The sequence below is a fragment of the Herbaspirillum sp. SJZ099 genome (assembly GCF_007828355.1).
Lineage (GTDB): Bacteria > Pseudomonadota > Gammaproteobacteria > Burkholderiales > Burkholderiaceae_D > Herbaspirillum.
Genome location: NZ_VIUO01000014.1, coordinates 1 through 55,123, shown reverse-complemented (window position 1 = coordinate 55,123; position 55,123 = coordinate 1). Strand labels below are relative to the sequence as shown.

General features: G+C 60.3%; 57 protein-coding genes, 1 tRNA gene, 1 other RNA gene and 1 riboswitch. Of the genes, 27 read left to right on the top strand and 32 right to left on the bottom strand.

The annotated features are described in order from the left end of the window. The first annotated feature begins 107 nt into the window (after positions 1–107). Together FB597_RS19590 and FB597_RS19585 are read left to right on the top strand one after the other, a co-directional pair. Complete coding sequence (locus tag FB597_RS19590; RefSeq protein WP_141917447.1) at positions 108–737, top strand: response regulator transcription factor; 630 nt, start codon at positions 108–110, stop codon at positions 735–737. Positions 738–819: 82 nt separating this feature from the next. Then, positions 820–1,308 carry a response regulator gene (locus tag FB597_RS19585; RefSeq protein ID WP_144770456.1) on the top strand — a complete coding sequence of 163 codons (489 nt, stop codon included), beginning with the start codon at positions 820–822 and terminating at the stop codon, positions 1,306–1,308. A gap of 22 nt (positions 1,309–1,330) precedes the next feature. Here the strand turns inward: FB597_RS19585 and FB597_RS20355 are convergent, their stop codons facing one another. After that, complete coding sequence (locus tag FB597_RS20355; protein WP_186442825.1) at positions 1,331–1,525, bottom strand: hypothetical protein; 195 nt, start codon at positions 1,523–1,525, stop codon at positions 1,331–1,333. On the opposite strand from FB597_RS20355, the gene FB597_RS19580 reads away from it, so the two are divergent. The 4 genes from FB597_RS19580 (at position 1,478) to FB597_RS19565 (ending at position 4,825) form a co-directional block, all read left to right on the top strand. Then, the gene (locus tag FB597_RS19580; protein ID WP_144770455.1) at positions 1,478–3,511 is read left to right on the top strand and encodes a PAS domain-containing protein; all 2,034 of its coding nucleotides are present in this window, start codon (positions 1,478–1,480) and stop codon (positions 3,509–3,511) included. The two genes, FB597_RS20355 and FB597_RS19580, sit on opposite strands and share 48 nt — an antisense overlap. A gap of 250 nt (positions 3,512–3,761) precedes the next feature. Further along, positions 3,762–3,932, top strand: a complete 171-nt coding sequence (locus FB597_RS19575; RefSeq protein ID WP_141917439.1) for a CsbD family protein — start codon at positions 3,762–3,764, stop codon at positions 3,930–3,932. A 195-nt stretch (positions 3,933–4,127) separates the two neighbouring features. Further along, the gene (locus FB597_RS19570) at positions 4,128–4,487 is read left to right on the top strand and encodes a hypothetical protein (protein WP_141917437.1); all 360 of its coding nucleotides are present in this window, start codon (positions 4,128–4,130) and stop codon (positions 4,485–4,487) included. Between the two features lie 122 nt (positions 4,488–4,609). Continuing rightward, complete coding sequence (locus tag FB597_RS19565; protein ID WP_144770453.1) at positions 4,610–4,825, top strand: glycine zipper 2TM domain-containing protein; 216 nt, start codon at positions 4,610–4,612, stop codon at positions 4,823–4,825. A 306-nt stretch (positions 4,826–5,131) separates the two neighbouring features. On the opposite strand, the gene FB597_RS19560 is transcribed toward FB597_RS19565, so the two are convergent. After that, the gene (locus FB597_RS19560) at positions 5,132–5,452 is read right to left on the bottom strand and encodes a hypothetical protein (protein ID WP_144770452.1); all 321 of its coding nucleotides are present in this window, start codon (positions 5,450–5,452) and stop codon (positions 5,132–5,134) included. A gap of 150 nt (positions 5,453–5,602) precedes the next feature. After that, positions 5,603–5,761, bottom strand: coding sequence for a DUF3309 family protein (locus tag FB597_RS19555; protein ID WP_141917428.1), 159 nt, complete (start codon positions 5,759–5,761; stop codon positions 5,603–5,605). Between the two features lie 373 nt (positions 5,762–6,134). Here FB597_RS19555 and FB597_RS19550 point away from each other — a divergent pair, with 373 nt between their 5' ends. The 5 genes from FB597_RS19550 (at position 6,135) to FB597_RS19530 (ending at position 11,072) form a co-directional block, all read left to right on the top strand. Further along, on the top strand, positions 6,135–6,803 hold the full coding sequence (locus FB597_RS19550; RefSeq protein WP_144770451.1) for an ANTAR domain-containing response regulator: 669 nt from the start codon (positions 6,135–6,137) through the stop codon (positions 6,801–6,803). 359 nt (positions 6,804–7,162) lie between these two features. Further along, the gene (locus FB597_RS19545; protein ID WP_370454735.1) at positions 7,163–8,452 is read left to right on the top strand and encodes a CmpA/NrtA family ABC transporter substrate-binding protein; all 1,290 of its coding nucleotides are present in this window, start codon (positions 7,163–7,165) and stop codon (positions 8,450–8,452) included. Between the two features lie 82 nt (positions 8,453–8,534). After that, positions 8,535–9,467, top strand: a complete 933-nt coding sequence (gene ntrB / locus FB597_RS19540; protein WP_141917423.1) for a nitrate ABC transporter permease — start codon at positions 8,535–8,537, stop codon at positions 9,465–9,467. A 20-nt stretch (positions 9,468–9,487) separates the two neighbouring features. Next, complete coding sequence (locus FB597_RS19535) at positions 9,488–10,300, top strand: ABC transporter ATP-binding protein (protein ID WP_144770450.1); 813 nt, start codon at positions 9,488–9,490, stop codon at positions 10,298–10,300. Positions 10,301–10,316: 16 nt separating this feature from the next. Then, entirely contained in the window at positions 10,317–11,072 is a 756-nt protein-coding gene (locus FB597_RS19530) for a methyl-accepting chemotaxis protein (protein WP_255517221.1), read from the top strand. Positions 11,073–11,156: 84 nt separating this feature from the next. Here FB597_RS19530 and FB597_RS19525 read toward each other — a convergent pair whose 3' ends face one another. The 6 genes from FB597_RS19525 to FB597_RS19500 form a co-directional block, all read right to left on the bottom strand. Continuing rightward, the gene (locus FB597_RS19525; RefSeq protein WP_141917409.1) at positions 11,157–11,534 is read right to left on the bottom strand and encodes a DUF423 domain-containing protein; all 378 of its coding nucleotides are present in this window, start codon (positions 11,532–11,534) and stop codon (positions 11,157–11,159) included. A 40-nt stretch (positions 11,535–11,574) separates the two neighbouring features. Then, a complete protein-coding gene (locus FB597_RS19520; protein WP_144770449.1) occupies positions 11,575–12,036 on the bottom strand; it encodes a hypothetical protein in 462 nt (153 codons plus the stop codon). 798 nt (positions 12,037–12,834) lie between these two features. Next, positions 12,835–13,776 carry a dihydrodipicolinate synthase family protein gene (locus tag FB597_RS19515; RefSeq protein WP_144770448.1) on the bottom strand — a complete coding sequence of 314 codons (942 nt, stop codon included), beginning with the start codon at positions 13,774–13,776 and terminating at the stop codon, positions 12,835–12,837. A gap of 167 nt (positions 13,777–13,943) precedes the next feature. Continuing rightward, entirely contained in the window at positions 13,944–15,215 is a 1,272-nt protein-coding gene (locus FB597_RS19510) for an FAD-binding oxidoreductase (protein WP_222428660.1), read from the bottom strand. Between the two features lie 143 nt (positions 15,216–15,358). After that, positions 15,359–16,285: a 4-hydroxyproline epimerase gene (locus FB597_RS19505; protein WP_144770447.1), complete on the bottom strand. Its 927-nt coding sequence runs from the start codon at positions 16,283–16,285 to the stop codon at positions 15,359–15,361. 47 nt (positions 16,286–16,332) lie between these two features. Further along, positions 16,333–17,949, bottom strand: coding sequence for an APC family permease (locus tag FB597_RS19500; RefSeq protein ID WP_144770461.1), 1,617 nt, complete (start codon positions 17,947–17,949; stop codon positions 16,333–16,335). A gap of 415 nt (positions 17,950–18,364) precedes the next feature. On the opposite strand from FB597_RS19500, the gene FB597_RS19495 reads away from it, so the two are divergent. Next, positions 18,365–19,075, top strand: a complete 711-nt coding sequence (locus FB597_RS19495; RefSeq protein ID WP_370454736.1) for a helix-turn-helix domain-containing protein — start codon at positions 18,365–18,367, stop codon at positions 19,073–19,075. A gap of 449 nt (positions 19,076–19,524) precedes the next feature. Beyond that, a complete protein-coding gene (locus FB597_RS19490) occupies positions 19,525–20,289 on the top strand; it encodes a tyrosine-type recombinase/integrase (RefSeq protein ID WP_255517222.1) in 765 nt (254 codons plus the stop codon). A gap of 197 nt (positions 20,290–20,486) precedes the next feature. On the opposite strand, the gene FB597_RS19485 is transcribed toward FB597_RS19490, so the two are convergent. From FB597_RS19485 to FB597_RS19445, 9 genes are all read right to left on the bottom strand, one after another. Further along, positions 20,487–20,562 (bottom strand) — tRNA-Lys (locus FB597_RS19485). Positions 20,563–20,650: 88 nt separating this feature from the next. Further along, positions 20,651–21,406 (bottom strand): tol-pal system protein YbgF, encoded by a 756-nt coding sequence (gene ybgF, locus FB597_RS19480; RefSeq protein ID WP_144770445.1) that lies wholly within the window; start codon positions 21,404–21,406, stop codon positions 20,651–20,653. Between the two features lie 5 nt (positions 21,407–21,411). Further along, on the bottom strand, positions 21,412–21,933 hold the full coding sequence (gene pal, locus FB597_RS19475) for a peptidoglycan-associated lipoprotein Pal (RefSeq protein ID WP_141917398.1): 522 nt from the start codon (positions 21,931–21,933) through the stop codon (positions 21,412–21,414). A gap of 49 nt (positions 21,934–21,982) precedes the next feature. Then, the gene (gene tolB, locus FB597_RS19470; RefSeq protein WP_141917395.1) at positions 21,983–23,260 is read right to left on the bottom strand and encodes a Tol-Pal system beta propeller repeat protein TolB; all 1,278 of its coding nucleotides are present in this window, start codon (positions 23,258–23,260) and stop codon (positions 21,983–21,985) included. 3 nt (positions 23,261–23,263) lie between these two features. Beyond that, a complete protein-coding gene (gene tolA / locus FB597_RS19465) occupies positions 23,264–24,190 on the bottom strand; it encodes a cell envelope integrity protein TolA (RefSeq protein ID WP_144770444.1) in 927 nt (308 codons plus the stop codon). Between the two features lie 20 nt (positions 24,191–24,210). Continuing rightward, entirely contained in the window at positions 24,211–24,645 is a 435-nt protein-coding gene (locus FB597_RS19460) for an ExbD/TolR family protein (protein WP_141917389.1), read from the bottom strand. Then, positions 24,645–25,349 (bottom strand): protein TolQ, encoded by a 705-nt coding sequence (gene tolQ / locus FB597_RS19455; RefSeq protein WP_141917386.1) that lies wholly within the window; start codon positions 25,347–25,349, stop codon positions 24,645–24,647. Before tolQ ends, FB597_RS19460 begins: the two co-directional genes overlap by 1 nt. A 132-nt stretch (positions 25,350–25,481) precedes the next feature. After that, entirely contained in the window at positions 25,482–25,958 is a 477-nt protein-coding gene (ybgC, locus tag FB597_RS19450) for a tol-pal system-associated acyl-CoA thioesterase (protein ID WP_144770443.1), read from the bottom strand. Between the two features lie 135 nt (positions 25,959–26,093). After that, positions 26,094–26,846 carry an SDR family oxidoreductase gene (locus tag FB597_RS19445; protein ID WP_144770442.1) on the bottom strand — a complete coding sequence of 251 codons (753 nt, stop codon included), beginning with the start codon at positions 26,844–26,846 and terminating at the stop codon, positions 26,094–26,096. Positions 26,847–27,057: 211 nt separating this feature from the next. Continuing rightward, positions 27,058–27,158, top strand: a riboswitch (ZMP/ZTP riboswitch). 131 nt (positions 27,159–27,289) lie between these two features. On the opposite strand from FB597_RS19445, the gene glyA reads away from it, so the two are divergent. Continuing rightward, complete coding sequence (gene glyA / locus FB597_RS19440; protein WP_144770441.1) at positions 27,290–28,534, top strand: serine hydroxymethyltransferase; 1,245 nt, start codon at positions 27,290–27,292, stop codon at positions 28,532–28,534. Positions 28,535–28,719: 185 nt separating this feature from the next. After that, on the top strand, positions 28,720–29,199 hold the full coding sequence (gene nrdR, locus FB597_RS19435; RefSeq protein WP_141917375.1) for a transcriptional regulator NrdR: 480 nt from the start codon (positions 28,720–28,722) through the stop codon (positions 29,197–29,199). Between the two features lie 116 nt (positions 29,200–29,315). On the opposite strand, the gene ssrS is transcribed toward nrdR, so the two are convergent. From ssrS to FB597_RS19415, 4 genes are all read right to left on the bottom strand, one after another. After that, positions 29,316–29,492: non-coding RNA, 6S RNA (gene ssrS, locus FB597_RS19430), on the bottom strand. A gap of 290 nt (positions 29,493–29,782) precedes the next feature. Next, the gene (locus tag FB597_RS19425; protein ID WP_141917373.1) at positions 29,783–30,100 is read right to left on the bottom strand and encodes a cell division protein ZapA; all 318 of its coding nucleotides are present in this window, start codon (positions 30,098–30,100) and stop codon (positions 29,783–29,785) included. After that, positions 30,097–30,330, bottom strand: coding sequence for a DUF904 domain-containing protein (locus FB597_RS19420; protein ID WP_141917370.1), 234 nt, complete (start codon positions 30,328–30,330; stop codon positions 30,097–30,099). The genes FB597_RS19425 and FB597_RS19420 overlap by 4 nt, the downstream gene beginning before the upstream one ends. A 181-nt stretch (positions 30,331–30,511) precedes the next feature. Next, positions 30,512–31,204: a tRNA-uridine aminocarboxypropyltransferase gene (locus tag FB597_RS19415; protein ID WP_144770440.1), complete on the bottom strand. Its 693-nt coding sequence runs from the start codon at positions 31,202–31,204 to the stop codon at positions 30,512–30,514. A gap of 321 nt (positions 31,205–31,525) precedes the next feature. Between FB597_RS19415 and FB597_RS19410 the strand changes: the two genes are divergently transcribed. Further along, complete coding sequence (locus tag FB597_RS19410) at positions 31,526–31,762, top strand: oxidoreductase-like domain-containing protein (RefSeq protein WP_144770439.1); 237 nt, start codon at positions 31,526–31,528, stop codon at positions 31,760–31,762. Positions 31,763–31,808: 46 nt separating this feature from the next. On the opposite strand, the gene recG is transcribed toward FB597_RS19410, so the two are convergent. After that, entirely contained in the window at positions 31,809–33,932 is a 2,124-nt protein-coding gene (gene recG, locus FB597_RS19405; RefSeq protein WP_144770438.1) for an ATP-dependent DNA helicase RecG, read from the bottom strand. A 220-nt stretch (positions 33,933–34,152) separates the two neighbouring features. Here recG and queA point away from each other — a divergent pair, with 220 nt between their 5' ends. Beyond that, the gene (gene queA / locus FB597_RS19400) at positions 34,153–35,175 is read left to right on the top strand and encodes a tRNA preQ1(34) S-adenosylmethionine ribosyltransferase-isomerase QueA (protein WP_141917361.1); all 1,023 of its coding nucleotides are present in this window, start codon (positions 34,153–34,155) and stop codon (positions 35,173–35,175) included. Between the two features lie 3 nt (positions 35,176–35,178). Beyond that, on the top strand, positions 35,179–36,306 hold the full coding sequence (tgt, locus tag FB597_RS19395) for a tRNA guanosine(34) transglycosylase Tgt (RefSeq protein ID WP_141917359.1): 1,128 nt from the start codon (positions 35,179–35,181) through the stop codon (positions 36,304–36,306). Positions 36,307–36,421: 115 nt separating this feature from the next. On the opposite strand, the gene FB597_RS19390 is transcribed toward tgt, so the two are convergent. Next, positions 36,422–38,059 (bottom strand): acyl-CoA synthetase, encoded by a 1,638-nt coding sequence (locus tag FB597_RS19390; protein ID WP_144770437.1) that lies wholly within the window; start codon positions 38,057–38,059, stop codon positions 36,422–36,424. Positions 38,060–38,343: 284 nt separating this feature from the next. Here FB597_RS19390 and yajC point away from each other — a divergent pair, with 284 nt between their 5' ends. From yajC to tcdA, 4 genes are all read left to right on the top strand, one after another. Next, positions 38,344–38,676 (top strand): preprotein translocase subunit YajC, encoded by a 333-nt coding sequence (gene yajC / locus FB597_RS19385; RefSeq protein ID WP_141917354.1) that lies wholly within the window; start codon positions 38,344–38,346, stop codon positions 38,674–38,676. A 120-nt stretch (positions 38,677–38,796) separates the two neighbouring features. Then, complete coding sequence (gene secD / locus FB597_RS19380; protein ID WP_141917351.1) at positions 38,797–40,701, top strand: protein translocase subunit SecD; 1,905 nt, start codon at positions 38,797–38,799, stop codon at positions 40,699–40,701. A gap of 71 nt (positions 40,702–40,772) precedes the next feature. Next, complete coding sequence (gene secF / locus FB597_RS19375; protein ID WP_141917349.1) at positions 40,773–41,717, top strand: protein translocase subunit SecF; 945 nt, start codon at positions 40,773–40,775, stop codon at positions 41,715–41,717. A gap of 79 nt (positions 41,718–41,796) precedes the next feature. Beyond that, positions 41,797–42,675 (top strand): tRNA cyclic N6-threonylcarbamoyladenosine(37) synthase TcdA, encoded by an 879-nt coding sequence (gene tcdA / locus FB597_RS19370; RefSeq protein ID WP_144770436.1) that lies wholly within the window; start codon positions 41,797–41,799, stop codon positions 42,673–42,675. Positions 42,676–42,748: 73 nt separating this feature from the next. Here the strand turns inward: tcdA and FB597_RS19365 are convergent, their stop codons facing one another. From FB597_RS19365 to FB597_RS19345, 5 genes are all read right to left on the bottom strand, one after another. Then, positions 42,749–43,693: a DMT family transporter gene (locus FB597_RS19365; protein ID WP_141917343.1), complete on the bottom strand. Its 945-nt coding sequence runs from the start codon at positions 43,691–43,693 to the stop codon at positions 42,749–42,751. 72 nt (positions 43,694–43,765) lie between these two features. Continuing rightward, positions 43,766–44,356 (bottom strand): hypothetical protein, encoded by a 591-nt coding sequence (locus FB597_RS19360; RefSeq protein ID WP_144770435.1) that lies wholly within the window; start codon positions 44,354–44,356, stop codon positions 43,766–43,768. A gap of 48 nt (positions 44,357–44,404) precedes the next feature. Continuing rightward, positions 44,405–45,172 (bottom strand): thioredoxin family protein, encoded by a 768-nt coding sequence (locus FB597_RS19355; protein ID WP_141917339.1) that lies wholly within the window; start codon positions 45,170–45,172, stop codon positions 44,405–44,407. A gap of 77 nt (positions 45,173–45,249) precedes the next feature. Then, on the bottom strand, positions 45,250–45,906 hold the full coding sequence (locus tag FB597_RS19350) for a hypothetical protein (protein ID WP_144770434.1): 657 nt from the start codon (positions 45,904–45,906) through the stop codon (positions 45,250–45,252). Positions 45,907–45,990: 84 nt separating this feature from the next. Then, on the bottom strand, positions 45,991–47,211 hold the full coding sequence (locus tag FB597_RS19345; RefSeq protein ID WP_144770433.1) for a helix-turn-helix domain-containing protein: 1,221 nt from the start codon (positions 47,209–47,211) through the stop codon (positions 45,991–45,993). Positions 47,212–47,599: 388 nt separating this feature from the next. Here FB597_RS19345 and katG point away from each other — a divergent pair, with 388 nt between their 5' ends. Together katG and fliQ are read left to right on the top strand one after the other, a co-directional pair. Further along, complete coding sequence (katG, locus tag FB597_RS19340; RefSeq protein WP_144770432.1) at positions 47,600–49,852, top strand: catalase/peroxidase HPI; 2,253 nt, start codon at positions 47,600–47,602, stop codon at positions 49,850–49,852. Positions 49,853–50,326: 474 nt separating this feature from the next. Continuing rightward, positions 50,327–50,593: a flagellar biosynthesis protein FliQ gene (fliQ, locus tag FB597_RS19335; protein ID WP_144770431.1), complete on the top strand. Its 267-nt coding sequence runs from the start codon at positions 50,327–50,329 to the stop codon at positions 50,591–50,593. A 146-nt stretch (positions 50,594–50,739) separates the two neighbouring features. On the opposite strand, the gene FB597_RS19330 is transcribed toward fliQ, so the two are convergent. Together FB597_RS19330 and FB597_RS19325 are read right to left on the bottom strand one after the other, a co-directional pair. Continuing rightward, the gene (locus FB597_RS19330; protein WP_144770430.1) at positions 50,740–51,618 is read right to left on the bottom strand and encodes a hypothetical protein; all 879 of its coding nucleotides are present in this window, start codon (positions 51,616–51,618) and stop codon (positions 50,740–50,742) included. 35 nt (positions 51,619–51,653) lie between these two features. Next, positions 51,654–51,935 carry a hypothetical protein gene (locus FB597_RS19325; RefSeq protein ID WP_144770429.1) on the bottom strand — a complete coding sequence of 94 codons (282 nt, stop codon included), beginning with the start codon at positions 51,933–51,935 and terminating at the stop codon, positions 51,654–51,656. A 438-nt stretch (positions 51,936–52,373) separates the two neighbouring features. Here FB597_RS19325 and FB597_RS19320 point away from each other — a divergent pair, with 438 nt between their 5' ends. Beyond that, entirely contained in the window at positions 52,374–53,288 is a 915-nt protein-coding gene (locus FB597_RS19320) for an IS1595 family transposase (RefSeq protein WP_144770428.1), read from the top strand. 363 nt (positions 53,289–53,651) lie between these two features. Here the strand turns inward: FB597_RS19320 and FB597_RS19315 are convergent, their stop codons facing one another. Then, positions 53,652–54,038 (bottom strand): helix-turn-helix domain-containing protein, encoded by a 387-nt coding sequence (locus tag FB597_RS19315; protein WP_144770427.1) that lies wholly within the window; start codon positions 54,036–54,038, stop codon positions 53,652–53,654. A 145-nt stretch (positions 54,039–54,183) separates the two neighbouring features. On the opposite strand from FB597_RS19315, the gene FB597_RS19310 reads away from it, so the two are divergent. Together FB597_RS19310 and FB597_RS19305 are read left to right on the top strand one after the other, a co-directional pair. Beyond that, positions 54,184–54,570, top strand: coding sequence for a hypothetical protein (locus FB597_RS19310; RefSeq protein WP_144770426.1), 387 nt, complete (start codon positions 54,184–54,186; stop codon positions 54,568–54,570). A gap of 22 nt (positions 54,571–54,592) precedes the next feature. After that, complete coding sequence (locus tag FB597_RS19305) at positions 54,593–54,901, top strand: hypothetical protein (protein ID WP_144770425.1); 309 nt, start codon at positions 54,593–54,595, stop codon at positions 54,899–54,901. Positions 54,902–55,123 lie beyond the last annotated feature (222 nt).

The following is a 55,123-nucleotide window of genomic DNA, read 5'->3' as shown; positions in this document are numbered from 1 at the left end:
CGCCGGCGCCATGGCTGCGATGCGCGGCCTGGCACGGCAGAAGCCGTGCGCAAGCGACGCCACAACGCAAGCAATGCCGCGGCATCATTATCACCGCTCAAATTACCATGACAAAAATACTTGTAGTCGATGACCATGCGGTCGTGCGGGCAGGTGTACAGCACTTCATCTCCGAAATTGCGACCATGGAGGTCGGGGGCGAAGCCAGTACCGCCGAAGAAGCGATCCGCCTGGTGCGTACCCAGGACTGGGATATCGTGCTGCTGGATATCGCCATGCCGGACAAAAGCGGCGTGGAGGTGCTCAAGCAGATCAAGCGTGAAAAGCCTGACTTGCCGGTGCTGATGCTGAGCATGCATCCCGAGAGCCGCTATGCGGTGCAGGTGCTGCGCAGCGGCGCCAGCGGCTATGTGCAGAAGGAGGCGCTGGCCACGGAACTGGTCAGCGCCATCAACACCATCCTGCGCGGCCATAAATACATCAGCTACGGCGTGGCCGAACTCCTGACCAGCGAGCCTGTGGATTCGGAAAAACCGCTGCACGAGACGCTCTCCCAGCGCGAGTACGAGATTTTCTATAAGCTTGGGCAGGGCCAGGGGGTGACCCAGATCGCCGATGAACTATGCCTCTCGGTCAAGACGGTGAGCACTTACCGCTCGCGCGTGCTGCAGAAAATGAGCATGACCAACAATGCGGACATCATTTATTACGCGATCAAGAACAACCTGATCGATTGAGCATGGGGCATCCGGCCGTCGGTCCGGCGGGCCAGGCGACGGTTGCGGCAGACGCAGGCGGCATCGAGAAATAGTGCAGATCATGAACGACATCCTCAATTCCTGGGCGGAGTACGGCGCTGGCGACGCGCCCTTGCGGATCTTCCTGGTGGAGGATTCGGCGGATGTGCGAGAGCTGATCGTGGAAAGCCTGGCCGAAATCGCCGGCATCAGTCTGGCCGGCTACGCCGAGAGCGAGGCCGATGCCCTGCGGCACCTCCAGCACCACAGCTACGACGTATTGATCCTGGACATCCAGTTGAAGCAAGGCAATGGCATGAGCCTGCTGCAATCGCTGGCGCGGTTCGATGCCCGCAGCCAGAACGAGGTCAAGGTGGTGTTCAGCAACCATGTCAGCCCGACTTACCGCCGTGCTGGCCAGCAATGCGGCGTGGGGCACTTCTTCGACAAGTCGTCCGAGTTGCCGCTGTTGCACGATTTGCTGGAGAAGCTCGCGCGTGAAAAGATGGGCGTGGCAAGTTATGCGCCTGCCAATGCGCCGCCCGGCCCGGTGCTGCCCGGCAGCATCTGACCCATTTTCTTTTGCGGCATCATTACATGTCCTGGCCGGGGGGACGTTTCATCAATCGATGATCAATCGATGAAACAGGCCCCGGCAATGCCGCCTTTTCGGGGCTGTTCGGCGCGATCGCCATCGATTCAAAAAAAACAGCTTCAACAGAAGCAGGGGATTCCCGACGATGCAAAAGAAAAACAGCGGCCTTCGCCCGTCCTCGGCGGATATGCAAAAGAACTCCTCGGTCGAGCACTTTGCCGCTTCCCAATCCAGCTACAGCAGCATGGTGACATTGGCCATGGGACTGGCCATGGCGGTGACCCTGTTCGGCATGGTGGTGCTGGCCGCCACCTTCCTGGAGGTCGAATACCGTAAGCTGCTGGCCGACCTGCTGGCGGTGAAGGAGGTCACGGCCGCCGGCTTCATCCTGGGCGGTTGCGCGCTGTACCTGCGTTGCGTGAACGTATCGGCGCATAGCGCGCGATTGGACCTGCTGGTCAATCTCCTGGCGCTGCTGCTGCTCGTGCTGGGCGGGGTTACGCTGGTGCATGGCAGCTTGTACGGGCTGGGCTGGCTGCCGGTGGATGCGGCGCATCCGATTTCCCCGCTGGTGATACCGCCGCTGCTGTCGGTGGGTTTCCTGCTGATGGCGGCGGTCCTGCTGCTGCACGACTGGCGCCTGCTGGGCGGCTATTATCCGTCCGAATACCTTTCCTTCGGCCTGATCGGACTCTCCGCGATCCCGTTGGTGGGCTATATCTACGGCGTGAGCCAGTTCATTTACTTCGATTTCTACCTGCCGGTGCCATTGCTGTCGGCGCTGGTGTTTGCGCTCCTGGGCGCAGCCCTGCTGATGGCCAGTCCCGGCCACCCGGTGATGGCGGTGATCATGCGCATCGCGCCGGGCGGCCAGATGCTGCGCCGGCTCTTGCCGCAGACCTTGTTCCTGCTGCTGGCCTTCAGCCTGTTGCTGAACTGGGGCTTGTCCAATGGCTGGGTCTTGCCGGAACTGCTGCTGCCCACGCTGACGCTGGTCAATGGCGCGATCATCCTGTTCATCTTCTGGAGTTCGGCCAGCAAGCTCGACAGCGAATACGGCGAACGCACGCGCAACGCGCAAAAGCTGGCCGAGACCAGCGCGCTGCTCAACGCGGTCAGCGAAAGCACCAGCGACCCGATCTTCGTCAAGAACCGCCAGGGCCTGATGATTTTCGCCAATCCGGCCACGCTGCAAAAACTCGGCAAGACCTGGGAAGAAACCATGTACCGTTCCAGCCGCGAGCTGTTCATGGTGGAGGAGGAAGCCGATCGCATCGACCGCGACGACCGTCGGGTGATGGCCTCCGGAAAACCGGAGAAGCTGGAGCAGACGCTTCATCTGCCCGAAGGCGTCATTACCTTCCAGACCGCCAAGGTGCCCTGGTTCGGCAAGGACGGCAGCGTGCAAGGGGTGATCGGGATCAGCACCGACATCACCGAGCGCAAACTGGCCGAGGATGTACTGCGCCAGCGCGAGAGCCAGCTGGAAAAGACCGTGGTGCAGCGCACCGCGCTGCTGCGCGAACTGACCAATCACCTGGAGACGGTGCGCGAAGAAGAAAAGCGCGCCATCGCGCGCGAGCTGCACGACAACATGGGCGCGTCGCTCACGGCCTTGTCGATGCATCTGGAAGGGGTCTACCAGGTGCTGCCGGCCGATGAGAAATGGATCGACCGCAAGACCCGCATGCAGGGCCTGCTCAAATCGCTGGTGGCGACCACGCGGCGCATCCAGACCGAGCTGCGCCCCAATACATTGGACCTGTTCGGCTTGAAGGCGGCGATTTCGGAGCAGCTAGACGACCTGCATGAGCGCACCGGCATCGCCTGCCATGCCAGCCTGCCGGACGAAGACGTGGCGGTCGGCCATGAGATGGAGATCGCCATCTACCGCATGCTGCAGGAGGCGCTCAACAACGTCACCAAACACGCCAAGGCCAGCAAGGTCGACGTGATCCTCGACATCGACGAGGACCACGTGGCGCTGACGGTGCGCGACGATGGCGTGGGCATCCCGGAGGAGCGGCGCGACAACCACAAGACCTACGGCCTGCGCGGCCTGCGCGAACGGGCTACCTATTTCGGCGGCAAGGTCGATATCCGCTCCACTCCCGGCAAGGGGGCGCTGATCACCATCAGCCTGCCTATCAGGCCGGAGATGGCGCCGACGGAAAGCTGAACGGCATTGGCCCGTCGGCGGCTTTCTTCATCGCGCGTTATTTCTTGGCCGGTGCCGTATTCCTGCGCCTGTTTCCGTTTTCTCCTACGTTCGAAAGAGCGGCTTTCTTATGCCGCTGGAAGGTGCTCGTCGTTACCATGAACTCATCGTCGCCACATGCCTGAATCGGGAACGGCGATCCCCGGCGGATCGGATATTCCTGTGCCGGGGCCTGTATCAACCATCCGAGTCAATCATCCGAGGAGAGATCATGAACAAGGACCAAGTCAAGGGTAGCCTGAAGCAGGCAGCGGGTAAGGTGCAGCAAAAGGCCGGCGAGGCAGCCGGCAGCCAGACCCAGAAAATCAAGGGTGTTTCCAAGCAAGTGGAAGGCAATGTCCAGAAAGCCTATGGCGATGCCAAGGAATCGATGAAGCGCTGACCGGACCCGCCGGGGAGGACAGGCTCCGGCGGGTAGGAAAAATCCTACAGGATAATCAGAAAGGGCTGATTTTGTGCTGCAGCATTTTCGGCGAACATATGTTCATCGTGCGGCAAAGTGAAAAATGCCCGTGATTTCCTGCCGATTGCATGGCGATTTGCCCACGGCCACAGAGGTGGCCTCCAGGGAGGGACCATGAAAAGAACACTACTTGGATTCTGCCTGCTGGCGGGAATATCTGCAGCAGCCTCGCAGGCCGGCGCCCACCGCCTCGACGCGCCATTGGCGGATGCGGCCTCGCGCTGGTCATCATCGGTGATGGAGCGTCACGCGCCGATGGACTCCACCCAGTTGCAGAAGCTGGGGCAAAAAAAATTCCGTTACATGGACATGGCCCAGGGCAAGCGGTCGAAATCGATTCGCAACGCGGTGATCGTCCGCGACCTGGCAGGCGCCAGGCAAGAGTGTACTGCGCAGCCGCAAACCGGGCAGCATAATTCCCATTTCCCTTCCCATTCCCCGTACCCTGTCGCGAGCATGCGTCCGATGACCTGATACCGCAGAGCTGCGGTAAGCGGATGCAAGCGATGTAATTCTTTCCGGTTTCTGCCAACGGGGAGGAATTCGGGGCGTTTTAGACCGTCAAATCTATTCCCACATTTCAATGAGGTGCAGTCATGAAAACAATTCAAAAAGTTGCGATCACTTCCATCGCTGTATTGGCTTTTTCGGCATTGACCGGTTGCAGCAACATGTCGCAGCGTGACAAGAACACCGCGGTCGGTGCAGGTATCGGCGCAGTTGGTGGGGCAGTGCTGACCGGGGGCAGCGGCATCGGCACCGCCGGCGGCGCTGCCGTGGGCGGCGTGATCGGCAACCAGATCGGCCGCTGACCAAGGGCCATGCACGAACCGCAGGCGGAGAAACGCCTGCCAGAAACAAACAGCCGGCTTAGGCAGGTAATGCCGTTCAGTTAAGCGCTGAACGGCATTTTTGTTTGTGCGGATCTGACTCCGTTCGCCCTGAGTAGCTGCGCAGCAGCGTATCGAAGGGCAGGCAAGAGCGGTAAGGCTGACACGCTGGCTTCGATACGGCCCTGGCGGGACTACTCAGCCCGAACGGGTTCTGTGATGATTAGACTTGACTGAACGGCATGACGGCTTAAGCCGGCTTTTTGTTGAGACCCACGTCTGCCCTGTTCAGGAGGCCGGGGTAGTTTCTTTGTAATCCTTGTAGATGCGCCTGGCGCGTTCCATATCTGCTTTTTTCGCCGCGCCGGCTTCGTCCCGGCAGTTCCTGGCTTGCTTGCCGCGCATGCCCTTGCAGGTTTGCAGGGCCTCGCCATAGGCGGCGTTGGCCTCCTTGGTCAGGTTCCGGTAGCGCTCCTTGGGGGTATCGTCAGCCTTGTACCAGCGGGCCGGATCGGCCTTGCTGACGTCTTCTTCTGCTGCATGGGCAAAAGAGGCCCACAGTGACGCCGCGGCAACCAGGCAAGAGACTGCGAGAATATTTTTCTTCATAGACCCACCTCATGAGGGAAATTGGCATAAGCATGCGCATCGGCGCGGCCGTTGCAAAACAACACGACACGGCCGATGGCAGGGCGCAGGCGGCGCCGGACGCCCATCCGCAGGACGGATGTTATCAGGCTTGGTCTATGGAAACCCGTTCTATATCTTTCCCAGCAACAGCAGGATCAGAAGGATGATGACGATAGTGCCGGCGATGCCGCTGGGGCCATATCCCCAGGTGCGGCTATGGGGCCAGGTCGGCAGGACGCCGAGCAACACCAGGATCAGAATGATGAGCAGTATGGTGCCGAGTGTCATGGTTTTTCTCCTCTTGTTGTCTTATTGAAATTGTCGCCGCCGGTTCGCCGGCCAGCTGGTGCAAGTGAATGCAGCTTAGGCTCAAGGCTCCTGGGGCGCGATCAGCGTGCGCCGCGAATCCCTGTAGGAAAATGCGCCCGGCCTTGTCGTGCAAGCGGAAAGCGTCCAATGGTGCGAAATTTGCTATATCGTTCTGGCATGCCGCACCGGCGCCTGCGCCTGTTTTTATGGCGATGCATGTTTTTTGAGCGGCAATGGGTTACTATTCCGGCCGTCAATCGCATGCTGCTTCGCAGCGCAATCGTTGGAAACGGATCAGCGAGTTTGACTTGTTTGCGTTCTCACCAGAGCCGATAGCCAGTTCGTCCTTTCTATGAAGTCCGGTAGCCCATCGACATCTACCGCCACCGCAGGCGGACGCCCGCTGCGTATCGTCATCGTCAATTCCGTGCCGCACCTGGAAGAAGACCATGACGAAGCCGCGCATGAGCAGGCGCGACAGCGGGCCGAAGCGCTGCGCGCCGGGCTGCTCGATGCCGGCTACAACATCATTGCCGCGCTGCCGGCCGACCTTTCGCTGCCGGACCGCATTGCCAGCCTGCAGCCGGACATGATCATCATCGAAGCCGAGTCCGACGCGCGCGACGTGCTGGAACATATCGTGATCGCCACCCGCGACGAACGCCGCCCCATCGTCATGTTCACCGAAGACGACGACACCTCCAGCATGGAAGCCGCCATGGCCGCCGGGGTGACCGCCTACATCGTGGCGGGCTTGCATTCAGAGCGGGTCAAGCCGGTGCTGGACGTGGCGCTGGCGCGTTTTCGCCAGGAGCAGAAACTGCTGGCCGAGCTGTCCGATACCCGTAACAAGCTGGCCGAACGCAAACTGGTCGAGCGCGCCAAGGGCGTGCTGATGGCGCGCAAGGGCTTGTCCGAAGACCAGGCCTACCAGAAGCTGCGCGGCATGGCGATGAACCGCAACCTCAAACTCTCCGAAGTGGCCCAGCGCCTGCTGGATGCCGAGGACCTGCTGGGCTGAACGCTTCTTTCCCGGTCGCTTTTCCCCTCCTTTTCCTGTTCCGCCAATTTGGTGCAAAGCACAAATGAAGTGCGGTGCGGCGCTCGTTTTGCTGGCGTTGCGCACTTTCGCCGAAACCTGTGCGCAACTGCCTTCGATGCTGCCGCGGATCCCGTTTCCATAGGCGATGGCGGGTATTCGGCTGCGTTTTGCATCCGTCTGGCACGGTCTTTGCTGAACGTACCCCGTAGCGCAACGAGTGCGCATAGGTGCGGCCAACGGAGGTTGCATCGCCCAAGACAAAGGCGTCTTTCGACATGAAGCGATTCATGTCGGGATACGCCTTTTTTCGTTTATCGGCTAGCAAGGGGGAAAATGCGATGGATTTCCAGGAAGAGCAGGCGGGCAAGGCGGTGACCGGGGTAACCAATGGCGCGGAAGTGGATGCGACGCGCCGCAAGATCATTCATACCGCGGGCATCGCGGCGGGAGCGAGCATGATGGGTTTAGCCACCGGCGGCGTTTGGGCGGCCGGTTCCGACAAGCCGGAAAAGGAAGAGGTCAAGATCGGTTTCATTCCCCTGACCGACTGCGCTTCGGTGGTGATGGCTTCGGTGCTGGGCTTCGACAAGAAGTACGGCATCAAGATCGTGCCCAGCAAGGAAGCTTCCTGGGCCGGCGTGCGCGACAAGCTGACCAATGGCGAACTGGACGCCGCCCATGTGCTGTACGGCCTGATCTACGGCGTGCAGCTGGGCATCGGCGGCCAGAAGAAGGACATGGCGGTGCTGATGGGCCTGAACCACAACGGCCAGGCCATCACCCTTTCGAAGAAGCTGGCCGACAAGGGCGCCGTCGATGGCGCTTCGCTGGCCAAGCTGATGCAGGCCGACAAGCGCGAATACACCTTCGCCCAGACCTTCCCTACCGGTACCCACGCGATGTGGCTGTACTACTGGCTGGCGGCCAACGGCATCAATCCGATGAAGGATGCCAAGGTGATCACCGTGCCGCCGCCGCAGATGGTGGCCAACATGCGCGTGGGGAACATGGACGGCTTCTGCGTGGGCGAGCCCTGGGGCCATCGCGCCATCGTCGACGGCGTGGGCATCACCGCCACCACCACCCAGGACATCTGGAAGGACCACCCGGAGAAAGTGCTGGGCACGTCGCTGGAGTTCGTCAAGAAATACCCCAACACCTGCCGCGCGATGATGGCCGCCATCATTGACGCCAGTAAATGGATCGACGCCTCGCTGACCAACAAGAACAAGATGGCCGAGGTCATCGCCGACAAGTCCTATGTCAACACCAGCAAGGACGTGATCGACCAGCGCATCCTGGGGCGCTACCAGAATGGCCTGGGCAAGACCTGGGACGATCCCAACTACATGAAGTTCTACGACGACGGCACGGTCAATTTCCCGTACCTGTCGGACGGCATGTGGTTCATGACCCAGCACCGCCGCTGGGGCCTGTTGAAGAGCGATCCCGACTATCTCGCCGTGGCCAAGGCGGTCAACCAGATCGACCTGTTCAAGGACGCCGCCGCGATGACCAAGACGCCGGTGCCCAAGGATGTCATGCGCACCTCCAAGTTCATGGACGGCACCGTGTGGGACGGCAAGAATCCGGCGGCCTATGCCCAGTCGTTCAAGATCAAGGTCTGATCGCCGGCGCATGCCGGCGATATGCGGCGCGCCGGGGGAGGCGCGCCGATGCGATTGAAGTTCCAACAGGAAGGGAGTCGAAATGAGCGCAGTCATGGAGAACATCATGGGCGATAACGCCAAGCCGGCCGCCGGGGCGCCGGCCGCGGCACGCGGCGCCGATGCCGCCAACGAGGCCAAGGCGCTCACGCCTGCGCCGGCTGCGGCGCAGGTTCGCCCGGCCAGGCGCCGCATCGCCGCCGGCGGCGTTTTCATGCGCATCGTGCCGCCGCTGCTGGGAGTGGCGGTGCTGGTGCTGGTCTGGCAGATCATCGCCTTGAAGAACAGCAGCTTTCCGACGCCGCTGGCGACGCTGCAGGAAGCATTGAACATGTTCTCCGATCCCTTCTACCGCAACAGCCCCAACGACCAGGGTATCGGCTGGAACGTGCTGGCGTCGTTGCAGCGCGTGGGCGTGGGCTTCGGCCTGGCGGCGCTGGTGGGCATACCGCTGGGGTTCGCCATCGGGCGCGTGCAGTTCCTGGCGGCCATGTTCGGGCCCATCATCAGCCTGCTGAAACCGGTCTCGCCGCTGGCCTGGCTGCCGATCGGCCTGCTGGTGTTCAAGTCGGCCAACCCGGCGGCGATCTGGTCGATCTTCATCTGCTCGATCTGGCCGATGATCATCAACACCGCGGTGGGCGTGCAGCGCGTGCCGCAGGACTACATGAACGTGGCGCGCGTGCTGAACCTGCCGGAATGGAAAATCCTGACCAAGATCCTGTTTCCCTCGGTGCTGCCCTACATGCTGACCGGCGTGCGGCTGTCCATCGGCACCGCCTGGCTGGTGATCGTCGCCGCCGAGATGCTGACCGGCGGCGTGGGCATCGGCTTCTGGGTCTGGGATGAATGGAACAACCTGAACGTGCCGCACATCATCATCGCCATCGTCGTCATCGGCGTGGTCGGGCTGATCCTGGAGCAGGCGCTGGTGGCGCTGGCCAAGGCCTTCACCTATGAGCAGGTCAGCAACTGAAACCGAACGCGGGGGACATCATGGAAAACATCAACGGCAAATTCATCGACATCCACGGCGTGGAAATGGTGTTCAACACCAAGAAGGGCAGTTTCCATGCGCTGCGCGACATCAACCTGACGGTTGCCAAGGGCGAGTTCGTTACGCTCATCGGCCATTCCGGCTGCGGCAAGTCGACGCTGCTGAACCTGATCGCCGGCCTGACCCGGCCCAGCGAAGGCGTGCTGCTGTGCGCCAACCGCGAAATCGGCGGCCCGTCGCCGGAGCGCGCGGTGGTGTTCCAGAACCACTCGCTGCTGCCCTGGCTGACCTGCTACGAGAACATCCACCTCGGCGTCGAGCGCGTGTTCGGCGCGCAGGAAAACCGCACCCAACTGCGCGACCGCACGCGCGCCGCGCTGGCGCTGGTGGGCCTGTCGGCGGCCGAGACCAAGCGCCCCAATGAAATCTCCGGCGGCATGAAGCAGCGGGTGGGCATCGCCCGCGCGCTGGCGATGGAACCCAAGGTCTTGCTGATGGATGAGCCGTTCGGGGCGCTCGATGCATTGACGCGCGCCCACCTGCAGGACGAGCTGCTCAAGATCGTGGCCAAGACCGAGTCGACAGTGGTCATGGTGACCCACGACGTCGACGAGGCCGTGCTGCTGTCGGACCGCATCGTGATGATGACCAACGGCCCGGCCGCCACCATCGGTGAAGTCCTGGAGGTGAAGCTGGCACGTCCGCGCGAACGCGTGGCGCTGGCGCAGGATGCGCAATACTCCGCGTACCGCACCGCGGTGCTGGAATTCCTGTACCGCAAGCAGGCGCATCCGGCGCGCGAAGCGGCTTGATCCGGTGAGGTGAGCCATGTCCAGCCAGGCCGCCGTGCAGGAAATGCATGGCACCGTTCCCATCCCGTTTGTGGCCGTCAATGATGCGCGCGCGATACCGCAGGAGCATAGCGGGCAGTCCTGCACGGATGATTCCGGCGTGGTGCCGTTGTCGGGCGAAGTATTCGGCGCGCTGATCAACCTTTCGGGCCGTCGCCGTTTCACTTCGCAGCGGCTGGTGCTGTATGCGGTGCTGGGCGCGCAGGGGCATGAGGGCGCCGTGGCGACCGCGCGCGAAGCGCTGGCCCTGTTCCGTGGGGCGCACCAGGCTTTGCTCAAGCGTTCCGGTGAGCTGCCGGGGGTGTTTTGTCCCGAACTGGAGGAAGCCTATTTCGGCAAGCCGCAAGGCGATGCGCGTATCGTGCATTTCAGCGAGCTGGCAGGGCGTGCGCTCAATGCCATCGAGGACAGGCTCAAGTCAGCCCCGGAGCTGCTGGAAGCGCTGGTGAAGGAGACCACGCCGCTGCTGGCGGTGCTGAACCAGATCACGGCGATCTATGAGGAACAATCCAAAAAGCACTCGCGGCGCATGCGCGACCAGTTGCATGGGATCATGACCGATATCGAGACCATTGCCCGCGAAGCCAAGATGGTGGCGTTCAACGCCCGCATCGTGGCGGCCCGTTCGGGCCAGGCCGGCCGGGAATTTTCGGTCGTGGCCGGGGTGCTGTCCAACATTACCGGAGAGATCGATGCGTTGGTGAAGGCGGCTTTGAACGGCACCGCCGCCTGATACCGTTCAACAGTTGCGGCCGATAAAAAACGCAGTCAGGGAATAAACCGACCGCGTTTTTATTGTTGCCGGGAGCGGCTGACTTCAGCGCATGCCCTTGTAAGCCGACCATGCCACCAGCAGCCACGCCGCCAGGAAGGCGGCGCCGCCGATGGGTGTGATCGCGCCCAGCACGCGGGTGCCGGTCAGCGCCAGCAGGTAGAGGCTGCCGCTGAAGATGACTATGCCGGCCAGCATCAGGTTGCCGGCCCAGCGCATCATCGCGCCGCCGAATCTGGGCAGCAGCAGGGCGACGGCGATCATGCCCAGCGCATGCATGGCCTGGTAGGTGACGGCGGTATGCCAGACTGCCAGCATGTCCTCGGAAAGCATCTTCTTCAGGCCGTGCGCGCCGAAGGCGCCGCAGCCCACGGCAATGAACATGTTGATGGCGCCGGCGACGACCAGGGGGCGTTCATTCATGGATCTATCCTTGTTGGCAATGTTTTCCGTCGGGGGGCGCTCAGAACCGGATACGTTGGCTTTTGCCGATCCGGTATTCATGCCTGAGCACGAACTGCGAAGTCGCAATCATGCCCGACAGGCCGAGGATCAGTTGCGTGAGCGTATCCTGCGGCAGTACCCAGACGGTGCCGGCCGGAGACGCCGCGCCGGTGGCGGCGCTGATCACCGGGTTGACCCATGAGGCTTCTTCGCTCACGTCCAGCAGCACCTGGCCTTCGGCCGTGGTGTGCAGGTAGATTTCGCCGCCCAGTTCGAGCGCGAAGCAGATGCCCTGGCCGGCGTTGGCCGTATTGAGCTTGTTGCGCCAGACGACCGCCTGCAGTTCGCGGTTATAGGTCTCGATCCAGGTCTCGACCTCATGCACGTTCTGCAATACGATCCACGGCCGCGGCGCCGGAACGGTATCGGCGCCGCTGACGGCGTCATTGGGAAACAAGGGCTCGGGCGGCTGGTCGGACATGGTTGGCAATCGGGATATCGAAAACCTGCGGATGAAAAGCGGAAGTATATCGGATCGCGTATCGTCGGGCGCAAGCGCAGGGAGCGTCTTCGGCAATCATCCAGGCGCTGCCCGAGGCTGTCGCCGATGCCGCCGCTAGGGAAGAACGGGCATCTGCCGTGTTCCGGCGTGATGGAGATATGGTCGCCGATAGTGTCGGCGTTCCTGGAAAAACTGAGGGCGGGCAGCCGCCCCAAGCGGCGAAGGAGTGCGCGCCCGACAAATGAAAGCCTTGAGCTTCTTTGCAGCCGATTCTTGCCGCTGCTGATCGTATCAATGAAGAGGGATTGTTGCCGAAAATTGCCGCAACAGAGACGACAATTGTAAAAAAAGAAGGGCTCCAGCGAACTGGAACCCTTCTTTTCTACTGCTGAATTTCTGGTAGGCCGTGCGGGACTCGAACCTGCGACCAACGGATTAAAAGTTTTTCTAACTCATTGATTTTATTGATTATTGGCTCGCCCTCACTTGTCATGCTTCGCTTAATCAAATCTAATTTGTCACGTATATCATGGAGTCAACTAATCCCACGACATTTCTTGAGAACACTTGGCCAAAAACATATTCTTTAGTTAATTTTTTGGCCTTCGGTATGAGCGGGAGACATCCGCCAATGAGACTCCAATTTTTAGATATATGCGTTGCTGTGTTGACGTAATTTCGGTAGCCAAAAGGGAGGGCAACTGATTCACTTCCTCCGGGTACCATGAAAGCATTGAATCGCCCAAACACCACTTTGAGTCAAATGAAACTATAAGATTAGTTAAAGGTCTTGATCCAGTTCGAATACCAGTTGCGGAACAGGTTGTACTGCTTCTCTAGGTAACCGCGTTGGGCATCGCTCAATGCGTCGGTTTTGTTGAAGTGTAGGGAGTATTCCTTTTCGCCGTTCAAAACCAACAGGTACTTGTAGAACAGAACCAGGTCGCAACCTTCGTCAAAGGAGGACAGAACCGCCAGCGCGGATTCCAGTTCCTTGGCGCGCGCACGGGCTACAGCATCACCATTTGCGGCCTTGCTGCACAGGTCGACCAGTTGCAACACTTCACGCGGCAATGCGTTGCCGATGCCAGTAATGGCACCTGCAGCACCGCAATTCACGAAACCATGGAACACTTGAGTATCCACACCGGCCATCAGAGTGACGTTGTCATCTTGCGATGTGATGTTTTCAGCTGCATAGCGCATGTCTTCCGCACCGCCGAATTCCTTGAAACCAATCAGGTTCGGGAACTGAGCACGCAGTTGGAAGAACAGGTCGGCGCGAGTGGCGAAGCCGTAGTACGGGCTGTTGTAAATCACGGCTGGTAGATCCGGAGCAGCAGCCAGGATTGCAGCGAAGTGGTTGTGCTGGGCCGCCACGGATGCACCTCGCGACAGCACGCGCGGGATGACCATCAGCCCATGGGCACCGACCTTGGCAGCATGAGCAGCGTGCGAGACTGCTTCCTTTGAGTTCACGGCACCGGTGCCGACGATGGTTGGCACGCCGGCGGCCACTAGGCGCGCAACACCTTCTTGACGTTGCGCTTCGGTCAGCAGCGGCCAGTCGCCCATCGAACCGCAGTAGACAACTGCGCGCATGCCGAGGGCTACAAGCTCCTTGCCCTTTTTCACCAGTGCGTCGAAGTCGGGCTGGCGGTCGGCCGTGCATGGGGTCATCAGCGCTGGGATAGTGCCGGTAAAGATATTGTCGCTCATTTCGTTTTCTCCTTTAATAGAATTGGTAATTTCCACAGCACCAGCGGGCAGGTCTGCAAGTGCAGTTGAAAGGTTTATTTCAAGCTAGGCTCACCACCTAGCTAGGGTTCATGTGGTCTGGCTTCGCTTGTCACGTGTAAATTTTTTTCCCATGCCCTCCAATCACCTCAGAATCGGGAGAGTGCATATAGGGATATCTCAGGAAGATCATGCGTAGCAGGCAGATGCGAATTCAGACGTGCTACCAATTCAGCGGTCACGGCGGCTTGAGTTAATCCGAGATGGTGATGTCCGAAGGCCATCATCACCTTTCCATCGCAAACTGAATCGATGACAGGTAGCGAGTCCGCTATGGACGGTCGGAACCCCATCCAGTGCGTTGCAGCCTTGGTGCTGAGGGAATCGTGGAACAAGCCTTCACTTAACTTGTGCAACTGCCACGCGCGCTCCATATTTGGCGGCCGCTTCAGGCCTGCGAATTCGACCGTGCCAGCCAGCCTGAGGCCGCCCCGCATTGGCGTCATGATGAATTTTCGCTCGAAGGATGTAACGGCAAACGGGAGGCGCTCCTGCTCTGCCGGCAACATCAGGTGATAACCGCGCTCGGTATCCAGCGGTACGTTCTTCCCAGTCAACGAAGCGGTGAGTTTCGCGGAGTGCGCACCACACGCCACTAAAACCTGGTTAGCCGCCAGCTCACCACTTGGCGTGAATAAGCGCACACCTGTCTCCGTAACTTTTGCATCCAAAACTTCACGCTGTTCGAACTGGACGCCAAATGCCTTGGCTGCTTCGACAAGTCTCGTCACAACAAGATAAGGGTCAATAAAATGGCCTGTTTTAGGGAAGAACAAGCCTCCACGGATGTTCTTGCTCAATTGTGGAACAGCTTTTCGGATCTCGTCTTCCTGCCAGAAGTCGACCTCGACACCTTGCTGTGCCATCCGCGCTTGAAGGGTCTCAAGTGCTTCAAATGACTCACCGCGTTCGTAGACCAGCAACGAGCCATCCTCCTTAAGCAGGTCGGTGGCATCGATATTTCCTAGTAGCCGACGCCAAGCCTTGCAACTGGCTTCATTGAGCGCACGGATTCCTGCAACGGTGCGCAGGTAGCGGGACGGCTGCAAATTTAGAAGTAGCCGCACAAACCATGGCAACGCGCGTGGGAGATATCGCCAATCCAAACGCAGCGGCCCCATGGGATCTCGCAGCATTGCAGGGATTCGCTTCAAAATAGAACTGTCCGCAATGGGAAATACCTGTTCCGTAGCCAAATGCCCTGCGTTCCCATAGGAAGCCCCCAATCCTGGCTGCTGTCGATCCACCACGGTGACAAGAAGCCCTTTGCGCGCAAGTTGAAGTGCGCACGCTACTCCAATGATGCCGGCACCGACGACAACGACGTCTGCGGAATTATTGGAAGCGATTGTTTTTTGCACGTTGTTACTTCCTGTCTGAGTCGGCTAAAACACCGGTATTGGTACTCGAAGCCGTTTCGAGAGACCTGATAGAGAAGGAGCGCCGGACATGAAAGCCTGCGAAAAATCTGGACAAGTGAGTTTAGAGCTCGCTCGACGGACGGTCAGATGCCCCAGCCGAATACATCCCGGTCATCAATCAAGAATGTGCTATCGGCGGTCATGAACGCGCTACCGCTGATGAAGGGCCTGATGAACTCGCCTTCCAGCTCGTAGTGGCAGCTAAACTGGCTGCCTGTGACGCTTGCTTGAACCCAGGTCTTTCCCGGTGCCAGCTTGTTATCGGCGGCCAAACAGGCCATCTTGGCGCTGGTGCCGGTACCGCATGGAGAGCGGTCGTAGGCCTTCCCTGGACACAGGACGAAGTTGCGACTGTCGGCCGCATCATCATCTGCAAACAGCTCAATATGGTCGATAAGCGCACCATCCTCGCCGGAGATGCCCTGAGCCTCCAGAGCGCGAAGCATCTTCCATGTGAAGTCAGTCAGTTCTTCTACATGGCTCATATCAATGGGTTTCCCATGGTCATTCACCAAGAAGAACCAGTTGCCGCCCCAGGCGATATCACCGAGAACGGTTCCATGCCCTGGGATATCCACTTCTACTTGCTTGCGATAGCGATAGGCCGGCACGTTACGAACAGTGACGGAGCCATCCTCATGCAAGACAGAGCTGACCTGGCCAACCGGAGTGTCGATTTTGTGCTCGCCCGGTGCAATGAGTCCCTGATAATGCAGCGACGCGATGAGCCCGATTGTCCCGTGACCGCACATTCCCAGATAGCCAGCGTTGTTGAAGAAGATGACGCCGCATGTTGCATCAGCCGAAACCGGCTCGCAGTAGAGAGCGCCGACAATCACATCGTTGCCACGCGGCTCCAGCAAACATGCCTTTCTCCATTTATCGTGCTTGGCCTTGAGCTCGTCACGCTTTTCATCCATGGTCGTTCCGACGAGCGTCGGAAAACCATTCATAACCAGCCGGGTAGGCTCGCCGCCAGTGTGTGAGTCGATGACGTGCAAATGATTCATGAATCAATTCTCCAAATAATCTGTTAGGGCATTCTGATTAATGGCGCTTAAGACCAAGCGATGGTCGGAATTTCATCCGCAACGGGCCGGTCGACTTCACTTTCGTCACCCTCAAGATCCATCTTGTGAGCCGGTACTCCCGAGCAAGCGCCCCAGTAGTAGACACCCAGAGCGCATACAGCCACGACAATAGTGTCGAACGGATGGGTCAACAGGCCGATACCACCGAAGCTACCCAGCTTCGATAGAACGATAGTGATTGCGTAGAAGCTGATAAACCATGCGGAAGAGCGAACTTGCTCTTTGAGCGAGAAGTGGTTGGTTGGGACAAAGCGACCGCACAGGATGTATGCGACGAACATCACGATTTGCAGGCTCAGCAGCCAGGAGACAGTGCTCCAGCCGGACCAGTAGACGATGAGGGCTGCGATGATGAATGAGACAGGCCCCAACACTGCCATCCATTTGACGCGGAACGGACGCTGCATGTCGGGGGCGTTTCGTCGCAGTGCTGCAACCGAGATAGGCGCCACTGAGTAGCTCAGAACCAACGCAGCAGAAACTACGTTAATCAGTGCTTCCCACGACGGGAACGGGAGCGTCCAGAAGACGGACAGGCCGAAAGTCAACCACAGTGCTGGACGAGGAATGCCGGACTTCTCGTCAATACTGGTGAATACCTTGAAGAAGGTGCCAGTTTTTGCCCAGCCATAGATAATACGCGGCGTCGCATTCATATAGATGTTGCCGCAGCCGCTCGGGGAGATGACTGCGTCTGCAACCACCAGATAGGCCAACCAGCCGACGCCCAGCGCGAGCGCGATGTCGTGATACGGCAGCGACAACTGCTTGGCAACGTCGCTCCAGCCGCCAGCCAGCATGTCAGCAGGAACGCCTCCCAAGAATGCCAGCTGCAGCAGAACGTACAGCATTGTCGATAGCAGCACCGACAAAATCAGCGCTACCGGAATTGTCCGCTGAGGATTTTTTACCTCACTGGCCACTGATATGATGGGAGTCAGCCCCAGGTAGGCGAAGATGACGCCGCCGGCAGAGACTGCCATTTCGACACCGGACATACCAAATGGCGCAAAGCCTTCGGTAGTGAGGTTTTCCGGCTTGAAGTACATGAACAGCACACCGATGACTAGCAGAGGTACGATGAACTTAAAAATGCTGATTAAGTTGTTTGCGACCGCGAACGTCTTAACGCTGCGATAGTTCAGCAAGAAGAAAAGGCAAAGCAGTGCAAATTGCACGCCCCAACCCAACAATGTCGGATCGCTCGAGAGCGTCTTCGTCAGCCCTGGAATCCAAGCAGCAGCGTACTGACGCGATGCCACAACTTCAATCGCGACCAGGCTGGAGAAGGCAATCAGTGTGATGAATCCCATTAGGTAGCCAAACAGCGGGCCGTGCGAATAGGTTGGGTAGCGGATTACGCCGCCGGCTCGAGGCAATGCCGCGCCTAGCTCACAGTAGATGACTCCCAACAAGAGAACTGCGATGCCGCCGAGAATCCAGGACAAGATGCCTGCCGGGCCGGCGATGGAAGATATGTGACTTGCTGCGAAGAGCCATCCAGAGCCGAAAATCGCCCCGAGGCCAATGAAAGTTACATCTAGTAGCGAAAGATGCTGCTTGAACTTGCCTTGATTTGACATAGTGTCTCCATGCTTTTGATGTAACGCTTCGGTAGCGAACTGACTTTTTGTAAAGCCAACACCAACAACCAACACCGCTACGCTCGCTGCTGACGTCGAGCTATAGCAATCTGCGCGTGTGGTTTTATTCCCGATTTCTGCAACATATTGCTGGGGACAGAGAGTGAACCTAATTGCACGAATTCGATTGATGTTTTTCGATGCATAAAATGACGAAATCAGCACAGTTTCTGTTTGTACGCCTACCTCGCCAGTGGCTATCAGATATGGCATCCTGCACATCATTGGCACCAATCTGGCGTCAAAAAATGGCTTGCCTACGGAGGGTATGGTGATTTTGGCTACACGAATATCTTCAATATTGAGTATCGAAAACAGAACTGCGCGACTGGAGACGCTGGAGGAATTGCTGGCGGTGATTGTCATATTGGCCCCCGTACTAGACGTGATACCCAATGCGGCAATCTTCATCAAAGACACGCAGGCACGGTATGTCTTGGCAAACAGCGCGTTGGTCCAACGCTGCGGCGTGAAAGAATTTGCACCATTGTTAGGAAAAACGAGCGCCGACGTATTCCCAGCGCATTTTGGACCTGGCTACACGGCACAAGACCGGAGGGTACTCGAAGAGGGATTTGTGTATGAGGGCCAGCTTGAACTGCATTTATACGGCACGCATGAGCCGGGGTGGTGCCTGACCTACAAGCGTCCTATTTTCAACAAATATGCAGACATCATCGGCCTAGTTGGAATATCGGTGGACATACAATCCACCAACAATGTGCACCCTGCGTATCAGCGCCTGGCAACGGTTGAAGAACATATCCGAACTCATTTTGGCCGTCGGATTTCGATGAGCGAACTTACGCGTATTGCCGGCCTTTCGGTCGCACAGCTTGAGCGGTACTACAAGAGGGTATTCCATCTGACTCCCAGGCAGATGATTCAGAAGGTGCGCTTAGAAAATGCTCACCGCCTCCTCCATACTGATGCTCCAATCACGGAAGTCGCCTTGCAGTGCGGATATACAGACCACAGCGCGTTCACTCGCCAATTTAAGACGTCGACCGGATTTACCCCCCGTCAGTATCGGAGCATGCTTAACACGTTGCCAAACTCCAGTTGAGGAGCGGGTGTTGAGTTGCATCGAAAACTGACCCACTTTCCCCGGAAATTTGCATCCTAAGTTGACCCATGTTTAGACCACAATCCTGCTCATCACAGCGAGCGGGAGAACGGAGTGATAGACGTGGTCCTACTTGGAATTATTCGACGCTGGTACATCCGCGATCGCATCTCGATCAGGGAAATCTCCCGCGGCTGGACATCTCTCGAAACACGGTTCGTCGCTATATCCGATCCGGAGCGATCGAGCCTTCCTACCCCTCAAGGCAATCATCCAGTGCCCTAGATGAATTCGCGCCTCGACTTTCAGCCTGGCTCAGCGCTGAGGCAGTCAAATCGCGCAAGCAAAGACGAACCCTGAAACAGATGTTCCTGGACTTACGAGAGCTGGGATATGAAGGGTCTTATGACCGCGTGGCAGCCTTCGGGAGGCAATGGAAGGTGGGTCAAATGGAGAGGGTCAATTCTGCGAGCAAATCAACAGCCTATCGCGAAGTTCATTTCGGCATCAAGCCCGAGCGCTCTTGGCAAGAAGCCGTTGTGCGGTATCTCGCAATGAAACGCAACCTGCGTAGTTTTTCGGATGTGCAGCGTATATGCCGTCTGCTTGATCCTTATCTTGGCCCACTAACGCTTCGCCAGATTGATGGTGATGTGATCTGGTCAGTGATTCAAGGAGAGGGCAAGAAAGGGAATAAGCCTGCAACGATCAACCGCTATCTTGCTCTGATTCGCAGTTTGTTGCGAATGGCGCGGGATGAGTGGCAGTGGATTGATAGTTTTCCGAAAATTCGTTTGTTGCCGGGTGAAGTGGAGCGAGATCGCTGGCTATCTCATGCAGAGGCGGCGTGTTTGATTGCCGTCTGTCCGCCGCATCTGGCCGCGTTAGTGCGATTCGCGCTGGCTACAGGATGCAGGGCGCGTGAGATTACAGGGTTGGAGTGGAATAGAGTTGATTTAACTCGTTGTACTGCATGGCTCAATCAAACCAAGAATGGCACGCCTCGCGGTGTGCCGTTGAATCAAGATGCAGCGGATGTACTGATTGAGCAGGTAGGAAAGCATCCCCGGTATTGTTTTACGTATCAAGGCCGTCGGATTGCTTGGGAGCTGACCAACTCGGCATGGCATACAGCGCTGGCGAAGGCGGGCATTCAGGACTTCCGCTTTCACGACTTAAGCCTCATGGCATCGTCAGGCGGGAACGTCTTGTGATGAACTGAAGGAGCTAGGTGGCTGGAAGTCGCGCCAGATGGTCGATCGCTACGCAAAATACGCTACAGAGCATTTAACCGTTGCAGCAGCAAGAATCGCTAGTAAGCAGCCCGGCAAGGACGAAAACACCGCTGTCACGTTTTTGTCACGCTAGAAAAACGAAAAGGGCTCCAGCGAACTGGAGCCCTTCGTATTTCTGGTAGGCCGTGCGGGACTCGAACCTGCGACCAACGGATTAAAAGTCCGCTGCTCTACCAACTGAGCTAACGACCCGAAAGACCGCAATTATAGGCAAACTTCATTGGCGGTGTCAAATCCTTGCGTAAAACGCTATACAACAGCCGGTTTGCTGCCAGGGTCCTTATTTCAGCGTGGGCAGGCGTTCCTTGGCGGTCTGCGCTGCCGGGCTGTTCGGGTATTTGGCGATCAGTTGCTCCAGCGTTTTCTTCGCGGCGGCCTTGTCCTTCAGTTCGGCTTGCGAGCTGCCGATGTTGAGCATGGCGTCGGCTACCTTGGGATTGTCGGGGTAGTTCTTCACGACATTCTGCTGGGCCGCGATGGCGCCCTTGTAGTCGCGCTGGGCGTACAGGGAATTGCCTTGCCAGTACTGTGCCGAGGCGGCGTAGCCCGATTGCGGGTAGCGTTTGATGAAGTCGCCGAAGGCATTGGCCGCGCCCTTGTAGTCGCCGCCCTTGAACTGGGACAGAGCGGCATCGTAGGCCTGCTGTTCGGAGACGCCGACGGCAACCGTCTGGCCGTCGACATTGACCTGTTGCGGTTCGAGCTTGCGCAGGCGCGCGTCGAGGTCAACGTAAAAATCTTTTTGCCGCTGCTGGGCGTTGGTGACCTCGTTGGTCAGTACTTCGATCTGGCCGCGCAGCGCCGAGATCTGCGATTGCAGGTTGTCGTTGCGGTCGGAGAGTGTGAGGACGCTGTTCTTGTCGGCCTTGTTGTCAATGTCGTGCTGCAGGGCTTCGATCTTGGCGCGGATCTCCAGGATCGCCTTGCGCGCCTCGTCGTCGCCAAACAGGGCAGCGTGGGCAGTGAGCGGTAAATAAGCCGTGGCAGCCAGTACGGCTGCCACGGTTACCGATTTCAGTTTGAAAGCGGTACGCATGTCGATCACTGATAAGCGATGTCGGCGCGACGGTTTTCAGCGTAGGAGGCTTCGTCCTGGCCCAGGGCCTTCGGCTTTTCCTTGCCGAAGGATACGGCTTCGACTTGCGACTCCGACACGCCCAGCAGCACCAGTGCCTTGCGCACGGCTTCTGCACGCTTCTGGCCCAGGGCCAGGTTGTACTCGGCGCCGCCGCGATCATCGGTGTTGCCCTGGATGATCACCTTGCGGTCCTTGTGGGCCACCAGGTACTTGGCGTGGTTTTCAACCACGGAGCGGTATTCGTCCTTGACGGTGTAGCTGTCGTAGTCGAAGTAGACGCTGCGCTTGGCCAGAACGCCTTGCGGGTCGTTCAGCGGATCGGCGGAGCCGGCGTTGACGGTGCCGACGGCGCGCATATCGGCGCCGCTGCCGGAACCGGCGCGGTTTTCAACAGGGGCGTTCTTGTCGTCCAGTTTGGTGGACGAGCAAGCGGCCAGCAAAACAGCGCTGGAGACGATGAGGGCGAGGGTGCTGATGGTACGCATTTTGGATTTCTCCTTGTCGTGATGAATGTTAATGTTGGATTTCTTTATTTCATTTCATGAACGGACCCCAAGTCGGTTCCCTGATATCTCCGACTTGCGTTGTCAGACGCTGCTTGACACGGCCATCGACAGATACGATGGCAAGGGATCCGCGACGACCAGCTTCCGTCGCGTACATAATGTATTTGCCGTTGGGGGCAAAGCTGGGCGATTGGTCGCGGCTGCCGTCGGACAGGCGCTGTTCCTGGCCGTTGGTCAGGTCCAGCGCGTACAGCTGGAACTGGCCGTCGCGGCGCGAGATGAAGGCCAGCGTCTTGCCGTCGGGCGAGATGCGCGGGCTGATGTTGTAGCTGCCGTTGAAGGTGACGCGCTGGGCGCTGCCGCCGTCCACGCCGACCTTGTAGATCTGCGGGCCGCCGCTGCGGTCGCTGGTGAAGTAGATGCTGCCGCCGTCAGGCGAGAAGCGCGGTTCGGTGTCGATACCGGAGGTGTTGGTCAGGCGGCGCAGGCCGGAGCCGTCGGCATTGATGATGTAGACCTGGGTCAGGCCGTCGCGCGACAGCGCCACCGCCAGGCGCGAGCCGTCGGGCGACCACGACGGGGCCGAGTTGCTGCCCTTGAAATTGGCGACGACGGAGCGTTGGCGGGTCACCAGGTTCTGAATGTAGATGATCGGTTTCTTGGCTTCGAACGAGACGTAGGCGACCTTGGTGCCGTCGGGCGACCAGGCCGGCGAGATGATGGGCTCGTTCGAAATCAGCGCGACCTGCCGGCCTTCGCCGTCGGCGTCGGCCACTTCAAGGCGGTATTCGCTGCCCGATTTGGTCACGTAGGAAATGCGGGTCGAGAAGATGCCGGGGATGCCGGTCAGCTTCTGGTAGATGTCGTCGGCGATCTTGTGCGCGGTCAGGCGGATCAGCTGCGGCTGGCTGCCGAAGGACAGCGCCGAGAGCTGGCTCGACTGCACGGTGTCGAACAGGCGGTAGCGCACGTCGAAGCGGCCGTCGGCCAGGCGCTGCACGCTGCCCACGGCCAGCGCGTTGGCGCCGCGCTTTTGCCAGTCGGCGTAGTTGATGACGGACGAATCGGACAGCGCGTCGCTGTTGTCGATCAGCTTGAAGATGCCGCTGCGGGCCAGGTCGGCCTTGACGATGGAAGTGATCTGCTGCGGTGCGGCTTCTTCGCCGGGAAAGGCGGCCACGGCGACGGGAATCTGGGTCGCGCCCACGCCGGTGATCTCGAAGCGCAACTGCGCCTGCGAAGCCGGCGCAAAGGACAGGCTGGCGGCGGTGACGGCAATGCTGGTCAGGTAACGGACATTTATCATCGTTTACTGATCTTTCGGGTAATGGGTGAAAGTAAAGCTGGACGGCACCTTGCCATCCTTGTCCGCCGGGAACGGCTGCGACTTCATGACGGCCTGGCGCACCGCATCGTCGAAGCCGGGCAGGCCCGACGCCTTGATGGTGCGCACGCTGCGTACCGTTCCGTCCGGGAACAATTCGACAGTGTACTCCCCGGCGGGGTTTCCGCTCAGATTGGCGGGTACATCGAAGATCGTATTGGAACGGATCTTGGCGCGCAGCTTGTTGGCGTAGTCCGGAGTGCCCTTGGGGCCCTGCGACTTCTCGGCCGTGCCGCTGCCGCCGGTGGCGCTGGTCGCCTGGCCCATCATCCGCTTCAGGTCTTCCTGGCGGCGCGCCTCGGCGGCCTTGGCGTCGGCAGCCGCCTTCTTCTTGTCGGCGGCTTGCTTCTCGGCATCGGCCTTCTTCTTGGCCTCTTCCTCTTTCTGCTTGTCTTCCTTCAGTTTCTTCTGCTTCTCGGCTTCGAGCTTTTCCTTCTTCTCGCGTTCGGCCTTTTCCTTCTCAGCCTTCTCTTTTTCCGCCTTCTCCTGCTTTTCCTGCTGTTCCTTCTTCTCCAGCTCCTGCTTGCGTTTCTTTTCCTTTTCCTGGGCGATATCGGGCTTCTCGACCTTGGGCTCGTCGATCACCTTGGGCGGCTGCGGCTTGGGTTCGGGCTGGATTTTCGGTTGCGGCTCGGGTTGCGGTTCCGGCTGGGGCGGCGGCACGGGCAGGGGCGCCGCTTCCTTGTATTGCGGATCCCAGATCTCGGCCTCGACCGTCAGCGGCGTCTCGTTCTGCCAGCGGATGCCGATCCAGAAGAACAGGAACAGCGCGACGTGCATCACCAGCGCCAGCGCGATGGCGCGCCAGCGGCCGGGAGGCCTGGGGATGTTGTACGGAGAGTTGTCGCTCATGGTGACTGCTTGGTAGCTGCTCACTTGGTGGCCAAGCCGACGCGCGCGATCCCCTGTTTCTTCACTTCGGAAATCACCTGCACCACCTCGTCGTACTTGATGTCCTTGTCGGCCGAGATCATCACCGCCAGGTCCGGATTGTCGGCGTGCAAGGCCTGCAGGCGCTCGGACAGGTCGACCTTGCCGGTCACGGTTTCAGCCTTCTTGCCGCCGCTCTTGGGGCCGTTGAGGCGGATCGTGGCCTGGGTGTTGGGCTTCAGGGCGATTTCGATGTAGTCGGCCGGCGGCTGCGTGGACTTGCCGGCGGTCGGCAGGTTGATCACGCTCGGATTGGTAATGGGGGCGGCGACCATGAAGATGATCAGCAGCACCAGCATCACGTCGATGTAAGGCACGACGTTGATTTCCGACTTGAACTTGCGGGTGCGGCCCCCGCGCATCGATGAGCCTGCCATTAGCGTGCCTGACGTTGCAAGATGTTGGAGAATTCTTCGATGAAGCTCTCGAAACGGATCGCCAGGCGGTCGATGTCGTGCGAGTAGCGGTTATAGGCCACCACCGCCGGAATCGCCGCGAACAGGCCGATGGCGGTGGCGATCAGCGCTTCGGCAATGCCGGGGGCAACCGCCGCCAGCGTGGCCTGTTGCACGTTGGCCAGGCCGCGGAAGGCGTTCATGATGCCCCACACGGTGCCGAACAGGCCGACGTAGGGCGAGACCGAGCCGACCGAGGCCAGGAAGGCCAGGTGCGATTCCAGCGCATCCATCTCGCGCTGGTAGGCCGCGCGCATGGCGCGGCGCGCGCCGTCGAGCAGGGCGCCGTTGTCGGCCGCGCCGCCGCGTGCGGCCACCGAGGCCTTGGCCTTGTTGAATTCACCCATGCCGGCCTGGAAGATGCGTTCCAGCGCGCCGCCGCTGCCGCCCGCCTTGCGGCGGTTGGAGAGGGCATCCTGGTACAGCGCGGCGAGGTTGCCGCCGGACCAGAAGACGCGCTCGAATTCTTCGGTCTGTATGCGGGCGCTGCGGATGGCGAACATCTTGCGGAAGATGTAGGTCCAGCTGATGACCGATGCAGACAGCAGCAACAGCATCACCAGTTGCACCAGGACGGACGCGTTGGCGATCAGCGAAATGAAGGACAGGTCTTGTGTGACGTTCATGGGGAAGTGTGGCGGCTAAAAGGGCGGCAATTAAAAGGACTGCAAATTGTAAGAGCAAAGATTTCGGTTCCGATACCGGCGCTTGTTAAGAAAAGCTTGCCGGCAACTGACATGTTCTTGGTAGCCATGTGCTCATGGCGCATCCTGCCGGGGCAGCCCGGGGGCAGTCTTGATGCGCGACAGCAGTTCTGCGGGAATTTGTTGCGGTCGGAAGCTTGCGGCATCGACGCAGACCACGGTGATGCGTCCACGGGCCAGCAATGTTGCTTCCTGGTTATTTCCGGCGGCGCCGTTCCCCGACGGCAGGCGCCAGGCTTCCTGGACAAATTCAATGGAAGCGTTTCGGAGCTTTTCGACCACGACCGTGAGCTTGAGTTCATCGTCCAGCCGGGCCGGGGAGAGATAATCGACGCTGGTGCCCTTGACCACGAAGATGGCGCCGGTGGTTTCGGCCAGCTGTTGTTGCTGGAAACCGAAAGAGCGCAGCCACTCGGTGCGGGCGCGCTCGAAGAATTTCAGGTAATTGGCGTAGAAGACGACACCGCTGGTGTCGGTATCTTCGTAATAGACTCGGATCTTCCAGTCGAACGGACTACTGGCGGCACTCATATGCTTCTTGTTATTCGGCGAATTGTAGTTGCAGCGGCACGGAAAATGTTGCTTGCATGAAACGGCCAGGGCCCGGTGGAATGTGAGAGCTGCGGCGTTGTGGCACCGCAGCAGACTCCCATTCTACCTCATCCATTACTGTTTGCGCTTGACGTTGAAGGGCGAAAAGCCTTGGCAAGTCGGCATCAGTTCCATGTAATTGATGTTCACGTGGGCTGGCATGGTGGCGACCCAGAAGGCCGCTTCGGCGATATCCTCGGCGGTCAGCGGCTGGGTGCCTTCATAGACCTTGGCCGCGGCCGCGTCGTCGCCCTTGAAGCGCACGTTGGAGAACTCGGTGCCGCCGCACAGGCCCGGCGCCAGGTTGGTGGCGCGCACACCGGTGCCGACCAGGTCGGCGCGCAGGTTCAGCGTGAACTGGTCGACGAAGGCCTTGGTGGCGCCATAGACGTTGCCGCCCGGATAAGGATAGGCGCCGGCCACCGAACCCAGGTTGATGATGGTGCCGCTGCCGCGCTTGACCATGGCCGGCAGCAGGGCGTGGGTGATGGTCACCAGGCCCTTGACGTTGGTGTCGATCATGGTTTCCCAGTCCGACAGCGCGACTTCGTGGGCCGGGCCCAGGCCCAGGGCCAGGCCGGCATTGTTGACCAGTACGTCGATGTCCTTCCACTGGCCCTGCAGGCTGGCCAGGCCGGATTCGATCGATTGCTTGCTGGTCACGTCCAGCACCAGCGGCAGCACATTGCCGGCGCCCAGTTCGTTGACCAGTTCATCCAGGCGTTCCTTGCGGCGGCCGGCGGCGATCACCTGATGTTCGTTCTTGACGAATTTGCGCGCCATGGCGGCGCCGAATCCTGCGGTTGCTCCTGTAATCAAAACGACCATCTGCAAATCTCCTGTTGTGGTGCGGGGCCGGCGGCAGCCTTGGCGCGGGCGCTGGGCCCGGCGGGATTGCCGTCCCGGAAAGAAAACGAAATTGTAGCCCAAAGCCGGTTTTTACGAGGGCAGGCTCGCTTTCAGGGCAGGGCGGGCGGTGTTGCGCGATGGCGAACCGTCTTGCTGAAATCGCCCCGTTTCAATACAATGCGCTCACCATTTCGTCTCACGTGACTGGCGAAAAGCCGGAGCATCTCCGGCCAAGATGGGCATCCATCGGGAAGCGTGAGATTTCATCAGCCGTGCGCCTGGGCAGCCGAATGGAAAGTACGACTGAGGCTGCCCGCAATCCTACCTGTTTGGCCCCTCATTCGATTTTGAAGTCGACCCGAATGGCATTGTGCCGCCGTGACGGTTGGTCTTCGGCCGCACCTCATCAATTTGGAGAAACCATGTTTGACAAGAACCAGACTCTCGCAACAGTCGATCCGGACCTGTGGTCTGCCATCCAAAAGGAAAACACCCGCCAGCAAGAGCACATCGAGCTGATCGCTTCGGAAAACTACACCTCGCCGGCGGTGATGGAAGCCCAGGGTTCGCAACTGACCAACAAGTACGCCGAAGGCTATCCGGGCAAGCGCTATTACGGCGGCTGCGAATACGTGGACATCGCCGAGCAACTGGCGATCGATCGCCTGAAGGCCCTGTTCGGCGCCGAAGCCGCCAACGTGCAGCCCAACTCCGGCTCCCAGGCCAACCAGGGCGTGTTCTTCGCCATGTTGAAGCCGGGCGACACCATCATGGGCATGTCGCTGGCCGAAGGCGGCCACCTGACCCACGGCATGGCGCTGAACATGTCCGGCAAGTGGTTCAACGTCGTCTCCTACGGCCTGAACGACAAGGAAGAGATCGACTACGAAGCCATGGAAGCCCTGGCGCGCGAGAAGAAGCCCAAGCTGATCATCGCCGGCGCTTCGGCCTACTCGCTGCGCATCGACTTCGAGCGTTTCGCCAGGATCGCCAAGGAAGTCGGCGCCTACTTCATGGTCGACATGGCCCACTACGCCGGCCTGATCGCCGCCGGCGTCTACCCGAACCCGGTGCCGCACGCCGACTTCGTCACCTCGACCACCCACAAGTCCCTGCGCGGCCCGCGCGGCGGCGTGATCCTGATGAAGGCCGAGCATGAGAAGGCCATCAACTCGGCGATCTTCCCGGGCATCCAGGGCGGTCCGCTGATGCACGTCATCGCCGCCAAGGCGGTGGCCTTCAAGGAAGCCGCCTCGCCGGAATTCAAGGCTTACCAGCAGCAAGTGGTGAAGAACGCCGACGTGCTGGCCAAGACCCTGATCAAGCGCGGCCTGCGCATCGTCTCCGGCGGCACCGAGTCGCACGTGATGCTGGTGGACCTGCGCCCGAAGAAGCTGACCGGCAAGGAAGCCGAGGCGATCCTGGGTTCTGCCCACATCACCTGCAACAAGAACGGCATCCCCAACGATCCGGAAAAGCCATTCGTGACCTCCGGTATCCGCCTGGGCAGCCCGGCCATGACCACCCGCGGCTTCAAGGAAGAGCAAGCGGAAAAGGTCGGCAACCTGATCGCCGACGTGCTGGACAACCCGCATGACGCCGCCACCATCGAGCGCGTGAAGGCCGAAGTCAAGAAGCTGACCGACGCGTTCCCGGTCTACGGCTGATCATGGCCGCATGACCGCATGGGGGCCGCCAGGCCGCCATGGCTTGTTTGCAGTTCGAGCTGAGCGACGGCGCCCGGGACCGGGCGCCGTCGCTTATCCGCAGTACCATGTGGTTTGAGCGTGTTTGCCAACCAGCAGGCCGGCAGATACGGATAACGCAACAGTAACGACCGCCCATTGCCGCCATGAAGTGCCCATTCTGCAATCACGAAGATACACCGGTGCTGGACACGCGCGTTTCCGAAGACGGCAGCTCGATCCGCCGCCGGCGCCGTTGCGACAATTGCGACAAGCGTTTCACCACCTATGAGCGCATCGAGCTGACGATGCCGGTGATCGTCAAGAAGAACGGCAGCCGCACCGAGTTCGACCCGGCCAAGTTGCGCGGCAGCCTGATGTTGGCGTTGCGCAAGCGTCCGGTATCGGCCGAGGCGCTCGATGCCGCCATCCAGAGCATCCAGGAAAAGCTGCTGCAAAGCGGTGCGCGCGAAGTGATGTCGGGCCAGATCGGCGAACTGGTCATGCGCGAACTCAAGCGCCTGGACAAGATTGCCTATATCCGTTTCGCTTCGGTGTATAAGAGTTTCGAGGATGTGACCGAATTCCAGGATGCCATCGCCGAAGTCGGGCATGAGCGCAAGGGCGCCAGGAAACGGGATATCTGAAGAATCAGAGGAAGGCGGGTGCCGTTGCGCAGGCCGATATCCGGGCGCAAGGCAATAAAGATGCAAAGATGCGAGGAAATGAAAAACGGCTGCAGATGCAGCCGTTTTTCATGGAATCAAGTCCCGCCTGTGCCGCTGTGCCGGCATCCTGAACCTGACGGTTCAAGTTGGCTGCAGTAGTTCAATTTCGGGTTCATCGGACTAGCGACGCTCACGCCCATCGAACGATCCTACAGCCTATGCTCGTAAATGGTTCAAGGAATATATGGCAACCGCGAACACGGCAGGAGTACAAAGTCTAACGCAATCGGCCGGCGAGTCCAAGGACTTAGTACAAAAATATAACGCGAATTTGTAACGGAACAGGCTTGTGTGCGGGAGTGTTTCCTGCTCTATCTTTCCGGGGCAGCGGCTTCTTGCATTGCGATAACAATTTCATGCCCGCTTGCCGCAATGCCCGTGCCGATGCGTTGCGCATCTGGCAATGCAAGGGCGCGATGGCAATGGGGCGCATCGCGGAGGGATCGCAATAAAAAACGGCTGTCGCGCAGACAGCCGTTTTTTATTGGCGGCGCGGCCGAAGTCAGAACAGTTTTTCCTGCGGCGCCAATGCCTGGTCCAGCACGTCGTTGATGGCGGCGACCTGCTGTTTCCATTCGGCGATGGTCAGGCCGGCGAACGGGCCTTCGGCTTGCTGGGTGGAGAGCAGTTCGGCGGCGATGCCCAGGGCGGCCATCACGGCGATACGGTCGGTGCCCTTGACCTTGCCGGCGTCGCGGATGGCGCGCATCTTCTGGTCGAGATAGCTGACGGCATGGTGCAAGGCAGCCTGTTCGCCTTCGCGGCAGGCCAGGGTATAGGGCTGGCCCATGATGGTGGCCTGGATCTGGATGACGCTCATGCGGCCTCCTCAGTGGTTTGCGCCGGTTCCTCGGGTTCGGCGGCAGGCAGTTCGGACAGCGCCGCGCTGACGCGCTGGTAGGCTTCATCGATGCGCTGGTTCAATTGCGCATTGTCGTCGGTCAGCGTCTTGACGTGACGGCGCAGCTCGGCATTTTCATCGCGCAGGTTCTGTGCCAGTCGGGCGAGCTGGGCGACTTTGTCGGCCAGTTGTTGGAATTCTGAACTCATCTTGGTGGGTCGCTGGATAGGAATTGAGCGCAATCGCCAATTGTCGAGGATCGCGCAATTATATGCTCATTGGCGGGGTCGGACAGCATATCCAGGGCCTAGTTGCAGCGCGGTTGGATTTTGTTTCAATTCCGTTGCCCGCCGGCGTGCCAGGAAAAGATCAGAGGGCGCCGCCTGCGCTTCAGTCGCCGCACCGGCTGGCCTGGCCGCGGCTGCGCAACTGGGTCTGCTGCAGCACGAAGCCATCGAAGGCGGTCAGCAGCGGGTGGTACTTCTCGCTGTTTTTCTCCAGCTGCATCAGCGCATAACCGGCGGCTTCCAGCGTGGACAACTGCTCCGGCTTATGCGCCTTGCGGATCACGTATTGCGACAGCGGCGTGTCTTGCAGCGCCAGCCGCGGCAACGCATGCAGCAAGGGATTCTCATGCAGCATCTTGCGGCTCTTGCGCCAGGTGCCATCCAGGATCACCAGCCGCAGCCGTTGCTCGGGCGGCTGGCCGTCGATGGACATCGTGCGCGCATCGAAGCGGGAGCTGGCCGGCGTGCCGGCATCTTCGGTATAGAGCAGCACCGGCTGCACCGGCAGCTCGATGCCGGCGCCGGAGGGGAGCATCGAAGGCGCGTGCAGCAAGGCATGCAACTCGGCGGGGTCGAAGATTTCTCCCACCGCCAGCTTGCTGTGCGGCAGGCTCAGGTGCAGCAGGCGCGCACTGTTCTTGGCGCTGCCGGCTTCCTGCGGATGCTGCAGGATCAGCACGTCGAAGAGATGGTCGATCGGCGAAATCCAGTGGCAGATGCATGCCGTCTGGGCACGTTGGCAGCGGGAACAGAGCTGGCGGCGAGGCTGGAACGGATCGTGGGACGACATTAACATAGGGGGTTCCTCAATGATGGATGCGGTCGGATGCGGGCGGGCCGCGTTTGCAGGCGCGGTAACCGATCTGGCGTAAGTTTCTCCAGCGTCCGTCAAATAGTGAAAAAAATCGTTAATCTCACTGAACAAGTAGATTGGCCTTTGAAAATCACCCAGTCAATCGGTGCACATCGAACATTTACTCCCTGTTTTTCTGGGTGGAGTTGAATAATTTCAATGCCGGTTCTTTTTCTTGGCGGCACGGGCAGATGCCGCAGCATGTTGCATCCGGCCCATCCGCTGCATCCGGTGCGTCTTAACCATGTCGATCATCAATGAATAATGCGTCCTAGAAAATCCGCCCAGCAAGATAGCGCCAGCCAGATCGACGATCCGGCGCCGGAGCCGCCCGTCGAGCCGCAACTGGAAGACTGTTGCGGCAGCGGTTGCGTGCCCTGCATTTTCGATATCTATGAACAGGCGCGCGAGCGTTATCTGGCGCAGCTGGAAGCCTGGAAGCAACGCCAGGCCGAGCGCGCCGCCGACGGCAGGAAACCTCGCCCAAAAAGCGCGAAATGATGTCGCGCCGGCGCCAGGCGGGCCATGCCGCCGGCCGCCGCGGCCTTCATACCTTCAGGTAATCCTCGCGCCCGCCCAGCCAGCGCGCCAGATGGCGCTCGACGATGTCCGGCGCATGTTGCAGCAGCGCCTGCGCGGTGTCGCGCGCCTTTTCCACCAGCCATTGGTCGGTCGCCAGGTCGGCGAAGCGCAGCATGGCTTCGCCCGACTGGCGCGCGCCCAGGAATTCGCCGGGGCCGCGGATGTCGAGGTCGCGCCGGGCGATCTCGAAGCCGTCGGTGGTCTCGCGCATGATCGCCAGCCGCTCCTTGGCGGTGCCGCCCAGCGGCCCCTGGTACATCAGCAGGCACACGCTGGCGGCCGAACCGCGGCCCACGCGCCCACGCAGCTGGTGCAACTGCGACAGGCCGAAGCGCTCGGCATGCTCGATCACCATCAGCGAGGCATTGGGCACGTCCACCCCGACTTCGATCACCGTGGTCGCCACCAGCACATGGATTGCGCCGCGGCTGAATCCTTCCATCACGATCTGTTTTTCCACCGGTTTCATGCGTCCGTGCACCAGCCCGATGGTGAGGTCGGGCAGGGCGGCCGACAAGGTGGCGTGGGTGTCGGTGGCGGTCTGCAACTGCAGCGCCTCGGATTCTTCGATCAGCGGGCAGACCCAATAGATCTGCTTGCCTTCCAGCGCCGCCGCATGCACGCGTTCGATCACCTCGTCGCGCCGGTTCTGGTCGATCACGCGGGTCACGATAGGCGAGCGGCCCGGCGGCAGTTCGTCGATCACCGACACTTCCAGGTCGGCGTAATAGGTCATGGCCAGCGTGCGCGGGATCGGCGTGGCCGACATCATCAACTGGTGCGGCACGGTGGCATTGTCGGCCTCGGCCGGGTTGAAGCTCTTGTTGCTCTTGTTACGCAAGGCCAGCCGCTGGCCCACGCCGAAACGGTGCTGCTCGTCCACGATCACCAGCCCCAGGTTGTCGAACTGCACCGTGTCCTGGATCAGCGCATGGGTACCTACCACCAGCCGCGCCGCGCCGGACTCGATGTGGGCCAGCGCCTCGGTCTTTTCCTTCTTCTTCTGGCTGCCCGAAAGCCAGGCCACACCCACGTCCAGCGGCTCCATCCAGGCCGCGATCTTGCGGAAATGCTGCTCGGCCAGGATTTCGGTCGGCGCCATCAGCACCGCCTGGAAACCGCTGTCGATGGCCTGGGCCGCGGCCAGCGCCGCCACCACCGTCTTGCCGCTGCCCACATCCCCCTGCAGCAGGCGCTGCATCGGGAAGGAGTGGCGCAGGTCGGCGCGGATTTCTTCCAGCACGCGCTCTTGCGCCCCGGTCAGCTTGAACGGCAGTTGCTTGATCAGGTCGGCCGTCACCCTCCCGGTCACCGGCAGCGCGCGCGCAGTCTTGGCGCGGCGCGCGGCCTGGGCGCGCTTCAGCGACAACTGCTGCGCCAGCAGTTCGTCGAACTTCATGCGGATCCAGGCCGGGTGCGAGCGCTCGATCAGCGCATGCTCGTCGACATCCGGCGGCGGGTTGTGCAGCAGCCGCACCGACGGTTCGAAGGCGGCCAGCTTGAGCGTGTCCAGCATCGACGGCGGCAGCGTGTCCTGCCAGTCGAGCCGGCTCATGGCATTGGCGATGGACTTGCGCAGGTAGGTCTGCGACAGGCCTTCGCCGGCCGGATATACGGGCGTGAGCACATCGGGCAGCGGCGCGCCCTGGTTGACGACCTTGTATTGCGGATGGACCATCTCGGCGCCGAAGAAGCCGTGGCGCAGTTCGCCGCGCACCCGCACCCGCGTGCCTTCGGCCAGTTGCTTGGTCTGGCTGCCGTAGAAATTGAGGAAGCGCATCACCAGCTGGCCGCTGTCGTCGCCCACCGTCACCACCAACTGGCGGCGCGGCCGGAACTGCACGTCGCAGGCGGTGACCACGCCCTCTACCTGCACCGTCTGCAGGCCGCGCAGGGAGGCCTCGGCGATGCTCATGAGCGTGGTTTCATCCTCGTAGCGCAGCGGCAGGTGCAGCGCCAGGTCCATGTCATTGTGCAGGCCCAGCTTGGCCAGCTTGTTTTCGGGTTTGGCGGCGCCGGCCGCCCCGGCTTTGGCGGCGTCCTTCTTGTCCGAGCTCTTGCTCGTGGTTTTCTTCGCGGTAGCGGGCATGCGTCGTGGCGGCGTTGGTCGTGGCGCGTCGGGTGCGGGCGGGTGATATGGATCGCTGATCAACGCTAGCGGGGCAGGCATATGGGAAAAATGCCCCGACAGCGTAAAATAGCGGGTTGGGCGTTATTTTACTGTGATTATTTACAGTATCAATCCCACCGGCAACACTTCTTTGCTTTGCCGTGCGGGCAGAACGCCCCCGATATTTCATCGTACACGCATGTATTCTCTTTCCGACTTCGATTTCGCGCTCCCGCCCGAGCTGATCGCGCAGACGCCGCTGGCCGAGCGCAGCGCCTCGCGCCTGCTGCAGGTAGACGGCGCCACGCTCACCGACCGCCGTTTCGCCGACATCCTCGCGCTGCTCAACCCCGGCGACCTGCTGGTATTCAACGACACGCGCGTGCTCAAGGCGCGCTTTTTCGGCGTCAAGGAAACCGGCGGCAAGATCGAGGCGCTGGTCGAGCGCGTGCTCGATCCCCGTACCGTGCACGCCCAGCTGCGCGCCTCCAAGTCGCCGCCGCCGGGCACCAAAATCCGCCTGGCGGACGCCTTCGACGTCACCGTGGGCGAGCGCTTCGGCGAGTTCTACACGCTGCATTTCCCGTCCGACGTGTTCGCGTTGCTGGAGCAATACGGCAGCCTGCCGTTGCCGCCGTATATCGAACACGAGGCCGATGCCTTTGATGAGACGCGCTACCAGACCGTCTACGCCAAAGAACCGGGCGCGGTCGCCGCGCCTACCGCCGGCCTGCACTTCGACCAGGCCCTGCTGGATCAACTGGCCGCGCGCGGCGTCAAGCAAGCCTTCGTCACGCTGCACGTGGGCGCCGGCACCTTCCAGCCGGTGCGGGTGGAAGACCTGTCGCAGCACAAGATGCACAGCGAGTGGTACACCATTTCGCCAGCCACGGTGGAGGCGGTGCGCGCCACCAAGGCGGCGGGCGGGCGCGTGGTGGCGGTCGGTACCACCAGCATGCGCGCGCTGGAATCCGGCTCGCAGTCCGGGCAATTGCAAGCCGGCAGCGCCGACACCCAACTCTTCATCACGCCCGGCTACACGTTCAAGACCGTGGATCGCCTGGTGACCAATTTCCACCTGCCCAAGTCGACGCTGCTGATGCTGGTCTCGGCCTTCGCCGGCTATGACAACATCCGCGCCGCCTATGCGCACGCGATCCAAGAGAAATACCGTTTCTTCAGCTATGGCGACGCCATGCTGCTCACCTGCAACCGAGGCTGACCGATGCTCGAATTCACCCTGCTCAAGACCGACGGCAATGCCCGCCGCGGCCGCGTCAAACTGAACCACGGCACCGTGGAAACGCCGATCTTCATGCCGGTCGGCACCTATGGTTCGGTCAAGGCGATGTCGCCGCTGGAATTGAACGAGATCAACGCCCAGATCATCCTCGGCAACACCTTCCACCTGTGGTTGCGCCCGGGGTTGGAGGTGGTCGGCAAGTTCGGCGGCCTGCACAAGTTCATCGGCTGGGACAAGCCGATCCTGACCGACTCCGGCGGCTTCCAGGTGTTTTCGCTGGGCGAGATGCGCAAGATCACCGAAGAGGGCGTGACCTTCGCCTCGCCGATCAACGGCGACCGCCTGTTCCTCTCGCCCGAGATCTCGATGCAGATCCAGCGCGTGCTGAACTCCGACATCGTGATGCAGTTCGACGAATGCACCCCCTACGAGATCGACGGCCGTCCCGCCACCCGCGAGGAAGCCGGCAAGTCGATGCGCATGTCGCTGCGCTGGGCCAAGCGTTCCAAGGATGAATTCGACCAGGGCGAGAACCCCAATGCGCTGTTCGGCATCGTCCAGGGCGGCATGTTCGAAGGCCTGCGCGACGAATCGCTGGCCGGCCTGAGCGAGCTGGGGTTCGACGGCTTCGCCATCGGCGGCCTGTCGGTGGGCGAGCCCAAGGAAGACATGATGCGCGTGCTGGAACACGTCGGCCCGCGCTTGCCGGCCGACAAGCCGCACTACCTGATGGGCGTGGGCACGCCGGAAGACCTGGTGGCCGGCGTGGCCAGCGGCGTCGACATGTTCGACTGCGTGATGCCGACCCGCAATGCGCGCAACGGCTGGATCTTCACCCGCTACGGCGATATCAAGATCAAGAACGCCAAGTACAAGGACGACGAAAAGCCCTACGACGAAACCTGCGGCTGCTACGCCTGCGAGAACTTCTCGCGCGCCTACCTGCATCACCTGCACCGCGCCGGGGAGATCCTCGGCGCGCGTATGAACACCGTGCATAACCTGCATTACTACCTGCAACTGATGCAGGAGATGCGCGACGCCATCGACGGCGGCCATTTCCAGGCTTTCGTCGCCAAGTTCAAGGAAGACCGGGCGCGCGGCGTTTGAACCTTTGGTTACCTGTCGTCCTGGCGAAAGTCAGGACCTAGCGCCGTGCAACTACCGTTGCGGTATGACAAACGCCGCTGGGTTCCGGCCTGCGCCGGGACGACGTCACGAGGATTCAGGCCTTGCGCCAGCCCGCCACCATATCCCTTAGTTGCCGCCGGATCACCTTGCCGGTAGTCGTCATCGGCAGTTCCTCCACGAAGTAGACCTCGCGCGGATACTCATGCGCCGCCAGCCGCGTCTTGACGTGCTGCTGCAACGCGCGCTTGAGCGTTTCCCCGGCTTCATGCCCGTCGTTGAGCACCACGATCGCCACCACGACCTCGGTGCGCTCGGCGTCCGGCGCGCCCACTACCGCCGCCATCTTCACCGCCGGATGCTGCAGCAGGTTGTCCTCGATCTCGCCGGGGCCGATGCGGTAGCCGGCCGAGGTGATCACGTCGTCGTCGCGTCCGACGAAGCGGATATAGCCTTCCTCATCGCGTACGCCGGTGTCGCCGGTCAGCAGCCAGTCGCCGGCGAACTTGGCGGCGGTGGCTTCGGGATTGTTCCAGTACTGTAAAAACATCACCGGATCGGGCCGCAGCACGGCGATGTTGCCTTGCGCGCCGTCGGGCAGCGGCAGGCCCCGGTCGTCCACGATCGCTACCCGGTGGCCGGGCGCGGCGCGGCCGATGCTGCCGGGGCGGCAGGGCATGATGGCGGCGTTGGAGGAAACCGTCATGTTGCATTCGGTCTGGCCGTAGAACTCGTTGATGGTCAGGCCGAAGGTCTTGCGGCCCCAGTCCAGCAGTTCGGCGCCCAGCGATTCGCCGCCGCTGGCCACCGAGCGCAGGTTGAGCTTCCAGCGTTGTTCGGGATCGCTCACCGTGCGCATCATCTTCAGCGCGGTCGGCGGCAGGAAGCAGTTGCGCACGCCGTGGTCCTGCAGCAGCTGGAACGCCGCTTCGCCGGTAAATTTCTCGAAGCGGTGCGCCACTACCGCCACGCCGTGGTGCCAGGCCGGCAGCAGCACATCCAGCAGGCCGCCGATCCAGGCCCAGTCGGCCGGCGTCCAGATGCGATCGCCTTCGATCGGAAATAAATTGTGGGACATCTCGACCCCGGGCAGGTGGCCCAGCAGCACGCGGTGCGCATGCAGCGCGCCCTTGGGCTGGCCGGTGGTGCCGGAGGTGTAGATGATGACTGCCGGGTCGTCGGCGCGGGTGGCGACCGGGGTGAATGATTCGCCCTGGCCGGCCAGCGCCGCATGCAGGTCGACCGTGCCGGGCCGGGCGCCGTCGATGGTGAAGACTGTCTTCAGTGCTGGCAGGCGGTCGCGGATGCCGGCCAGCTTGGCCGCGCCTTCGGCATTGGTCACCACTACCCTGGCGCCGCTGTTGTGCAGCCGATATTCCAGCGCCTCGGCGCCGAACAGCGCGAACAGCGGGATCGCGATGCAACCGCTCTTGTAGGCCGCCACATGCGAGAACGCAGTCTCCGGCGCCTGCGGCAGCAGGATGCCGATGCGCTCGCCGCGTTGCACGCCGTGCGCGCGCAGCAGGTTGGCCATGCGGTTCGACAGCGCGCGCATCTGGCCGAAGCTGTATTCACGCACGCCGCCGTCGCGCGCGATATGCACCAGCGCCAGCCGCTGCGGTTCGCGTTCGGCCCATTTGTCGCAGACGTCGACGCCGATGTTGTAGTGCTCGGGAATATTCCAGCCAAAGCCCGAGGCGATGTCCTCGTAGGGTTGCGGCGCGGTGGGCAGCATGCGGGGTCTCCTGTGTCGTGGCGGAACGGCGCGTTCCATCTTGTCTTGATTTTGTTTGCCACTGTACAAGTTTTGCCGTGGCGCGGCGATGCCGTTTTGATAAGAGCAATGGCAGCGCCGGACCGGCATGGCCGTCAAAGGCGGGCAAACAGGCCGGAAAATCGCCAAATCGGAAAATCGCCAAATCGATCTTGATCTCCGGCAAGCCGTCCCGATTTGGGGGCATAGCGCCTGCGCAGTGCTAGAATGCAGGGCTATTTTTCAATCAACCTTTGGAGCCTTACGTGTTTATTTCCGATGCATACGCGCAAACGGCAGCAGCAGCCCCCGGTGGCATGCTGGGCAACCTGACCAGCTTCCTGCCGATCATCCTGATGTTCGTGGTGCTGTACTTCCTGATGATCCGCCCGCAGATGAAGCGTCAGAAAGAACAGAAAGCGATGATGGATGCACTGGCCAAGGGCGACGAAATCGTCACCTCGGGCGGCATCCTGGGCAAGGTCACCAAGGTCACCGATGCCTACATCACCATCGAAGTGTCCGAAGGCAACGAAATCATCGTGCAAAAGGCAGCCGTTGCCACGCTGCTGCCCAAGGGCACCATCAAGGGCCTGTAATCCGGCCGCAACGGTCCAATGGGCGCATCGGTGATGCGCCCATGTTGTTGGAACCCCCGGGTTCCCGCTGCAAGCTGCAAGCAACCCGCAGCTCATTCTGGAAGCTAGAAGCACAACACCATGAATCGTTACTCTCTCTGGAAATACGCATTAATCGTCGTTGCCTTGCTGTTCGGCGTGATTTATACCGTCCCGAACTTCTTCGGCGAGTCGCCGGCCGTGCAGATCAGCAGCGCCAAATCGACCATGAAGGTCGAGGCCGCCGTGGCCGGCCGCGTCGATGAGATCCTGAAGCAAGGCAGCCTGTCCGCAGAGAGCGTCGCATTCGACGGCAGCGGCGCCCAGCCTTCGGTGCGCGCGCGTTTCGCCACCACCGACATCCAGTTCAAGGCCAAGGCCCTGCTGGAGAAGGAACTCAACACCGATCCGTCGGACCCGACCTATATCGTCGCGTTCAACCTGCTGCCCAATACCCCGCAATGGCTGCAAAGCCTGCACGCCTTCCCGATGTACCTGGGCCTGGACTTGCGCGGCGGCGTGCACTTCCTGATGCAGGTCGATATCAAGGCCGTGCTCAACAAGCGCCTGCAAGGATTGCAGGCCAGCGTGCGCAGCCTGCTGCGCGACAAGAACATCCGCCATAACGGCATCAGCCGCAACGGCGACGCCATCGAAATCTCGTTCCGCGATGCCGACACCCGCACCAAGGCCCGCGCCGCGCTGGGCGAGCTGCAAGAGATGGTGCTGGCCGACGCCGGCGCCGGCGACGACCTGAAACTGGTCGCCACCCTGCGTCCAGAAGCCTTGAAGCAGACCCAGGAAGACGGCGTCAAGCAGAACATCTCCACCCTGTCCAAGCGCGTCAACGAGCTGGGCGTGGCCGAGCCGCTGATCCAGCGCCAGGGCGCCGACCGCATCGTGGTCGAGCTGCCGGGCGTGCAGGACGTCTCGCGCGCCAAGGACATCATCGGCCGCACTGCCACCCTGGAAGTGCGCATGGTCGACGAGAGCGTGGTGCGCGGCACCGAAGAAAGCGCCGCCATCCCGTTCGGTTCCGAACTGTTCAAGATCGGCAAGGGCGCGCCGGTGGTGCTCAACAAGGAACCGGTGCTGACCGGCGACTACATCTCCAACGCCTCGGCCAGCTTCGATGAAAACCACCAGCCGGCGGTCAGCATCGACCTGAACGGCGACGGCGGGCGCAAGATGCGCGAAGCCACCCGCGACAAGGTCGGCAAGAACATGGCCATCGTGCTGTTCGAAAAGGGCAAGGGCGAAGTCCTGACCGTGGCCACCATCCGTTCCGAACTCGGTTCGCGCTTCCAGATCACCGGCATGGGTTCGCCCGAAGCCGCCAGCGACCTGGCGCTGCTGCTGCGCGCCGGCTCCCTGGCCGCGCCGATGGACATCATCGAAGAGCGCACCATCGGCCCGCAACTGGGCGCCGACAACATCAAGAAGGGTTTCGACTCGGTGCTGTACGGCTTCCTGGCGATGGCCATCTTCATGGTGATCTACTACCAGCTGTTCGGCTTCTTCAGCGCGCTGGCGCTGTCGGTGAACGTGCTGTTGCTGGTGGCGGTGCTGTCCACGCTGCAGGTTACGCTGACCTTGCCCGGCATCGCCGCGATTGCGCTGGCGCTGGGCATGGCGATCGACTCCAACGTGCTGATCAACGAACGCATCCGCGAAGAACTGCGTGCCGGCAATTCGCCGCAGGCGGCCATCTCGATCGGTTTCGACCGCGCCTGGGCGACCATCCTGGACTCCAACGTCACCACCCTGATCGCCGGCCTGGCGCTCTTGATCTTCGGTTCCGGCGCGATCCGCGGCTTTGCCGTGGTGCACTGCCTGGGCATCCTGACCTCGATGTTCTCGGCGGTGTTCTTCTCGCGCGGCATGGTCAACCTCTGGTACGGCCGCAAGAAGAAGCTGGCCGGCCTGGCCATCGGCCAGATCTGGAAGCCGGACAGCGAGACGCTGTCGACTTCCGGCAAGGTTTCGACCAAGCGCGGCGCCAAGTAAGCGCGGCAGACAAGTGATTTGAGCCGGATCGCGCGGGGTAAGACCCCGCGGCCGGCACCGAAAGGATAGCGATGGAATTTTTCCGCATCAAAAAAGACATTCCCTTCATGCGCCATGCGTTGATCTTCAACGTGATCTCGGCGCTGACCTTCGTCGCCGCAGTGTTCTTCCTGGTGAGCAAGGGCCTGCATTTCTCGATCGAGTTCACCGGCGGCACGGTCATGGAAATGGCCTACAGCAAACCGGCCGACCTGGAGAAGATCCGCAAGTCGGTCGAAGGCCTGGGTTACCGCGACACCCTGGTGCAAAGCTTCGGCACCGCCCAGGATGTGATGATCCGCCTGCCGGCGCAGCCCGGCGTGAACGCCAGCCAGCAGAGCGAGAAGGTGACGGCGGCGTTGAAGGCCGACGATCCCGAGGTGCGCCTGCAGCGCGTCGAATTCGTCGGTCCGCAGGTGGGCGAGGAGCTGGCGCACGATGGCCTGATGGCGCTGGCGATGGTGGTGGTGGGCATCGTGATCTACCTGGCGTTCCGCTTCGAATGGAAATTCGCGGTGGCGGCGGTGATCGCCAACCTGCACGACGTGATCATCATTCTCGGTTTCTTCGCCTTCTTCCAGTGGGAATTCTCGCTGACCGTGCTGGCGGCGATCCTGGCGGTACTGGGCTATTCGGTCAACGAATCGGTGGTGGTGTTCGACCGGGTGCGCGAAGCCTTCCGCGACCGCCGCTTCGGCAAGCTGTCCACGCCCGAAGTGTTGAACCACGCGATCACCAGCACCATGTCGCGTACCATCATCACCCACGGCAGCACCGAAATGATGGTGCTGGCGATGTTCTTCTTCGGCGGCCCGACCCTGCATTACTTCGCGCTGGCGCTGACCATCGGCATCCTGTTCGGCATCTATTCGTCGGTGTTCGTCGCCGCCGCGCTGGCCATGTGGCTGGGCGTGAAGCGTGAAGACCTGATCAAGCCGGTCAAGGCCAAGGACGAGAACGGCGGCGCGGTGGTGTAATCACCATCGGCATCGTCCACGAAGGCCGCAGCGTTCGCGTTGCGGCCTTTTGTCTTCAACAACGCGATTGAATTTCTCCATGAGCACTACCGCAGACGCTGCTTCCACGTTGCATGACATCGATTACGACCGCCGTTTCGGCGGGGTCGCCCGCCTGTACGGCGCGCAGGCCTTGCAGCGCTTCCGCGATGCGCATGTGTGCGTGGTCGGCGTCGGCGGCGTCGGCTCGTGGGTGGTGGAGGCGCTGGCGCGCAGCGCCATCGGCCACATCACGATGATCGACCTGGACAACCTGGCGGAGTCCAATGTCAACCGCCAGATCCACGCCTTGTCCGACACCCTCGGCAAGGCCAAGGTGACGGCGCTGCATGAGCGCATCATGCAGATCAACCCGACCTGCATGGTGACCGAGGTGGAGGATTTCCTCGACCCCGACAATGTCCCGCAGATGATCGGCGTGGGCCGCTTCGACTACGTGATCGACGCCATCGACAACGTGCGCGCCAAGGTGGCCCTGATCGCCTATTGCCGCCAGCATGGCGTGCCGCTGGTGACCATCGGCGGCGCCGGCGGCCAGATCGACCCGACCATGATCGAGATCCGCGACCTGTGCCGCACCGAACAGGAGCCCTTGCTGGCCAAGGTGCGCAAGCGCCTGCGCGCGCAGCATGGCTTTCCGCGCGGGACCAGGAACAAGTTCCATATCGACGCGGTGTTTTCCACCGAGCCGTTGCGCTTCCCGGAGTTGGCGGAGGGCGAAGCCTGCGTCATCGACCCGGCGGGAGAAGAGATGGATATCGGCGGCGATGCCGCGGATGTGGCCGCCGCCGAGGATGCCGCGCAAGGCGGCGTCACCGGCCTGAACTGCGCCGGATTCGGCTCGGCGATGGTGGTGACCGCATCGTTCGGCCTGGTGGCGGCAGCGCATGTGCTGAAGAAGATCGCGCAGAAAGCCTGAGTTTTACGGCGCATGAAAAAACGCCTTGCGGCTGCAAATCGCAAGGCGTTTTTTCGTGCGTGCCGGGCAGCGCTCAGTGCCCGCCGCCCTCATCCACCACGCGATGCGCCGACACGCACAGCAGCACGCTGGCCGTCACCAGCAGCATGGCCGCCGTTTCCAGCAAGGTCGGCAGGCGGCGCTCCCACAGGAAACCGTAGAGCAGGGCGAACAGCGTCTCGAACAGAATCATCTGCCCGATCATGGTCAGCGGCAGCAGGCGGCTGGCCTTGTTCCAGCAGGCGTTGCCGAACAGCGAGGCGATGATCGCCACGCCGGCCGAGACGGCCAGGAAACGCCCCCATTCAGCCTGCGAATGCGGTTCCAGCAGCAGCGTGAAGGCTGGCAGCGCCACGAACAGCGACAGCAGCCCGGTCACCAATCCGGTCAGTAGGCTCCAGTCGTGCGCCGAGATGGCGTGCAGCCGCGCCAGCCAGCGGCTGTTGCCGACAGCGTAAGCGGTCCACGACACCAGCGCGCCGAGCGCGCAAAAGAATCCCAGGATCTGCTGGGCGCCATCGGCTGCCGAGCGCCCGGCAGCCAGCGATTGCCATGCCACGCAGGCGATGCCGGCCAGGCCCAGCGCCAGCGAGGGCGCCAGCTTGCGGATCGGCACCGCGCCGCGGCCGCGGCTGCCGATGATGGTCACCGCCACCGGCAGAAAGCCGATCACCAGCGAGGTCATGGCCATGCCGCCCAACTGCACCGCGCTGGACAGGAAAACATAGTAGACCACATTGCCCAGCAAGCTCAGCCACACCAGCGCCCACCATTCGGGCGCGCCCAGGCGGCTGGCCACACTGCGCAAACGCGGCGCGATCAGCACCGCGGCGAACGCGCCGTAAGCCAGGTAGCGCCCGGCGGACAACTGCCAGGGAGAAAATTCGCGGGTCAGCTCGGGCGCCAGGAACACCAGCCCCCAGGCCGCGCCGGCCAGTGCGCCGAACAGGATGCCGCGCAAGATCGTATTGGAACTCATCGGAAAAGCTTTGCCATGAAAACTGCGAATGTCGCAGTATGCCTTGGCAAGCGGGAAACGGCTTGGCGCAGGCTACGGACAATTTGGGAAATCGTCGCCTGTTGCCGGGCGCGCGCAGGGGCCGGCCGGTGCGCGGCGCAGGCGTTGCCACAGGCGCCTGCCCTGACAGGCCAGGCTAGCGGCTGCGGCGGCCGACGCCAGCATGGCCGCGGTATGGATGAACACCGCCGCCATGGCGCGCGCCAGCGTGCCGGATGCGGAACCGGCGTCGCCGCATAGCGGCATCAGCGCCGGCAACATCATGCCCGCCCCATGCGCGCCCGAGAGCGCGAAGGACCACAGCGCCAGCGCGCAACAGCCGGCGGAGATCCGTCTTGTGCGGCGCAGGCCGGGATGCAGGCGCGCTGCCAGCATGAGCAACAGCAGCAAGCCCGCCGTTGCCAGCGACAGGTTGCGCTGGGCCGTTGCCGTGAGCGCCTGGGCGGCCCCTGCCGCCGCCAGGCCGAGCGCGGCGAGGTGCCCGAGCGCGCTGGGCAGCAGGGCATGCAGCGCCTGCAGCCGTCCATCAGGCCGGGCGGCGGCGAAGATCCAGCCGCTGGCCGGGCTCAGCCCGTGCAGCGCGCCGCTGGCGGCCAGCGCAATCCAGAACCAGGCGGCGGACATGGCAGCTTCGCGCGAGAGGGGGCGGAACGCTTTAACCTAGACCGAGCCTTAGCCGCGCGCGTGGCAGCATGCAGCCTGCCCGGCGCCGGCGCTTGTTGCAGCGCCGCCGTCATAGCGGTCATGGTGGCGCACCCATTCCATCTTGTGCGGCACGTCGCGTTCGCCGCGGCCGTTGGGCGTCAGGTCCATCATATGGTAGGCGCCGATCATCACTTCCACGCCGCGGCCATAGGTGGAATAAGAGTGGAAGACCTGTCCCGCATCGTCGCGCACAAAGACGCTGATGCCGGGCGCTTCTGCCGCAGGGAAAAAGCGGCGGCCATAGTTGTAGCCGACTTCGCCCGCGGCCAGTTCTTCCTGCGTGAAGCTGACGCCGAAGTCCGCGTTGAAATCGCTGCCATACGAGGAAACCCAGCCGAAGCGCCAGCCCATGCGGCGGCGGAAGCGTTCGATCTCGGCCAAAGGCGCGCGCGAGACGGCAAGCAGCGTGATGTCGCGCTGGGCCAGGTGCACATTCATGCCGTCGCTGTGGTCGGCCATGAAAGAGCAGCTCGGGCAGCCTTGTTCCCAACCCGGGCCCAGCATGAAATGCTGGACCAGCAACTGGCGGCGGCCGTCGAACAGTTCGGCCAGCTTGCGCGGGCCATCGAGGGTGTCGAAGACGTAATCCTTGTCCACGCGTTCCCACGGCAATGCGCGGCGTTCCGCGGCCAGCTGGTCGGCCAGGCGCATGACCTCCTTTTCGCGCGCCAGCAATTTCTTGCGCGCATCCAGCCATTGTTCGGAAGAGGCGATCGGGTGACGGGCGATATCCATGATGTGCTCCCTGGCCGTACGGCCATGCAATGTGTTGTCTGAGGTGGGGGATGGCTGCGGGCGAACGCCCGCGCCGATTACTTGGGCCGGCGTACCGCGCGTAGCTTGCCGCTGCTGCCGCCGCCGCAATAGAACAGCCCGGCGCCGTCCGATTCGAGTCCGCTCACCCCGGTGCCGGTGGGCATGCGCAACTCTTCCAGCATGTCGCCGTTATCGGGATCGACGCGGTGCAGGCTGCTCTCCTCGCCTTCCCAGGTGCCGTGCCAGAGTTGGCCGTCAACCCAGGTCACGCCGGTGACGAAGCGCTTGGATTCGATGGTGCGTTGGATGGCGCCGGTGTGGGGATCGATGCGGTGGATCTTGCGATCGCGGTACTGGCCCACCCACAAGCTGCCTTCGGCCCAGGTAAGGCCGGAGTCGCGACCGTTGCCGGGCGCGGGGATGGAGGCCACCACGGCGCCGCTGGCCGGGTCGATCTTGTCGATGCGCTGTTCTGCGATCTGGTACAGGTAGGTGCCGTCGAAGGCGGTGCCGGCGTCGCAGGGGCATTCCAGCGCGCGTCCCGGTTCGCCGCTGCCGGGATCGATGGCGACCAGCCTGGCGCCGGTGGCGGCCCAGATGCGGCGGCCGTCCCAGGTGACGCCATGGACGGCGTCAACACCGGGGAAGGGGCCGTATTCGCGCACGATCTCGGCGGCTTGTGCGGTCACTGGGGATGTTTCCTTGCTGCTCATCGTCGCTCCTCGTTCTCGGGTTTTTCCATCTGCGCTGCATATGGCGCTTCATATGGCGCTGCATATCGGCGCCGTGAAAGTACTTTATCCGATGGCCAGCGCAGCGGGGAGTAACAAGATTGTCGTGAATCCGGCCAGCGGCGGCGCCAGCCAGCGCCGGGTGCGCGCGCGGCCGATGCAACGCACGCGCTGTTGCGCTTCCAGCTCGGCCAGGGCGCGTTGCACGGTGCGTTGGCTGGTGCCAAGGGCGAGCGCCAGGGCCGACGTCGACCAGGCCGCACCATCCGACAGCAAGGCCAGCAGTCCGGCCTGGTCGCCGTCGAAGGGCGGGACCAGCAGCACCAGTTCGCGTGCGTTTTCCGGCTGGAGGGCAAAGCCCCGGGGCGTGGCATCGATGCGAGCCAGCCCTTTGGCGAGCGCCCGCAGCCGGCCGATTTCCACGCGCAGGCGGGCGCGATGCGTCTCGTCCGGGGCGCGGGTGTGGAAAGCCCGTTCGATCAAGGTTTCGCGCGTGACGTCGCCGGGCCACGCCGCCGCCAGCGCGTGCGCCAGGGTGAACAGCACCGGGCGGCGCGCCAGCGGTTGTTGGACGGGGCCGGCGCCAAGGCTGCGGCGGCAAGCGTCGATTACCAGCGCGTCCGAAGCGAGCAGGGCGGCCACTTCGTCGATGCGCAAGGCTTGCTCGCCCCAAGGGGCGAGCCGTCTGGCTGCCGGACGTTCCAGCGCAGTGCGCGCTTCTGCCACTTCTGCCGACAGGGCGGGAATCCCCGAGCGTGCCGCCGCATCCTGCGCTTGCGCAAATGCCTCCCGCGCAGCCTGGATGCGCCACGAACGCAGTGCCAGCTCGGCGCGTAGCAGGGAGGCTAGCGCCGCCAGTGGCGACGGCAATGCTTGCGGATCGAGCTGCGCCAGCATGGCGCCGGCTTGCTGCAATTGGCCCAGCAGCAGCAATTTTCGGGTGGCGACCAGCCGCGCCTGCAAGGCGTTGGCATGGTCGGCATGGGCTTCGAGCGTGACCAGCGCGCTATTGAGCGGACGCGGCGATCCGGCCAGGTCGCGCTCGGCCAGCGCTACTTCGGCCTCCGCCACGATGCAGCGGGCGCGCGCCAGTTCTTCGCGAGCGCCGAAACCGCGCGCGGCCCGCCGCAGCAAGGCGCGGGCGAGCGGGTGTTCGCCCAACTGGGCCATGGCGATGCCGCGCAAGGCCAGCGCCGGCGGGTCTTCACGCAGGGCGACGCGTTTTAGCGCACCCAGCGCGTCGCCGGTGGCCAGGGCGCGTGCGGCAGCAGAGATGAGCGAATCCATGGCATGCAGAATACACTGGGGTGCGGGGAATGCCGCGAGGGAGATTGGGATGCTCGAATAGGTTGATAAAAAAAGACAATCAACAATCTTGTTTTAATGCTTTATATTAATCGCTCTACTGAACAACTGACCAGGACGCGACGAAATTGAAGTCAAGGCAACGGAATCGGCGGCGTCATCAAGCCGTCGCATTACGCAGCCAGCATTTCGTCCGACAGGGTTGCCGCGCGGAGCAGGATGCCCAGATCCGCAACGCAACCATCCGAAACATGCCCGTATCCTGGTCCGGGCATGGTGACTTTAGCGCAGCGTTCGACGCTTGGCGGCACATAGAACCGCCAAACGTCGAACACCGCACTAGCTGGATCGATTAAGAGGAGAGATCGCAATGTCAAACGAAGCGAAGTGCCCCTTCAACCACACCGCCGGTGGCGGCACCAGCAACCGCGACTGGTGGCCGAAGCAGTTGCGCCTGGATCTGCTGGCCCAGCATTCGTCGAAGTCCGACCCCATGGGATCGGACTTCAATTACGCAGAAGCATTCAAGAGCCTCGACCTGGCCGCGCTGAAGAAAGACCTGGCCCGGTTGATGACCGATTCGCAGGACTGGTGGCCGGCCGACTTCGGCCACTACGGCCCGCTGTTCATCCGCATGGCCTGGCACAGCGCCGGCACCTACCGCATCGGCGACGGCCGCGGCGGCGCCGGACGCGGCCAGCAGCGTTTCGCCCCGTTGAACAGCTGGCCCGACAACGTCAGCCTGGACAAGGCGCGCCGCCTGCTGTGGCCGATCAAGCAGAAATACGGCAACAAGATCTCCTGGGCCGACCTGCTGATTTTGACCGGCAACGTCGCGCTGGAAACCATGGGCTTCAAGACCTTCGGCTTCGCCGGCGGGCGTGAAGACGTCTGGGAACCGGATCTCGATGTCTACTGGGGCACCGAGACCACCTGGCTGGGCGGCGACGACCGCTACGGCAAGGGCAAGGGCGGCAGCCCGCTGGGCGAGATCACCGCCGACCCCGACCGCCACGGCGAGGAAGCCGACCGCACCGAACCGGCCGGCCGCAACCTGGAAAACCCGCTGGCGGCGGTCCAGATGGGCCTGATCTACGTCAACCCGGAAGGCCCGGAAGGCAACCCCGACCCGCTCGCCGCCGCGCACGACATCCGCGAAACCTTCGCCCGCATGGCGATGGACGACGAAGAGACCGTGGCCCTGATCGCCGGCGGCCACACCTTCGGCAAGACCCACGGCGCGGGCGACGCCAAGCACGTCGGCAGCGAACCGGAAAGCGCCGGCCTGGAACAGCAGGGCCTGGGCTGGAAGAGCAGCTTCGGCAGCGGCGCCGGCCAGGACGCCATCACCAGCGGCCTGGAAGTGACCTGGACCCAGACCCCGACCAAGTGGAGCAACTACTTCTTTGAGAACCTGTTCAAGTACGAATGGGAACTGACCAAGAGCCCGGCCGGCGCGCACCAATGGGTCGCCAAGGGGGCGCAGGCGGACATCCCCGACCCGCAGGGCAACGGCAAGCGCCTGCCGACCATGCTGACCACCGACCTCTCGCTGCGTTTCGACCCGGCGTATGAAAAGATCTCGCGCCGTTTCTACGAGCACCCGGAGCAGTTCGCCGACGCCTTCGCCCGCGCCTGGTTCAAGCTGACCCACCGCGACATGGGCCCGCGCGCCCGCTACCTTGGCCCCGAAGTGCCGGCCGAGGAACTGATCTGGCAAGATCCGCTGCCCAAGGCGGACCATGCGCCGATCAACGATCAGGACGTGGCGGCGCTCAAGGCCAAGGTGCTGGCGTCGGGCCTGAGCGTGCCTGAACTGGTATCCACCGCCTGGGCCTCGGCCTCGACCTTCCGCGGCGGCGACAAGCGCGGCGGCGCCAATGGCGCACGCATTCGCCTTGCCCCGCAAAAGGACTGGGCCGTGAACCAGCCGCAGCAACTGGCCAAGGTGTTGAAGGCGCTGGAAACCATCCAGGCCGACTTCAATGCCCAGGGCGGCGGCAAGAAGGTATCGCTGGCCGACCTGATCGTGCTGGCCGGCAGTGCCGCGGTGGAAAAGGCGGCCAAGGAGGCGGGGCAAAACATCGTCGTACCGTTCGTCCCCGGCCGCACCGACGCGACCGAGGCGCAAACCGATGCAGCATCGTTCGAACCGCTGGAGCCGATCTACGACGGTTTCCGCAACTTCCTGAAGAAGCCCTTCGCGGTACGCGCCGAAGACCTGCTGATCGACAAGGCGCAGTTGCTGACGTTGACCGCGCCGGAAATGACCGTGCTAGTGGGCGGCCTGCGCGTCCTGGGCGCCAATGCCGGCGGCAGCAAGAACGGCGTCTTCACGCAGCGCCCGGGCGTGCTGAGCAACGACTTCTTCGTCAACCTGCTGGACATGGGCACCGTATGGAAAGCGACAACGCCCGCGGCCACCGAGTTCGAAGGGCGCGACCGCAAGACTGGCGCGGTGAAGTGGAGCGGTTCGCGGGTCGACCTGGTGTTCGGTTCGCATTCGGTGCTGCGCGCCTTGTCCGAAGTCTATGCCAGCGCCGATGCCCAGGCGAAGTTCGTGCAGGACTTCGTGGCGGCATGGACCAAGGTGATGAACCTGGATCGTTTCGACCTGAAGTGATGTGATGATGTGAATAGGGGGAGGGCCGGAATCACCGGCTTCCCTTCGCAGGGAAACAGCGGCGCGTCGGAAGATGCGCCGCTTTTTTATGCGCGATACTTGCAGGGAGATACCGTTATGTCGCGCCGCTGTTCGTTGTGCAACAGCAGGTCAATCCACATGAAGGTGCGAGCATAATTTTTTCAATCTTAAACTCGAATTTATTTTTGGCGATGTTCTTTGGGAAAACTCGATCTGCGGCAAGGAAGAGCGAGAAAGTATTAGACCAACCGAAAGAAATTTTCGATGTTCCCTTCCGTTTGATAGGCGCTACCGATCAATTAAATTAAAACGCGTCGTCATCGATTTATCGTTTATTCGGATATCTGCTGTCCTGCATTGACGCCTCGTTTGGCGGGTTGCTAACCTGACTGTGCTTCTTCATTAACTTTGGGATACGGTCGATCAGCGGCCGACACCGCAGCGGGAAAAATCATGCACGCCGATATGGCCCTGAAAATGATGGCCGACATGTTATGGACGGGGTTGTTAATTTGCGCGCCGGTATTGGGTATCGGCCTGGTGGTCGGCCTGTTGATCAGTATTTTGCAGGTAGTGACGCAAATTCAGGAAATGTCCCTGACCTTCATACCCAAGTTATTCGCGGCCGGTGTCACCCTTATCGTCTTTGGCCCATGGATGTTGCATCAGTTGACGCAGTTCTCACGCCGCTTATGGGGAGGGATTCCGGGACTATTCTGAGTTGGGTCGCCGCTTTTGATTCGCTATTACGTAGATGACTAAAGTAAGCAATAGTTTAAAATCAACCAAAATGGTTGATTGTTGCCTGTAACGTCCAATTAAAAATCCGGCTCATTGGCCGGATTTTTAATTTGTTAACTCTCAAATCACCGTTCAGTACTTTGCGCAGGTATTGCGTTGAGAATCCAACATTCCTGATGTATGTACAACGTGTCGATATGTTTTTCATACCGCGTAGCAGATGCATCTAAGTTAGCTTTATTTGTTGGAGTCGGATTTTGACGATGCGCCGCATCTGCATCTTCCCAACGCTTTCGCAATGCTGGCGTGTCATGAAAAGCCTGCATCTTACCTCTCTTGTTCGCAATATTTGCATGCGTCCCTGCATATTTATACGAATCAATGATGGTAAATTTTCCATCGCCGTCTACATCGGTAGGATTCTGAAACCACTTAAAGGCATATAGCAGAAACAAATTTGCTGGCCATTGCTGCTGTCCCGTTACAAATGTTTCAGACGTTGAACGACTAAGGCTCTCATGTAAGTTTGTTGCGCCAATGAATATAACTTGAGGATCATCGGGCTTCTTACTCCCGGCTCCAATATAGTTAAAAATTCCTGCATAACATTGGCCGAGATAGATCACTGCCAATTTCAAATTGGGAGATTCTTTGATCCCCTTTAAAAGCGCATCTGGCGTGATAACAGGCAAAGCATCTAATCCAGCAGGGCCTCCATGGCCAGTAACAAACATCACCAAATTGTCATGTGAATTGTTCGCTTGATCAGTGAAAAAATCCCTTGAGGTCTTTACTGTGCATGCTGAAGCTGTGCCGCTTTTAATGAAGTTCTCAATAGAGGTACGATCAGAACCATCTACATAAATGTCAATATCTGCAATATTTATACCGGCGCTTTCTAAGCATTTCAGACCAAAAGCGAGGTCTTGAATGTGACGCGTCTCGGCATCACCATTTGCGGATAAAAACAGAACCCACCGCGTCCTACCACCAATTAAACTCATTGTTATTTTTAATATTAGGTATTTGCGGAAAGTTTCTATACGTGCATATTGCTTAGCGAATCAGGCTTACGCACATCAGAAAAATAGAAAAGTTCATCAATTTCGAGAGAATCACCACCAGCCGCAACTTCTTGCAGCACCTCTCCTCGATCACTCAATTCAAAGACACCTGTACTCGTCTTCAGATAGTAAGCTGCTTCACTGCCGGCTTTATGAACCTCAGTTTTGAATAGCAGCCACTCCCCCATATTTACGCATTCTTTTACAGAGTCATCTATGTCTGGAAGTTCCGCAGCTAGAATTTCATGCAGTTTCATTTCATTCTCCCAATTGATTCTTACCTCGCTTATTCACCACATTTGATAACGTGTGAATGCAAATAACGACGACAAGTCGCTATGGTTTGGTAAGAGACTCAGTTTTAAATTAGTGCCATGAATAGCTTGTCGATAGACAAGTAGCTAAAGCGCCACGAGGCGCTAAATTCTATGGACTTTTGACGCTCAAAAATACTAGCGACAGATTGCTGCGCTTACATGAGCATTTGACGTTTCGCCACAAGCGTAGCCCGGAGGTCTACCAGCGATACGTTTCAAATACTATCATTTACGCCTATTTAATACGATAGAAGGTTGAGTGGAGACTCAACTTATTGATTTGAAAGAATAAAACATCCTTCACGCGCCTCTTTTTAATAGCCAAAAACTACCAAAATAAATATAATTGGTAGATATTAACTATCAATGAGAAGGGGTATGGTTAATCTTACAAATCCAATATTCAGTGATGAATCCTTAGCGATTGCCTACCTAGAATCCATCCGATGGCGCCTTTATCGCTACTGTCCCAAATGCGGTGAAACTGAGCGGACGAGTCCAACTAAAAGTAAAAATCATCGTCCCGGCCTCTACTACTGCAATAGCTGCAAAAGCACCTTCACCGTCACAGTTGGAACCCTCTTCCACCGCTCCAAAGTCCCGATCAATAAATGGCTTCTAGTTTTCCACTTGATGGCAGCCTCCAAGAAAGGGATTTCCGCACTCCAGATTCAACGCATGATCGAAGTTTCTTACAACACTGCATGGTTCATGTGCCATCGTGTTCGTGAAGCAATGACGCCTACTGAAACAGAGAAAAAGAAGAAACTTGGGGGCAGGAATAAACCTGTAGAAGTTGATGAGACCTACTGGGGCAATAACGGCAAATTGCCACCTGGTGCTCGCGGCTTTAATCACAAAATGAAGATCGTCTCGATGGTCGAACGTGACGGCAAGAAGCGGTCAATTCATGTGCCGGATGTGAAGGCCAAAACGATCATGCCGATTTTGCAGAATAACGTTAGCTCACGGTCGCGCTTAATGACTGACGAAGCGGCGATATATCAGAAGGCGCATTTGTATTTTGCATCGCACGAATCAGTGAATCACCGCATGCGGGAATATGCGCGGGGTGACGTAACGACAAATACTGTTGAGGGTAGCTTCTCTCTGGTGAAGCGCAGTTTATACGGCACGTTTCACCAGGTGAGTGAGAAACACCTTCAACGGTATCTGCAAGAACTAGACTTCAAATGGAACACGCGGAGGAGCAGCGATACCAAGCGATTCAAGAAGGCGCTGAAGGCCGTGTCAAATAAGAGACTGACTGGCGCGATGCTGATGGCAGGCTAAAGGCGAAAATGATAGGATTGGCAAAGAATAACGAATCCTTCCTAGCGACCGTCACGGCGCTTTCACCCGATCCCAATCGCAGGATCACTCGCTGAATAGCGTCCCGCAGTAAAAGAGTGGCTTCGGAGATGCGCCAACATCTCCGAAGCCAAATTCATTCAAATCAACATCAAGGAGTCTCTATGACCTGGAATGAAATTTCGTACTATTTAAATCACGGTACGTCGCTGAACTATGCATATCAGTCCTTTTTAGATTCTTGTTCCGATCTGCTGTAATCGCAGCCAGATCAAAAGCAAGAAAATATCAGACAGCAATAACAGAAGCACTCGGGGATTCAAAAATCCCCGTTTTATTTCAGAACTACAAAAGTATTTCCTGCTCTTCCACTTCTTTCCTTCCGCCAGTCTTGCGCGTCATATGCTTTGATAGCTTCTCCACGATGGAGACAATCACGGTGCGATCAACGACAGAATTCTTCATTAACATCTGCGCGATGTGTTCAGCCTGGTCCGATGGCCGTCGGCTACTTTCAACTAAGAACGTTTCAACACCGCATTTGAACAAGTCGGCCAGTACGTACAGCTTGTAGATACCAGGGCTGACCAAGCCGCGTTCGATGCGAGAGAATGCCTCATTCCCGATACCTAGCTCCTCGGCTACTTCCTCCTGCGTGAAGCCAGCAGCTTTACGCTTGTGGGCTATCGTTTTACCGATCCTCCTATTTACCGACTTCTCTGTCGTCGCCATTTTCAATCTCCACAGGATATGAGCCAGCGGAGATGGTTGGCTATCAACTAAATTCACGTAACACACTAAATAGTTGTATATCGACCTACTACATCATTAAATTGCGTTAATATGGTTGTGTTTCAACTATATTTGCCTAGTTAAAATGAAAACAACCGTATCGATTTTGCTTCTTTGTGCCGCTTCTATCTCGTTAAATGCCAAAGCCCAAGCACTTCCCGCATCTTGCGAACAGTGGATCAGCGCCGTTGAAGTTTGCACCCAAAACTCGATCAGCTACATGGAGAAAGCAGATCCGGCACGCGTAAAAACAGCGAAGGAAGTGCTATCGAACATGAGTGATCTACGAAACACTGCCAAAGAACAAATGAGCAAAACAGGATTCGAGGACGTCGCAGAAAGATGCACTAAACCTGCATTCATCAAGAGCATGAACAATACCGTCTCAGGAATCGCTACTTACCTGAGTTTCAATCATGCACTAGGCAAAGATTGCAAAAGGAAGGTGCAGGAGATTCAAGTTCAGCAGTAGTGCTACCTACAGAAAGACATCTATGAACAATGTAGAACTGATTCGAAGAATCTCTGAGCTAGAGCACACAGTTGAAGCTTTGCAGAAAGAATTAAATCAAGTCAGCCTAGTGTTCGGTAAGAACATACAGGAGTTGACGGCAAGGTCTGATGTTTTCTACAGAACAGATATTGCCTTAATAAGGCGGCACTTAGATCGTGCCGAAATTGCGAAAGAACTGCGCTCGTATGCACATGAACAATCGGACTCCGACAAAACACATTACAAGACCGCTATGCTTTTAACCGTGTACGCTATGCTTGATGCTTCCGGCGAACCGCCGAGACTATAGACATACACAGAAAGGAATTTACGATGGCTGTTTATCTAATCAGTTACGATTTAGGAAATGCAAAAGGTCCCGAATATAAGGACTTGGAAAATTACATAATCAAGAACATTGATACGCATGCAGTAAGACTGACCGGCCTGAAACAACTGGTCCAGACTTAAAGTTAGTCTAAGCGGCAAGCCGCAGTGGTGCTGGGGTTGTTGCCGGCAGCGTAGCCTGCGG

Bases quoted from the DNA above. Each gene is read 5' to 3' on its own strand.
- ybgC (WP_144770443.1), bottom strand. From the start codon at position 25,958: ATGAGTGCCGCCAGTAGTCCGTTCGACTGGAAGATCCGAGTCTATTAC.
- ybgF (WP_144770445.1), bottom strand. From the start codon at position 21,406: ATGCGTACCGCTTTCAAACTGAAATCGGTAACCGTGGCAGCCGTACTG.
- FB597_RS19415 (WP_144770440.1), bottom strand. From the start codon at position 31,204: ATGTTAATGTCGTCCCACGATCCGTTCCAGCCTCGCCGCCAGCTCTGT.
- katG (WP_144770432.1), top strand. From the start codon at position 47,600: ATGTCAAACGAAGCGAAGTGCCCCTTCAACCACACCGCCGGTGGCGGC.
- FB597_RS19350 (WP_144770434.1), bottom strand. From the start codon at position 45,906: ATGAGCAGCAAGGAAACATCCCCAGTGACCGCACAAGCCGCCGAGATC.
- FB597_RS19325 (WP_144770429.1), bottom strand. From the start codon at position 51,935: ATGAAACTGCATGAAATTCTAGCTGCGGAACTTCCAGACATAGATGAC.
- FB597_RS19530 (WP_255517221.1), top strand. From the start codon at position 10,317: ATGTCCAGCCAGGCCGCCGTGCAGGAAATGCATGGCACCGTTCCCATC.
- FB597_RS19355 (WP_141917339.1), bottom strand. From the start codon at position 45,172: ATGGATATCGCCCGTCACCCGATCGCCTCTTCCGAACAATGGCTGGAT.
- pal (WP_141917398.1), bottom strand. From the start codon at position 21,933: ATGCGTACCATCAGCACCCTCGCCCTCATCGTCTCCAGCGCTGTTTTG.
- FB597_RS19515 (WP_144770448.1), bottom strand. From the start codon at position 13,776: ATGAGCGACAATATCTTTACCGGCACTATCCCAGCGCTGATGACCCCA.
- tolQ (WP_141917386.1), bottom strand. From the start codon at position 25,349: ATGAACGTCACACAAGACCTGTCCTTCATTTCGCTGATCGCCAACGCG.
- FB597_RS19555 (WP_141917428.1), bottom strand. From the start codon at position 5,761: ATGACACTCGGCACCATACTGCTCATCATTCTGATCCTGGTGTTGCTC.
- recG (WP_144770438.1), bottom strand. From the start codon at position 33,932: ATGCCCGCTACCGCGAAGAAAACCACGAGCAAGAGCTCGGACAAGAAG.
- FB597_RS19320 (WP_144770428.1), top strand. From the start codon at position 52,374: ATGGTTAATCTTACAAATCCAATATTCAGTGATGAATCCTTAGCGATT.
- tgt (WP_141917359.1), top strand. From the start codon at position 35,179: ATGCTCGAATTCACCCTGCTCAAGACCGACGGCAATGCCCGCCGCGGC.
- FB597_RS19550 (WP_144770451.1), top strand. From the start codon at position 6,135: ATGAAGTCCGGTAGCCCATCGACATCTACCGCCACCGCAGGCGGACGC.
- fliQ (WP_144770431.1), top strand. From the start codon at position 50,327: ATGCACGCCGATATGGCCCTGAAAATGATGGCCGACATGTTATGGACG.
- FB597_RS19525 (WP_141917409.1), bottom strand. From the start codon at position 11,534: ATGAATGAACGCCCCCTGGTCGTCGCCGGCGCCATCAACATGTTCATT.
- tolA (WP_144770444.1), bottom strand. From the start codon at position 24,190: ATGAGCGACAACTCTCCGTACAACATCCCCAGGCCTCCCGGCCGCTGG.
- FB597_RS19545 (WP_370454735.1), top strand. From the start codon at position 7,163: ATGGATTTCCAGGAAGAGCAGGCGGGCAAGGCGGTGACCGGGGTAACC.
- tolB (WP_141917395.1), bottom strand. From the start codon at position 23,260: ATGATAAATGTCCGTTACCTGACCAGCATTGCCGTCACCGCCGCCAGC.
- FB597_RS19575 (WP_141917439.1), top strand. From the start codon at position 3,762: ATGAACAAGGACCAAGTCAAGGGTAGCCTGAAGCAGGCAGCGGGTAAG.
- FB597_RS19585 (WP_144770456.1), top strand. From the start codon at position 820: ATGAACGACATCCTCAATTCCTGGGCGGAGTACGGCGCTGGCGACGCG.
- FB597_RS19580 (WP_144770455.1), top strand. From the start codon at position 1,478: ATGCAAAAGAAAAACAGCGGCCTTCGCCCGTCCTCGGCGGATATGCAA.
- FB597_RS19590 (WP_141917447.1), top strand. From the start codon at position 108: ATGACAAAAATACTTGTAGTCGATGACCATGCGGTCGTGCGGGCAGGT.
- FB597_RS19330 (WP_144770430.1), bottom strand. From the start codon at position 51,618: ATGAGTTTAATTGGTGGTAGGACGCGGTGGGTTCTGTTTTTATCCGCA.
- FB597_RS19360 (WP_144770435.1), bottom strand. From the start codon at position 44,356: ATGTCCGCCGCCTGGTTCTGGATTGCGCTGGCCGCCAGCGGCGCGCTG.
- FB597_RS19490 (WP_255517222.1), top strand. From the start codon at position 19,525: ATGGAGAGGGTCAATTCTGCGAGCAAATCAACAGCCTATCGCGAAGTT.
- FB597_RS19535 (WP_144770450.1), top strand. From the start codon at position 9,488: ATGGAAAACATCAACGGCAAATTCATCGACATCCACGGCGTGGAAATG.
- FB597_RS19390 (WP_144770437.1), bottom strand. From the start codon at position 38,059: ATGCTGCCCACCGCGCCGCAACCCTACGAGGACATCGCCTCGGGCTTT.
- FB597_RS19365 (WP_141917343.1), bottom strand. From the start codon at position 43,693: ATGAGTTCCAATACGATCTTGCGCGGCATCCTGTTCGGCGCACTGGCC.
- FB597_RS19505 (WP_144770447.1), bottom strand. From the start codon at position 16,285: ATGAATCATTTGCACGTCATCGACTCACACACTGGCGGCGAGCCTACC.
- FB597_RS19460 (WP_141917389.1), bottom strand. From the start codon at position 24,645: ATGGCAGGCTCATCGATGCGCGGGGGCCGCACCCGCAAGTTCAAGTCG.
- FB597_RS19420 (WP_141917370.1), bottom strand. From the start codon at position 30,330: ATGAGTTCAGAATTCCAACAACTGGCCGACAAAGTCGCCCAGCTCGCC.
- ntrB (WP_141917423.1), top strand. From the start codon at position 8,535: ATGAGCGCAGTCATGGAGAACATCATGGGCGATAACGCCAAGCCGGCC.
- FB597_RS19500 (WP_144770461.1), bottom strand. From the start codon at position 17,949: ATGTCAAATCAAGGCAAGTTCAAGCAGCATCTTTCGCTACTAGATGTA.
- FB597_RS19345 (WP_144770433.1), bottom strand. From the start codon at position 47,211: ATGGATTCGCTCATCTCTGCTGCCGCACGCGCCCTGGCCACCGGCGAC.
- FB597_RS19315 (WP_144770427.1), bottom strand. From the start codon at position 54,038: ATGGCGACGACAGAGAAGTCGGTAAATAGGAGGATCGGTAAAACGATA.
- tcdA (WP_144770436.1), top strand. From the start codon at position 41,797: ATGAGCACTACCGCAGACGCTGCTTCCACGTTGCATGACATCGATTAC.
- FB597_RS19410 (WP_144770439.1), top strand. From the start codon at position 31,526: ATGCGTCCTAGAAAATCCGCCCAGCAAGATAGCGCCAGCCAGATCGAC.
- secF (WP_141917349.1), top strand. From the start codon at position 40,773: ATGGAATTTTTCCGCATCAAAAAAGACATTCCCTTCATGCGCCATGCG.
- secD (WP_141917351.1), top strand. From the start codon at position 38,797: ATGAATCGTTACTCTCTCTGGAAATACGCATTAATCGTCGTTGCCTTG.
- FB597_RS19310 (WP_144770426.1), top strand. From the start codon at position 54,184: ATGAAAACAACCGTATCGATTTTGCTTCTTTGTGCCGCTTCTATCTCG.
- glyA (WP_144770441.1), top strand. From the start codon at position 27,290: ATGTTTGACAAGAACCAGACTCTCGCAACAGTCGATCCGGACCTGTGG.
- nrdR (WP_141917375.1), top strand. From the start codon at position 28,720: ATGAAGTGCCCATTCTGCAATCACGAAGATACACCGGTGCTGGACACG.
- FB597_RS19305 (WP_144770425.1), top strand. From the start codon at position 54,593: ATGAACAATGTAGAACTGATTCGAAGAATCTCTGAGCTAGAGCACACA.
- FB597_RS19445 (WP_144770442.1), bottom strand. From the start codon at position 26,846: ATGGTCGTTTTGATTACAGGAGCAACCGCAGGATTCGGCGCCGCCATG.
- FB597_RS19520 (WP_144770449.1), bottom strand. From the start codon at position 12,036: ATGTCCGACCAGCCGCCCGAGCCCTTGTTTCCCAATGACGCCGTCAGC.
- FB597_RS19560 (WP_144770452.1), bottom strand. From the start codon at position 5,452: ATGAAGAAAAATATTCTCGCAGTCTCTTGCCTGGTTGCCGCGGCGTCA.
- FB597_RS19565 (WP_144770453.1), top strand. From the start codon at position 4,610: ATGAAAACAATTCAAAAAGTTGCGATCACTTCCATCGCTGTATTGGCT.
- FB597_RS19425 (WP_141917373.1), bottom strand. From the start codon at position 30,100: ATGAGCGTCATCCAGATCCAGGCCACCATCATGGGCCAGCCCTATACC.
- queA (WP_141917361.1), top strand. From the start codon at position 34,153: ATGTATTCTCTTTCCGACTTCGATTTCGCGCTCCCGCCCGAGCTGATC.
- FB597_RS19570 (WP_141917437.1), top strand. From the start codon at position 4,128: ATGAAAAGAACACTACTTGGATTCTGCCTGCTGGCGGGAATATCTGCA.